The sequence below is a fragment of the Pseudomonas sp. B21-012 genome (assembly GCF_024749305.1).
Taxonomy (GTDB): domain Bacteria; phylum Pseudomonadota; class Gammaproteobacteria; order Pseudomonadales; family Pseudomonadaceae; genus Aquipseudomonas.
In genome coordinates this window covers 1-55,015 of the sequence record NZ_CP087197.1, presented here as the reverse complement: position 1 = coordinate 55,015, position 55,015 = coordinate 1, and the positions used below count along the sequence as shown (strand labels likewise).

Genomic DNA, 55,015 nt, shown 5'->3' with positions numbered 1-55,015 from the left:
AGGAAGGCAATCGCGCCGGTGGCATAGACCATCGAGGTGTAGCCGAACAGCGGCTTGCGCGAGAACGCCGGGATGATCGAGCTGACCGCGCCGAAGGCCGGCAGGATCATGATGTACACCTCGGGGTGGCCGAAGAACCAGAACACATGCTGGAACAATACCGGGTCACCACCGCCGGCAGCGCTGAAGAAGCTGGTGCCAAAGTGGATGTCCATCAGCATCATGGTCACCACCCCCGCCAGCACCGGCATCACCGCGATCAGCAGGAAGGCGGTGATCAGCCAGGTCCAGACGAACAGCGGCATCTTCATCAGGGTCATGCCCGGGGCACGCAGGTTGAGGATGGTGGCGATGACGTTGATCGCGCCCATGATCGAGCTGATGCCCATCAGGTGGATGGCGAAGATGAAGAAGGTCACGCTTTCCGGCGCGTAGGTGGTTGAGAGCGGGGCGTAGAAGGTCCAGCCGAAGTTCGGTCCGCCACCGGGCATGAACAGGGTCGAGACCAGCAGCAGGAACGCGGCCGGCAACAGCCAGAAGCTGAAGTTGTTCATGCGTGGCAGGGCCATGTCCGGCGCGCCGATCATCAGCGGGATCATCCAGTTGGCGAGGCCGACGAAAGCCGGCATCACCGCACCGAAGACCATCACCAGGCCGTGCATGGTGGTCATCTGGTTGAAGAACTCCGGCTGGACGATCTGCAGCCCGGGCTGGAACAGCTCGGCGCGGATGACCATGGCGAACGAGCCGCCGAGCAGGAACATCATGAAACTGAACCACAGGTACATGGTGCCGATGTCTTTGTGGTTGGTCGTCAGCACCCAGCGCATCAGGCCCTTGGCCGGTCCGTGGGCGTGCTCATGACCGTGGCTGTGGTCGTCGATCACTGCGCTCATGTCCTGTCTCCTGCAGTCCGGTGGCGGGGGCGCGGATAGGCATCAACCCGGCTCATTTGCTTTCTGCCTGTTTGATCGCCAGCACGTCTTTTGGCGTGACCATATCGCCCTTGTTGTTGCCCCAGGCGTTGCGTTCGTAGGTCACTACGGCGGCGATATCGACTTCCGAGAGCTGCTTGCCGAAGGCGGCCATGGCCGTGCCCGGCTTGCCGTGGAAGACCAGGCTCAGGTGATCTTCCTTGGGTCCGGTGGCAATTTTCGAGCCCTTGAGCGCCGGGAACATCGGCGGCAGGCCCTGACCTTCGGCCTGGTGACAGGCCACGCAGGTGGTGTGGTAAACCTTGTCGCCGCGCTCGACCAGCTCTTGCAGGGTCCATTCCTTGCTGGTCAGCTCCTTGAGCTTGGCCGCCTCGGCCTTGCGCTCGCCGAGCCAGGTGTCGTAGTCGGCCTTGGACTTGACCTCGACCACCACCGGCATGAAGCCGTGGTCCTTGCCGCACAGCTCGGTGCACTGGCCGCGGTAGATGCCGGGCTTCTCGACCCGGGTCCAGGCTTCGTTGACGAAGCCTGGAATGGCATCGCGCTTGACCGCAAAGGCCGGCACCCACCAGGAATGGATAACGTCGGCGGCGGTGACCAGGAAGCGCACCTTGGCACCCACCGGCAGCACCAGCGGCTGGTCGACTTCGAGCAGGTAGTGCTCGTCCTTGGGCGCTTTGTTGTGGATTTGATCGGCGGGGGTGGCCAGGTTGCTGAAGAACTCGACATCCTGGCCCAGGTATTTGTAATGCCATTTCCACTGGTAGCCGGTGACCTGGATATCGACGTCCGACTCGCTGGCATCGTAGATATCGATCAGGGTCTTGGTCGCCGGAATGGCCATGGCCACCAGGATCAGGAACGGCACCACCGTCCACATGATCTCGACCCAGGTGTGCTCGTGAAAATGCGCGGGCTGCTGGCCGGTGGAACGACGGTGGATGATCATCGACCAGAACATTGCGCCAAAGACCACCAGGCCGATGATCACGCAAATCCAGAAAATGGTCATGTGCAGGTCGAACACTGCGTTGCTGACTTCAGTCGCCCCTGGCGCCATGTTCACGGTCCAGGCGGCGTGCGCCTGACCGAATACCGACCACAACAGGAGGCCCATCCAGACATGTGGATGTCGCATCATTGCGGGTTCCCCTTATCGTTCTTGTTATCCCGGAGGCGTGGACCTACGGCTAAGGGTACGGCGGCCAAGACTGCGAACTTCGACGACCGAGCCCCTGCGAACTGCAGTCGGGCCTCATCAGCGAATCACTTTCAAACCGGAGTATAGACAGCGACCCCGGCGCCGCAATGCGCACAGGGAAAACATCGGCAGAAGTTGAACGTTTGCGCGCAAAGCCGCTAATTACCTGGCTTGAGGCACAATGATGGCATTTAGATATAATTGGCGAATATTAAGTTGTTAATGGTTATGCCAAATGCGTCTTAGGCATTTTCAGAACCGAGCTACCTTATGTCTTCCGTTTGTCACGCCTTTACCCTGGAGTTGTCATGAACATCGCCGCTTTGCGCGAGCAGATTACCCGTGCCCGTCAACATGAGACCGAAACCGGCCAACTGAAAACTCAACTGGAAAACCAGCTGCCCCACCTGCACCCTTCGATCCATCTGCCAGAGGCCGATGCCCAAGGCGCCCTGGTGCGCTTCGTCGACGCCTATATCGATCAGGTACCGGAACTGCTGGAGGCGGCCAACGAGGTTGCCCGCGAAGCCGGCATCGAGTCGCAGATCAAACCGGTGCTGAAAATCGCCGAGCAGTACTTCCTGCAACCGCCCGCCATCACCGATACCCACCTCGGCCTGGGCTGCCTGCTGGATGAGGCCTACCTGGCCCATCGCCTGGTGGAAGAAGTTAACGACTTGTACATCAAGCACTTCAACCAGCCGCTGATCCCGCTCGACACCACTGTGGCCAACCTGATCGCCCACCAACTGATCGGCGAGCAGTTTGCCAATCAGCTGGATGAAGTGGTGCACCACTCGGTGGACGAGATGCTCAACGAAGAAAGCTTTGCTCTGGAGTCGGTCGAGCAGTACCGCGACAAGCTCAGCAGCCCGAACACCGGCGAAGCCTGGAAGCGCTGGCCGTGCCTGTCGCGTCAGCTGGGTGTGGGCCTGGAGCTGGATCAGTCGGCTTGAGGCTGATTCGGTTCAAGCCCCCAACCCGGCGGTTGTCCGCACCCGCCCTTCGACCCGGCGCTTGAGCCGCCGCTGCTCGATCAGCAGCCGCGAGCCCTTGCCGGCATTGGCCCGGCCCCAGTCCTCGAGCAGCTCCAGGCAGGAGTGGTCGATGTAGCTGAGGTTGGCCAACGGCACGTGCAGGGTGGTCCCGGGCGGAATGCCTTCCAGCACCTGGGCCAGTGCCGGCACCTTGAGAAAGGTCGCCGCACCGCTCAGGCGCAGTTGCATATGGCCCGGTTGCTCAAGGCTGACCACGCTGATTTTCAGGCGTGCGGCCTTGAGCGCAAGCTTCAGCAGGGTCAGGGCAAAACCGAGCAGTACGCCGGTCAGCAGGTCGGTGAAGATGATCGCCAACGCCGTCGCCGCATAGGTGAACATCGGCATCCGGCCATAGCGCCCCAGCCCGCGAAAGGCCTTGAAATCGACCAGCTTGATCCCGGTGTAGACCAGTACGCCTGCCAGGCTCGCCACCGGAATCTGCTGCAGCACGCTGCTGAGCACCACCACGAAAGCCAATAACCAGACCCCATGCAGGATCGCCGACAGGCGCGTTTGCGCCCCGGCCTGGACGTTGGCCGAGCTGCGCACGATAACCCCGGTCATTGGCAGTGCCCCCAGAAGGCCACAGAGCATATTGCCCAGGCCCTGGGCCGACAGTTCGCGGTCAAAGTCCGAGCGCTGGCCGTTGTGCATGCGATCGACAGCGGCGGCAGATAGCAGGGTTTCGGCGCTGGCGATAAAGGCCAGGGCAAAGGCGGCGACCAGCAGGTTGGGGTCGGCCAGGTGGAGCAGGTCGGCCGGGCTCAGCCAGTCGATGGCTTCGCTGAGGTTAGCCGGCACTTCGACGCGGTTCACCGGCAATGCCAGCCAGATGCTGATCGCGGTCATCAAGGCCACGCCTAGCAAAGCCCCAGGCACGAAGCGCAGCGACTGCGGGCGCAAGCGCTCCCACCCCCACATGATGGCGATGGTACCCAGCCCGAGCGCACCGGCTTGCCAACCATTGCCCGGGCTTTCCAGCGGCAATGCCTGGGCCAGGGTCGCCGGAAAGCCCAGTAGGTTGGCCAGGCCCGAAGGTTGCGGGGCGCTGTCGAACATCACATGCACCTGGGACAAGACAATCAGCACGCCGATACCCGCGAGCATGCCGTACACCACCGCCGGCGCCGTGACCCGGAACCAGCAGCCCAGGCGCAAACGGCCGGCGAGCAGTTGCAGCAGGCCGGCCAACAGCAGGATCGGGCCGAGCATCGCCACGCCATGCTGGCGCACCAGTTCGAACACCAGCACCGCCAGGCCGGCGGCCGGACCGCTGACCTGCAACGGCGAGCCGGCCAGCCAGCCAACGACGATACCGCCGATGATCCCGGTGATCAGGCCCTTGGCCGGTGGCATGCCCGAGGCGATGGCGATGCCCATGCACAAGGGCAGGGCGACCAGAAACACGACTACTGACGCCAGTAATTCACGCGGCAAGGCCGCTTTCACTTGTGTCTTGTTCACCCTGTTACTCCTTCTCTCACGTTTCATGGCCATTCCAATGGCCTCTGGCACAACCCCTGACTTACGCGCAGCCGCATACCGCCAGCGGGCGCCGGCACGGCAATCAGGGAGATTCAAGGCAGCCGATGACCAGGCCGCACCAGGCAGGTGCAGCCGTCAATCAGCGATTCGCGGGGGTGTCAGGGACGCTTAGTAGCGGCCTTTTGGGGTGGCGCAGGGGATCGGCTGGCCTTGGGCTAGCGGCAGGAAGCTGTCGCTGGCGGCGTCATAGGCCTCGATCTGGCTGGTTTCGATGTCGTAGATCCAGCCATGGATATACAGCTGGCCGGCTGCCAGGCGCGAAGCCACCGACGGGTGAGTGCGCAAGTGGTGCAGCTGGGCGATGACGTTTTCTTTGGTCAGCACCTGCATGCTTTCATGCTCGCTGCCACAGGAGCAGTTGTCTTCGACCACCGTGCGGGCGACCTCGGCATGGCGCAGCCAGGCTTTGACCGTCGGCATTTTCTCCAGGCTCTGCGGGTTGAGCACCGCGCGCATGGCGCCGCAATCGGAGTGACCGCAGACGATGATGTGGTGAACGCCCAGGGCCAGCACCGCATACTCAATGGCGGTGGACACACCGCCGTTCATCTGCCCGTAGGGAGGCACGACGTTACCGACGTTGCGGGTCACGAACAGGTCGCCAGGGGAGCTCTGGGTAATCAGCTCGGGCACGATGCGCGAGTCGGCACAGGTGATGAACATCGCACGGGGCTTTTGCGCGGTGGCGAGTTTCTTGAACAGCTCTTGCTGCTCGGGAAAAACGTCATGATGGAAGCGCAGGAAGCCGTCGACGATATGCTTCAGAGCGGCATCGGCGCTCTCGGCTGGGGCTTGCGGGACAACCTTGGATGGGTCCTTGACGGGCATGATTCATCCTCTTTGACGGTTTTGGGTTAAGTCCATTTTACCGGGTTGATGATTCAAACGGCGTATGACAGTTGGATGAAATACGCGCGCCAACCATCACATCAGTTGTTGACTGAATTCCTACGCTACTCGGCGAAACTTAACTCAAACTGAATTGCGAGGCTCTAGAACGGGCGTTCCAGAGATTCAAAGAGGTGTCTGGATAATAGCAAAAAAACATTAATGGCCAATACCCATTAATGAAATCAGAGCAGCGACATCTGCCCGCCTGGAGGACAAAACGCTGTGCAATCAAGCGCGTAGCCTTCGCGCCGATTCAGCCCCAGGCGGCGGATCGCCTTGCTGAAGCGTTGCGCCAGCAACTCGGCAAATACCCCCTCGCCGCGCATGCGCGCACCGAAGCGGCTGTCGTACAACTCACCACCGCGGCTCTGGCGAATCAGGCTAAGGACATGATTGGCCCGTTGGGGGTAATGGTCCAGCAGCCATTGCTCGAACAGCGGTGCCACCTCCAGCGGCAGGCGCAGCATCATGTAGGCCGCGTTCAGGGCGCCGCTGGCCTTGGCCGCCTCGAGCAAGTGCTCAAGCTCGCTGTCGTTGATCATCGGGATCATCGGCGAACACAGCACACCCACCGGCACACCGGCCTCGGTCAGCACCCGGATCGCCCGCAGACGTGCCTTGGGCGCCGCTGCCCGTGGCTCCAGCGTACGCTTGAGCTCGTCGTCCAGGGTGGTCAGGCTGATCATCACCTGTACCAGATTCTGCCGGGCAAGCTCGGCGAGCAGGTCCAGGTCGCGCAGAATCAGTGAGCCCTTGGTGACGATGGTGACCGGGTGCCGGTAGCGCAGCAGCACTTCGAGCAGGCGCCGGGTCAGTTGTTGCTCGCGTTCGATGGGCTGGTAGGGGTCGGTGTTGGAGCCCAGGTTGATCGGTGCGCACACATAGCCAGGCTTGCTCAGTTGCTGTTCGAGCACGGCGGCAGCGTTGGTCTTGGCAATCAGCTTGGTTTCGAAGTCGAGCCCCGGCGACAGATCCCAATAAGCGTGGCTGGGCCGGGCATAGCAGTAGATACAGCCGTGCTCGCAGCCGCGATAAGGATTGATCGAGCGATCGAAGGGCAGGTCGGGCGAGTTGTTGCGGGTGATGATGGTCTTGGCGGTTTCGATGCGTACTTCGGTACCCTGGGTCAGGGGCACTTCCTGGTACCAACCGTCATCCTCGGCCACCGAGCGATTCGGGGCGAAGCGGTTATGGGGATTGCTCGCGGTGCCACGACCCCGCACCGGCCCTTGAGGATTGAACATGAAAAACCCCGGGTACTGTTTTTATATACAGTACACGGGGCTAGTGTTCGATTCCAGTACCGCTGGGCGCCAGCCGAAAATGCTGGCGCTGGCACGTTTACTCGGTTGTCTTCTTCAACTTCGGATTGGGGAAGAACTGCACCGTCTGCACCGTGGTCGCGGCAGGTTTCACCTCGACCTTGTTGACCCGCGTACCCAGTTCCTTGGGCACCGACAGCCCTTGCTCGTTAAGGGTGTCAGAAAAACCGCAGGCCACACATTCCCGGTGCGGAACGCTGTCTTCACTCCACATCATCAGTTTGTCCGGCTCGCTGCACGCCGGGCAGACCGCCCCGGCGATAAAGCGCTTTTTCGTTACCACAGGCCCATCACTCATGCCGCCACTTCCTCACTCAGGCCACTGTGGCGCAAGAGTGCATCGATTGACGGCTCGCGGCCACGGAAGTCGACGAACAGCAGCATCGGCTCCTGGGAACCGCCACGGGCCAGGATCGCTTCGCGAAAGGCGCGGCCGGTGTCGGCATTGAGCACGCCTTCTTCTTCGAAGCGCGAGAAGGCGTCGGCCGACAGCACTTCCGCCCACTTGTAGCTGTAGTAACCGGCTGCGTAGCCACCGGCAAAGATATGCGCAAAGCTGTTAGGGAAGCGGTTGTACGCCGGTGGGCGCATGACCGAAACCTCGTCGCGCACGCCTTCGAGCACTTGCAGCACGCTGCGGCCGTCGCCGTGGCTGGCATGCAGTTCGAAGTCGAACAGCGAGAATTCCAGCTGGCGAACCATCATCAGCCCGGACTGGAAGTTCTTCGCCGCCAGCATCTTCTCCAGCAAATCCTGGGGCAGGGCTGCGCCAGTTTCGTAGTGGCCGGAAATCAGCGCCAGGCCTTCAGGCTCCCAGCACCAGTTTTCCATGAACTGGCTCGGCAGCTCGACCGCGTCCCAGGCCACGCCGTTGATACCGGAGACACCGGCATGCTCGATGCGGGTCAGCAGGTGATGCAGGCCATGGCCGAATTCGTGGAACAGGGTGGTGACTTCGTCGTGGGTCAGCAACGCCGGCTTGCCGGGGGCGGCCGGGGTGAAGTTGCACACCAGGTTGGCCACCGGGCTCTGCAGCTGGCCGTCAGCGGTCAGGCGACGGTCGCGGGCGCCGTCCATCCAGGCACCGCCACGCTTGTTGGCGCGGGCATAGAGGTCGAAGAAGAAGCGCCCGACGTGCTGGCCGTGCTCCTTGATTTCGAACAGGCGCACGTCCGGGTGCCAGCTGTCGAAGCCCTTGAGTTCGGCAATCTCGATGCCGTACAGGCGCTGGACGATGGTGAACAGGCCGCTCAGCACCTTGTCGATCGGGAAGTAGGCGCGCAGGGTTTCCTGGGAAACGCTGTAGCGCTGTTCACGGAGTTTTTCCCCGTAGAAGCCGCTGTCCCAACTCTGCAGGTCCGGGCAACCCTGCTCGGCGGCATAGGCCTTGAGCTGGGCCAGGTCCTGGGTGGCAAACGGCTTGCTGCGCTTGGCCAGGTCACGCAGAAAGCTCAGCACCTGGTCGCTGGACTCGGCCATCTTGGTCGCCAGGCTCAGCTCGGCGAAGTTGGCGTAACCGAGCAGCTCGGCCAGCTCCTGACGCAGGTCGAGAATCTCGGCCATCACCGGGCCGTTGTCGAACTGGCCGGCATTCGGGCCCTGGTCGGAGGCGCGAGTGCAGTAGGCGGCGTAGATTTCTTCGCGCAGGGCGCGGTCTTCGGCGTAGGTCATTACCGCGTAGTAGCTGGGGAACTCCAGGCTGATCAGCCAGCCGTCGAGGCCCTTGGCCTGCGCCGCGGCGGCCATTTGTGCTTTGGCCGAATCAGTCAGGCCGGCAAGCGCCGCTTCGTCGCTGACATGCTTGGTCCAGGCCTGGGTGGCGTCCAGCAGCTGGTTGGAGAAACGGCTGCCCAGCTCGCTGAGCTTGCTCTGCACTTGCGCGTAACGCTGCTGCTTTTCGGCCGGCAGGTCGATACCCGACAGACGGAAGTCTCGCAGGGCGTGTTCAAGAATAGTTTTTTGTGCCACATCGAAGCCGGCAGCTTCGGGGCTGGCGATCAATGCCTCATAGGCCTGAAACAGCTCGCGGTTCTGGCCCATTTCGGTGGCATACGCGCTCAACGCCGGCAAGCAAGCCTCGTAGGCTTCGCGCAGTTCGGCGCTGTTGCACACGGCATTGAGGTGGCTGACCGGGCTCCAGGCGGCGCCCAGGCGGTCGTTGAGTTCGTCCATGGCCAGGATCAGGCCGGCCCAGCTCGGGCTCTTGCCCTGGGCCTTGAGGATGTCGGCAATGGCTGTACGGTTGTCGGCCAGGATCTGTTCAATCGCCGGCTGCACATGCTCGGCACGGATCGCCGAGAAGGGCGGCAAGTCATAAGACTGCAGAAGCGGGTTGTTCGCACTCACGGTTAAACACCTTGGCAGAAGAAACACTTCCCCATCTTAATTACAATCGACGCCGACCGCAGCCCTATCCATACCAAAGAGAATTACTATCATGGCCATCCGTAGCTTCCAGCATCACACTCCCAGGCTTGGCGAACGCGCCTTTGTCGACCGCAGTGCCGTGGTACTGGGTGATGTCGAGATCGGTGCCGACAGTTCGGTGTGGCCATTGACGGTGATCCGCGGCGATATGCACCGCATCCGCATCGGTGCGCGCACCAGCGTGCAGGATGGCAGCGTGCTGCACATCACCCATGCCGGGCCGTTCAACCCGGACGGTTTCCCGCTGCTGATCGGCGATGAGGTAACCATTGGTCACAAAGTCATGCTCCACGGCTGCACCCTGGGCAACCGCATCCTGGTCGGCATGGGCAGTACCATCATGGATGGCGCCGTCGTCGAAGACGAAGTGATCATCGGCGCTGGCAGCCTGGTACCGCCGGGCAAGCGCCTGGAAAGCGGGTTTCTGTACGTCGGCAGCCCGGTCAAGCAGGCCCGCGCCCTGAGCGAGAAGGAGCGCGCGTTCTTCCCCTACAGCGCCGGCAACTACGTCAAACTCAAGGACCAGCACCTGGCCGAAGGCTATCACCTGCCCGAGTGAACCTGTCCACCGCCTTATTCGAGACCGCCATGCACCAGCAAAACATCCTCTTTGACCTCGACGGTACCCTGACCGACCCGCGCCTGGGTATCACCCGCTCGATCCAGTACGCACTGGCCAAGCTGGGCATCGACGAGCCGGACCTGACGCGCCTGGAACACTTCATCGGCCCGCCGCTGCTGCAGGCCTTCATGCAGTTCTATGATTTTGATGAGGCCAAGGCCTGGGACGCGGTGAATTTCTATCGCGAACGCTTCAAGGTCACCGGCCTATACGAAAACCAGGTGTTCGACGGCGTCAGCGAAATGCTCGAAACCCTGCAAGGGCAGGGCCGCACCCTGTATATCGCCACCTCCAAACCTTGGGAGTTTGCCCGCGAGATCGCCCGCCATTTCGACTTCGCCAAGCACTTCAAGGTGATCTACGGCAGCGAGCTGGATGGCACCCGCACCAACAAGGTCGAGCTGATCCGCCACCTGCTGGCCGAAGAAGCCCTGGACCCTGCGCACACCCTGATGATCGGCGACCGCAAGCACGACCTGATCGGCGCCCGCAGCAACGGCCTGGAAGCGGTAGCGGTGGGGTATGGCTTTGGTAGCCATGAAGAGCTGACGGCGGAGCAGCCGGCCTACCACTTTGCGACCTTGGCGCAACTGCACCAGGCGTTCCAGCGCGGCTGAGACCCTATCGCGGGGCAAGTCGGGTCGCCGCACCGCCGCTCCCACTGTAGGAGCGGCGGTGCGACGACTCGACTTGCCCCGCAATGCTTTTCAGCGCCTGCTGACGCTGCTCAAGGGGTAGCCGCCCGAAAGCTTCTACTCGCTGATAAAACACCTGCCAATCGCCGCCCACCTCGGCAAACAGCTGGGCAAACGCCGGCACCCACTGGTCGTACAGACCAAACGGCAACAACTTGGCATTGTTCATCGGCGCATTGATCCAGGCGTCATAGCGTCCGACACCGCCCCACTGGTTATCGCGCAAGGCCCGGTATTCACGGCGCAAGCGTTCGAATTCGGCCTGCTTGCCCGCACGCTTGGCGGGTTCGGTGAGCGGCGCCGCATACAACGCCTTGAGCCGTTCGCGACTGGCCAGCACCAGGGCGACGAACTGCTCGCGCTGCTGGCTGCCATCTTCGACCAGCGTTGGCAGGCCCCGCGCCGCCCGCCATTGGCGAGTGCCTTCCTGCTCGACAAAAGTAGCGAAGGACTCGTTGAACGCAGTGTCGTCCTGGACATAGACGCGTTGATGGGCCAACTCATGAAAGATCACCGTGGCCAGGCGTTCATCACCCCAGCCAAGCATGGAGCTGAGGATCGGATCGTCGAACCAGCCCAGGGTCGAATAGGCTTCGACACCGCCGACATAGACATCCAGCCCTTGTTGTTTCTGCAGCGCAGCCGCCCCGCGCGCGGCGCCCTGGTTGTAATAACCACGGTAGGCAACACAGCCGGCAATGGGGAAGCAATGAGTCTGCGGCTCCAGCGACAACTCGGGTGTGGCGAATACGTTCCAGACCACGAAGGGCCGGCCGATATCGGCATAAACCCGATAGCTGCGGTTGTCCGGCAGCTTCAGCTGCGCGCTGGCGAAGGCGCGAGCTTGCTCGGCGTGCAGCAACTGCTGGCGCAATTTACTGTCGGTGGCCGGGTCGGCTACCAGCTCGGCAACCGGCTGGCGCGCCTGCAACAGCTGCCACTGACCGCTGGCCAGTTGCCCGTAGTAACTGACACTGGCACAACCGCTCAGCAGCCCGATGGCCAACAAGGGAACCAAGTAGCGAAAAAGACGGTCGAGTGCCCCATGACTTGAGCGCAACAAAAGAAATAGTCGAAGCATTGGTGTCCTGTATCCGCTCAAGTACTCATCCGCTTCAAGACTATCCTGCCCGGCTGGAGTTTTGCCATGCGTACACTGCTCGTCGTCAGCACTGTTGTGCTTCTGTCCGGCTGCGCCGGCCTTCCTGCGCCTGACCCCAACCAGGCCTGGATCGACCTTGCCCCTGGTGAGGACGATACCTTGCACGCCGTCGAAGTAGACGAGCGCGCCTGGGCCGACAAACGCTATTTCGAAGTACCGCCAGGCAGCCATGAGCTGACCGTGCGCTATCTGTTTGCGGTTACGCCAAGCAATATCGGCCCGGTCAACGAGCCACTGTGGCGCGATTGCCAGCTCAATGTGAAATTCAATGATTTCAGTGCCGGCCAGCGCTACCAGCTTGAAGCCGGTAGCATCGGCTTCCGCCCCTGGGCCAAGCTCTATGACGAACAGCGCAAAGTGGTCGGCAAAGGCCAGCCGGCGGGCTGCCAGCGTACCTAAAGGCGTGAATGGCGCTATGCTTATGCTTTGTAACCCGCACGTCGGAGTTCGCCATGCGCCAGCCTGTGATGCTGCTCGCAATCAGTACCCTTGGAGCTTGCGTTAGCCCCCTGCCACCTGTGGATAACAAACAGGCCTGGGTCGACCTCTACACCATCACGCCGGGCAAGACACTGATGGCCGAACGGCTCGATGGCAAACGCCTGACCGATGGCCGGTTCTTTCAGGTGACGCCCGGTGCCCACGAGTTGGTGGTGCGGTTCGACTACGAGATCTACTCCGGTGGATTCAGTACCGACCCGACCGAGCGCACCTGCTACCTGACCATCAAGTTCGCGCATTTCAAGGCCGGCCAGCGCTATCGCCTGGAAGCCCGGGCCCCGGCCATGCAGCCCAGCGCCTACCTCTATGATGCCCAGCGCAAGATGGTCGCCGAAGAGTCCAACGACGTCTTCTGCACCCCCTGAGGCCTAGCGATCATTCTTTTGGTAGATGATCTTCTTGGTGCCGCCTTCACAGCTGCCGACCACCATGTTCTGGTCGTGGACCTCGTCATTCTTGACGATTTCCAAGGTGTAGGAACTCACGTTGTTGGCCTGGATCTTGGCTTCGATCTCGGCCTTGAGCTCTTCACAGGGTTTCGGCGCGGCCAGCGCAGCGGTTGCCAGCAGCGAAGCCAGCACAGCGATTGCAACACGGATCATGGGACAGCTCCTTGTGGCGGCAGTCGTTCTACCGACCCTCATTTGACCACAAGAAGCGCGCCCCGGTTCTGCCTTAACTCAGCAGCGTCGCATCCAGGCTGATTTTCGCGTTGAGCACTTTCGACACCGGGCAACCGGCCTTGGCCTTGTTGGCAATCTCAAGAAACTGCGCTTCGCTAGCCCCGGGGACCTTGGCCTTGAGGATCAGGTTCACGGCAGTAATGGCAAAGCCATCCGGCAATTTGTCGAGGGTCACTTCGGCGATGGTATCGATGCGCTCGGCGGTCATGCCCGCTTCACCGAGCATCATTGACAGGGCCATGGAGAAGCAGCCTGCATGCGCCGCGCCAATCAGTTCCTCCGGATTGGTACCCGGCTGGCCTTCGAAGCGGGTATTGAAGCCATAAGGGTTCTGCTTGAGAGCGCCGCTTTCAGTGGAAAGCAGGCCCTTGCCATCCTTCAAGCCACCTTGCCAGATAGCTGATGCTGTCTTTTTCATAAAGCCTCCTGAGCTCCCTGGGGCGCGGGATATCGCGCCTTGCCTTAATTTCAGAGAGCCCTGACGCAGGCAAGTTCAGAAGGATTACAAGCCCCGGCATTGATTCCTGCAGATGTGCCCATACAGAGCTAGAAAGGCCGTTGGATTGTTTGCGGCCACTCGACTGCCCAGGAGGCGCCAACGCCCATGAAGCAACTTGCCGATATCAAGATTTCCACCCTCGACCTGGTGCCAGTACGCGCCGACAGCGGCCCGGCGCAGTCCCTGCGCAACTCACTGGACCTGGCGCAACACGTCGAGAAGTTTGGCTACAACCGCTTCTGGGTGGCCGAGCACCACAACATGGATGGTATCGCCAGCTCCGCAACCTCGGTGCTGCTCAGCTACCTGGCCGGTGGTACCTCAACCATTCGTGTTGGCGCCGGCGGGGTGATGCTGCCCAACCATGCGCCACTGGTGATCGCCGAACAGTTCGGCACCCTCGCCAGCCTGTATCCCGGGCGAATCGACCTGGGCCTGGGCCGCGCGCCGGGCTCCGACCAGATGACCGCCCGCGCCCTGCGCCGCGAACGCTCGGGCAGTGCCGACGACTTTCCCGATGACGTCGAAGAACTGATGCGCTACCTGGGCCCGCGCACGCCGGAGCAGAAGGTCATTGCCGTGCCGGGTTACGGTACTGAAGTGCCGATCTGGCTGCTGGGTTCGAGCCTGTTCAGTGCACAGCTGGCCGGCATGCGCGGTTTGCCCTACGCCTTCGCCTCGCATTTCGCTCCACGTTACATGCACGAGGCGATTCGCGTGTACCGCAACCACTTCCAGCCCTCGGCGGTGCTCGACAAGCCTTATGTGATGCTTGGCGTACCACTGGTGGCGGCCGAGACCGATGAACAGGCCGACTACCTGGCCACCTCGGTGTATCAGCGCATCCTCGCCCTGATGCGCGGGCAGAGCCTGGTGCAACGCCCGCCAGTGGAGACCATGGACGGCCTGTGGCTGCCGCATGAGCGGGAAGCGGTGGGCAGCTTCCTGGGCCTGGCGATGGTCGGCAGCCCGCAGAAAATCCGCGCCAAACTGGAGGTGTTGCTGGAGCAGACCGAGGCGGATGAGCTGATCTTCACCTGCGACCTGTATGAGCATGCCGACCGCATACGCTCTTATGAGCTGCTGGCGCAGACGGTTTTGCGCAGCTGAGGGCCCCATCGCGGGTCAAGTCGAGTCGTCGCACCGCCCCACATGTAGGAGCGGCGGTGCGACGACTCGACTTGCCCCGCGATGGATTCAATATCGATCAGCCGCGCTTGTAGACGATTTCCTTGGTGCCGCCTTCGCAGCTACCCACGACCTTGCCGTCTGCGGCAGCGCCTTTATCGACGATCTCCAGCGAGTAGCCGCTGACACCCTTGGCGTCCAGCTTGGCTGCTATTTCGCCCTTGAGCTCTTCACATGGCTTGCCGGCTGCCAGCGCAGTACCGGCCAGCGTCATCAAACCTATCGCTACTACCAACTTCTTCATCGATCGCTTTCCTTGTTCAGATCAAAATAGAGAAGGGCGCCAGGAAGGCCGGGCGCCTCAGGACTGTGTAACGCAATTGACCCGCACAAGCCAGTGTCGCCGCATCAGCTGTTGACGATGCGAAAGCCCACTTTGAGCGTGACCTGAAAATGCGCGGCCTTGTTGTCCTTGATATGGCCTCGGGTGTCGACCACTTCGAACCACTCAAGGTGCTTGATGCTCTTGCCTGCTTCGGCCAGGGCATTGTTGATCGCCTCTTCGATAGAGGTGGGCGACGAGCCGACCAGTTCGATTTTCTTGTAGGTGTGATGATCAGACATAAGCAATCTCCTTTTTTAATGTGAGATAGAGCCTAGCAGCGCCGGGCTGTTTTACCTGCGAGGGGTAAATGCCGTTAAAAGTTCGACTGCACTTTCCCAGCAGCCTGTAGTCGGAACCTACACAGCTCAACTCAACCTCGAAGGAGAGTCACCATGGCCAACACCTCGCTGCGTAAAGCTTCGCTGCAAAGCATGGAAGCGGAAATCGAAAGCCTGCTCAAGTCACTGGAAAGCCTCAAGGACGATGCCTCGGATGAGTCGCGCAAAACCCTCAAGACGCTCAAGGGCAACGCCGAGAATGCCCTGCGCCATTCGCGCAGCCTGCTCAGCGATGCCTACGAAGAAGTAAAAACCAAGACCCGCGAGACTGGCCTGGCCACCCGCGATTACGCCCAGGAACACCCGTGGACCACCGCCGGTGTCGCCGTTGGCGCCCTCGGCCTGCTGGCCGCCTACCTGATGTGCAAACGCGGTAACTAAGCGGCCTGGCGCGCAAGCTCCGCGCGCAACCAGCCGGCCAATTGCTCGGCGCGCCCGTCTGCGGCGCGTCGCGGCACCCACAGGGCCAGCGCGGCCTGGGTTTCGCAAAAACCCCATGGCGCCGCCAGGCGCCCGGCGCGCAAGTCGTCGGCTACCAGCGGTTGCGGCGCAATCGCCACGCCCAACCCTGCCACTGCAGCCTCCAGCAAGTAATACAAATGCTCGAAATCCTGCCCGTAACGCAGCGCCTGCGGGTCGATACCTTGCTGCGCCGCCCAACTTGGCCAGGCTTGCGGGCGCGAAGTGGTCTGCAACAGGGTTTGCGTCAGCAACGCCTCGGCTGGCGCCTGCTGCAAGCGGCTGAACCCGGCAAAGTGCGGGCTGAGCACCGGGCCAATACACTCCTGCGCCAGCACATGCACTTGCATATCCGCAGGCCAGGGCGGCTCGGCAAACACCAGCAAGGCATCCAGCCCTGGGCGACGCGGGTCGAGATCACCTTCACCGGCCGACAGGTGCAGGCGCAGTTCCGGCAAATCCGCTTTTAATCGCCCCAGCCGTGGGATGAACCAGCGCGCCAGCAGGCTGCCGGAGCAACCGAGGACGAACGGCGCATCAGCGCCGCTCTGGCTGATGTCCGCACACGCGCCGCGCAAGCGCTCGAAGGCATCACTACTGGCATCGCGCAAACGCACCCCGGCATCTGTGAGTTTAAGGCCACGTCCTTCCTTAACGAACAAGGCCACCCCAAGGTGTTCTTCGAGCACCTTCAATTGCCGGCTGACCGCGCCGTGGGTAACGTGTAGCTGTTCGGCCGCCTGGCTGACGCTATTGAGCCGGGCAGTGGCTTCAAAGGCCCGCAGGGCATTGAGTGGGGGCAGGTCCTGGCGCATGACGTGTGAGTTTTCCTGACATGTTGTCGCAATCTTATCGGTTTTCAGTTGCGCGTGTCGTGGTTAGAGTAAAGCCATTCCCGACTTCACTACCGCCCTGGAGCGACCCATGACCCAGACCAACTTCCGCGCCGGCCCCGATGCCAATGGCCTGTTTGGCGCATTCGGCGGCCGCTACGTGGCAGAAACCCTGATGCCGCTGGTGCTCGACCTTGCCCGCGAATACGAAGCAGCCAAAGCCGACCCGGAATTTCTCGAGCAACTGGCGTACTTTCAGCGCGACTACATCGGCCGCCCGAACCCGCTGTACTTCGCCGAACGCCTGAGCGAACACTGCGGCGGCGCGAAGATCTTCTTCAAGCGTGAAGAGCTCAACCACACCGGCGCGCACAAGGTGAACAACTGCATCGGCCAGGTGCTGCTGGCCAAGCGCATGGGCAAAAAACGCCTGATCGCCGAAACCGGCGCCGGCATGCACGGCGTGGCCACTGCCACCGTCGCCGCGCGCTTCGGCCTGCCTTGCGTGATCTACATGGGCGCCACCGACATCGAGCGCCAGCAAGCCAACGTGTTCCGCATGAAGCTGCTGGGCGCAGAAATCGTTCCGGTCACCGCCGGCACCGGCACCCTCAAGGACGCGATGAACGAAGCCCTGCGCGACTGGGTCACCAACGTCGACGACACCTTCTACCTGATCGGTACTGTAGCGGGCCCGCACCCGTACCCGGCAATGGTCCGCGACTTCCAGTCGATCATCGGCAAAGAGACCCGTGAACAGCTGCAAGCCAAGGAAGGGCGCCTGCCCGACAGCCTGATCGCCTGCGTCGGCGGTGGCTCCAACGCCATGGGCCTGTTCCACGACTTCCTCGATGACGCCAGCGTGCAAATCATCGGCGTCGAAGCCGGTGGCCACGGGGTCGACACCGACAAGCATGCCGCCAGCCTCAACGGTGGCGTACCGGGCGTGCTGCACGGCAACCGCACCTACCTGCTGCAGGATGCCGACGGCCAGATCACCGACGCCCACTCGATTTCCGCCGGCCTCGACTACCCCGGCATCGGCCCGGAACACGCCTGGTTGCACGAAGTGAAACGCGTCGAGTACGTCAGCATTACCGACGACGAAGCCCTGGCCGCGTTCCACACTACCTGCCGCCTGGAAGGCATCATTCCGGCCCTGGAAACCTCCCACGCCCTGGCCGAAGCGATCAAACGCGCACCGACCCTGCCCAAGGATCACCTGATGGTGGTGTGCCTGTCCGGGCGCGGCGACAAAGACATGCAAACCGTGATGAGCCATATGGCCGCCCAGGAGAAACAGGCATGAGCCGTCTTGAACAACGCTTCGCCGAACTGAAGGCCGAAGGCCGCTCGGCACTGGTCACCTTCATCACCGCAGGCGACCCTGGCTACGACGCTTCGCTGCAGATCCTCAAAGGCCTGCCGGCTGCTGGCGCCGACGTCATCGAACTGGGCATGCCGTTCACCGACCCGATGGCCGACGGCGTGGCAATCCAGCTCGCCACCCTGCGCGCCCTGGACGCCGGTCAGACCCTGGCGAAAACCCTGCAAATGGTTCGCGAGTTCCGCGTCGACAACCAGACCACGCCGATCGTGCTGATGGGCTACTACAACCCGATTCACCGCTTTGGCGTCGAGGCCTTCGTGGCTGAAGCCAAGAAAGTGGGCGTGGATGGCCTGATCATCGTCGACCTGCCGCCGGAGCACGACGCCGAGCTGGCCACCCCGGCCCAGGCCGCGGGCATCGACTTCATTCGCCTGACCACCCCGACCACCGACGACGTGCGCCTGCCGCGCGTGCTGGAACGCAGCTCGGGCTTCGTCTACTACGTGTCGGTTGCCGGTGTCACCGGTGCAGGTTCTGCGACCACTGAACACGTCAGCAGCGCCATCAAACGTCTGCGCCGGCACACCGACCTGCCGATCAGCGTCGGCTTCGGTATCCGCACGCCAGAGCAGGCTGCGGCGATTGCCAGGCTGTCGGATGGCGTCGTGGTCGGTTCGGCGCTGGTCGACAAGATAGCCAATGCGGCCACTGCCGAGCAGGCTGTGGGTGATGTGCTCGAGCTGTGCTCGGCGCTGGCCCAGGGTGTGCGGGGTGCACGCAAGGCCTGATCCCTGTGGGAGCGGCGGTGCGACGCCTCGACTTGCCCCGCGATTGCGGTCCATCAGACAGATCGCAAATCGCGGGGCAAGCCCGCTCCTACCCCGGAGCTGTAAACTACTTGAAAATAGTCAGATCCAGCGGCCGCACCGCCCCCATCCAGATCGCATGATCACGATGATCGGCCAGCTCGTCACCAGTCAACGGATGCAGAAACACCACCAGCCCTTGGCGATATAACGCCAGCCAGGGCAGCACCACCCCCACCACTTCAGGCCCGAAGGCCAACTGGCAGCTCCAGTCCGGGTGCGGCCCGACCGGCTTCTGATGCATGCGCCCCATGGTCACCGGAAACAGCCGAGCGGCTTCTTCGCACAACTGGCGAGCCTGCTCCAGGGTGCTGGCGTCATAGTAGATATGCGCGTGATAGCCCTTGATCCTTTGCACGAAAACTCCTTAATCGCAACGAACCTGCGCCTGGCTACGCGGGTCAAACGATCACCCGTTGCCAATGGAGTGATCTGGTGAAAAATGCCGAAACCCCAGTGTTCAAACTGGTCCTGCTTGGAGGTTTGAGCAGCCTGGGCAGCGCCTTGATGGCCGAATTACTCAAGCGCCAGCATGAGGTGATCGCCGTGGTCGATGATCTCAATACCCTGGCACCGCGCCCCGGCCTGCACTTCAAGACCGGCGGCCTCGATACTGCCGATCAGGCCGAACAAAGCGTGGCCGGCGGCTCGGCGGTGGTCTGCCTGTTGCCAGCACTGGCGCCCGATGACTTTGCCACGCAACTGCGCATGAGCCAGGCGCTGATCGCCGGCATGTCCCGCACCACTATACGCCGGCTATTGCTGGTGGGCGATTTCACCGTACTGGAGCAAAGCGAGGGGCACAATCGGCAGCAACGGGCCTGCGCCGAACGGATCGTCGACCTGTTGCAGCGCAGCCCGCTGCACTGGACCCTGATCAACACCCCGCAGCAAGTTGCCGGCCTGGGCATCGAGCATTTTCACCAGACCCATGGCACCCTCGAGCCGGGCCTGGCCGAACCACTGCAACGCCTGGCCCGAGTGGCAGCGGCCATGGTCGATGCCCTGGAGCTCAAGCTGCACCACGGCGAGCATGTGAACTTTGTTTTCTGACGCGGCTTGCACCCGAGCGCCCGACATCGCACCCTGAACAGCTTCCGCCTGCAATAGAGAGTGCCATGGCCTGGCCTGACCGCCACCGACTGCTGCCGTTTCTCACCTGGTTGGCGCGCCAGACCGGGGCCAGCGTGCGTCGCGATCTGCTGGTGGGTCTGAGCGGGGCGATCCTGGCCCTGCCGCAATCAATCGCCTATGCCCTGATTGCCGGGCTGCCGGCCGAGTACGGGCTGTACGCAGCGATCGTACCGGTGATCATCGCCTGCCTGTGGGGCTCGTCCTGGCACCTGATCTGCGGGCCGACGGCGGCAATCTCGATTGTCCTCTATGCCAGCATCAGCCCCCTGGCAGTTGCGGGCAGCAGTGACTACATCACCCTGATCCTGCTGCTGACCTTCCTCGCCGGGGTGTTTCAGTGGTTGCTGGGGCTGCTGCGCTTCGGCGCGCTGGTCAATTTCGTCTCGCACTCGGTAGTGCTGGGTTTCACCCTCGGTGCTGCGCTGGTCATTGCCCTCGGGCAATTGCCCAACCTGATGGGTATCGACTTGCCCAGCCAGGCCACCGCCCTGAAGACCGTGCAAAACCTGCTGGCGCATGCCCCGGAGGTGGATTGGCCCTCGTTGTTGCTGGGGCTGGGTACGCTGCTGCTGGGTATTGCGTTGAAGCTGTTGCAGCCGCGCTGGCCGGGCCTGTTGATAACTCTGGCGGTGGCCAGCGTGCTGGTCTGGCTTCTCCCAGGTGTTTTCGGCCATGTGCAGTTGGTGCCCGGCTTCATCGGTCAGCTTCCACCGATAAGCCCCTTGCCGCTGCTGGACCTGGAGCTGATTTTGCGTCTGCTACCCAGCGCCGTGGCGGTCGGCATGCTTGGCCTGGTTACCAGCCTGTCGATTGCCCGCTCGCTGTCAGCACGCTCCGAGCAACTGATCGATGCCAACCAGGAAATCCGCGCCCAGGGCCTTTCAAACATGGTCGGGGGATTTTTCTCCGGCTACCTGTCATCCGGTTCCTTCACCCGCTCCGGGCTCAGCTATGAGGCCGGCGCCCGCTCGCCCCTGGCCGGGGTGTTTTCCGCCCTGTGGGTAACGTTGTTTGCAGTAGCAGGGGCGGGGCTGATCGCGCATATTCCGATCCCGGCCATGGCCGGCAGCATCCTGCTGATCTGCTGGGGCCTGGTCGATCATCGGGCGATCCGCGCGCTGTTTCGCGTCAGCCGTTCGGAATTCCTGGTGATGGCCCTAACGGCAGCAGCAACACTGTTGCTCGAGCTGCAAACGGCGATCTACGCCGGGGTGCTGGCGTCGCTGTTCTTTTACCTCAAACGCACCTCACGGCCACGGGTGCAGCAGTCCCGCGAAGGGGATGCCGACGTGTTGCGGGTGGGCGGGTCAATCTTCTTCGGCGCCAGCCACTACCTGCAGGTGCGCTTGCAGCGTTGCCCAGGGCCGCAGGTAGTGATCGATGCCCGGCAGATCAACTTCATCGATTATTCCGGGGTCGACATGCTTCATCGCGAAGCGCGCCGCCTGGGTCGTGCCGGCGGCAGCCTGACGCTGCGCCGGGCGCGGGCGCAAGTGATCGAGGAGTTGCACAAGCTGGAGGGGGCAGCGCACTGCCCGATCCGCTTCGAAGATTAGCCGCGCGCCAGTTGACGGCGCAGTTCGTCGAGCACCGGCGCGGTGTCGGGGCGCACGCCGCGCCAGATGTAGAACGCCTCGGCGGCCTGCTCGGCAAGCATACCCAAGCCATCGAGGACCTTGGCCGCCTTGTGCTCGCCGGCCCAACGGCAGAAAGGCGTAGGCTCCTTGCCATACATCATGTCGTAGCACACGGTCTTGCCGGGCTCGATCAGGCTGGCGGAAATCGGCGGCAGCTCGCCGGCAAGGCTCGCCGAGGTGGCGTTGATGATCAGGTCGACCGGCTCTTCAAGCCAATCGAAGCCGCTGGCAGCCACCGGCCCCAGGTCGGCGAATTCACGGGCCAGTTGCTCGGCTTTTTCCACCGTGCGGTTGGCGATTACCAGCGAAGCCGGTTTGTGCGCCAGCAATGGCTCCAGCACCCCGCGCACGGCACCGCCGGCGCCGAGCAACAGGATGCGCTTGCCAGTCAGTTGCACCCCGGCATTGACGGTAAGGTCGCGGACCAGGCCGGCGCCATCGGTGTTGTCGCCCTGCAAGGTGCCATCGGCGAGCTTGCTCAGGGTATTTACCGCCCCCGCGCGCTGGGCCCGTGGGGTCAGGCTATCGACCAGGCGATAGGCTTCTTCCTTGAACGGCACGGTGACGTTGGCACCCAGGCCCTGCTTGAAAAAGCCCTGGGCGCACATGCTGAAGTCATCCAGCGGCGCCAGCAGGGTGCTGTACTCCAGTTGCTGGCCGGTCTGGTCGGCGAACAGGCGATGGATCAGCGGCGACTTGCTGTGGCCGATCGGGTTGCCGAATACAACGTACTGGTCCATTCAGGCGGTTCCTGGGTCAAGGTCGGGCAGGGCCGGAAAGTTATCCACAACGGCTCAGTGGCTGGCCTTGGCCTCACCAAGCCAGTCACGGTCCTGCAGGAAATACTCGGTCAGGCGCGCTTCTTCGCTGCCTGGCGCGGCCTTCCAATCGTACCCCCAACGCACCTGCGGTGGCAGCGACATGAGGATCGATTCGGTACGTCCGCCCGATTGCAGGCCGAACAGCGTGCCACGATCGTAAACCAGGTTGAACTCAACATAACGGCCGCGTCGGTATTCCTGGAACTCACGCTGCTCGGCGCTATAGGGCTGGTCTTTACGGCGCTGGATGATTGGCAGGTAGGCCTCGACATAGGCATCGCCGATGGCGCGGATGAAAGCGAAGCAGGTGTCGAAGTCCCACTCGTTGAGGTCATCGAAGAACAGACCGCCGATGCCGCGAGGCTCGCCACGGTGCTTGAGGTGAAAATAACGGTCGCACCAGGCCTTGTAGCGCGGATAAACATCGGCACCGAACGGCGCACAGGCGCGCTCGGCGACCTGGTGCCAGTGCACGCAGTCTTCTTCGTTGCCGTAGTAGGGGGTCAGGTCGAAGCCGCCGCCAAACCACCAAACCGCTTCTTCGCCTTCTTTCTCGGCGATGAAAAACCGCACGTTAGCGTGGGAAGTCGGCACATGCGGGTTGTGCGGGTGGATCACCAGCGACACCCCCAGGGCTTCGAAACCGCGCCCGGCCAGTTCTGGTCGATGAGCACTGGCCGACGGCGGCAAACCGCTGCCGAATACGTGGGAGAAGTTCACCCCGCCTTTTTCGATGACCTTGCCGTCGCCGATCACCCGGGTCCGCCCGCCACCGCCGGCCTCACGCGTCCAGGCGTCCTCGACAAAGCGGGCGCCACCGTCTTCGTTTTCGAGGGCGGTGCAGATACGGTCTTGCAGGTCGAGCAGGTAGGCTTTCACGGCCTCGGTGCGGCTAGTCATCAGGTCACCTGGAAGCGGGCTAAGGCAAATTCGGCGCGTAGCATACCACCGGCGGCGGGCCGGCCGCAGTTGACGGCGATCAAGCAAAGGCGTCCGATAGGGGTTTTCCCGCTAGCTTCAGGAGAGTGCAGATGGCCAAGCGTATCCAGTTCAGCCAGCATGGCGGCCCCGAAGTCCTGACCCTGGTCGACTTCGAGCCGGCAGCGCCCGGCCCGCTGCAGGTTCGCGTGCGAAACCAGGCGATCGGCCTGAACTTCATCGACACCTACTTTCGCAGCGGCCTCTATGCTCCGCCGTCGCTGCCCTCCGGGCTGGGTACCGAAGGCGCCGGAGTGGTCGAGGCGGTAGGCGAGCAGGTCAGCCGGCTCAAGGTTGGCGATCGCGTCGCCTACGCCGGCGGCCCGCTCGGAGCCTACAGCGAAGTGCACGTGCTGCCCGAAGCCAATCTGGTCAAACTCCCCGACAGCATCAGCTTTGAGCAGGCGGCGGCGGTGATGCTCAAGGGCCTGACCGTGCAGTACCTGCTCAAGCAGACCTACGCAGTGCAGCCGGGCGAGACCATTTTGTTCCACGCCGCCGCCGGTGGCGTCGGTTCCCTGGCCTGCCAATGGGCCAAAGCCCTGGGCGCCAGGTTGATCGGTACTGTCAGTTCTGCCGAGAAAGCCGAGCGGGCCAAGGCCCTGGGCGCATGGGCAACCATCGACTACAGCCGGGAAGACGTCGCCCAGCGAGTGCTGGAGCTGACCGACGGCAAGAAATGCCCGGTGGTGTACGACGGCGTTGGCCAGGACACCTGGCTGACCTCACTGGACTGCCTGGCGCCGCGCGGGCTGATGGTCAGCTTCGGCAATGCCTCAGGGGCGGTGAGCGGGGTTAATCTGGGAATACTGGCGCAGAAGGGCTCGCTGTATGTCACCCGGCCAACCCTGGCCAGCTACGCCAACAACGCCGAGAACACCCAGGCCATGGCCGACGACCTGTTTGCGATGATCGCCAGCGGCAAGCTGGCTGTGGATATCCACCAGCGTTATCCACTGAGCGAGGCGGCCAAGGCGCAGAGCGAGCTGTCGGCGCGCAGGACAGTGGGGTCGACGGTGTTGCTGCCTTGAAACAGTGGTGAATTGATCGCGGGACAAGCCCGCTCCTACACAGTCGCTAGGAGCGGCGGTGCGGCGACCCGACTTGTCCCGCGATTGGCCTCAACCAGCCCGCACAACCTCACCGCTCGCCAAATCGCGAATCACACTCGGGTTACGCCGCCCGCCCAAAGCGCCACCGAGCACCAGGTCCAACTGTCCACGGAAGTACTGCTCGACGCGCAAGCGGGTCTTGGCTGCCGGGCGACCTTGCGGGTTGGCTGAAGTGGAAATCAGCGGGCCGACCAATGCACAAAGGTCACGTACCACCGGGTGATCGCTAACGCGCAACGCCACGGTGTCGTGCACCCCGGTTATCCACTCGGGCAGCAGGTTCTGATGTGGCACCAGCCAGGTGTTCGGCCCCGGCCAGGTGGCAGACATGCGGTCGAGCCAGGTTTCAGGGAAATCCTCGAAAAGGAAGTCGAACTGGCGGATATTGTCGGCGATCAGGATCAGACCCTTATCGACCGAACGCGACTTGATCGCCAGCAGGCGATCCACCGCCTCTTCGTTCCATGGGTCACAGCCCAGGCCCCAGACCGCCTCGGTCGGATAGGCAATCACCGCACCGGCCCGAATTTCACGCGCGGCTTGTTGCACACGCCAACTGCTCACCATTGTTTTCACTCCGCATAAAGGCAGATGAGCAGTGTACTTAGCCGGGCCGGGCAAACCAACGCCCGGCTTCACTACAGACCCTTCCAGCCAGTTCCAGCTCGGTCAGCGCCGCCAGCACCCGGGGCAACGGCCAGCCGCTGCTGCTGGCCAGGCCCTCGGTAGTTTGCGGTGCGGCCAGCAACAGATCGACCAGTTCATGGCCGGCAATGGCGTCCACCTGCAACGGCGGCAAGCGTTGCCAACCCTGCAGGGTTTCGACGATCTGATCGACAGTCTCCACCAGCAAGGCGCCGTCGCGAATCAACTGGTGACACCCCTTGGATCCCGGGTGATGAATCGAACCCGGAATGGCATATACCTCGCGGCCTTGCTCGGCCGCCAAACGCGCGGTGATCAGCGAGCCACTGGCAAGGCTCGCCTCGACCACCAATACACCCAGCGACAGGCCACTGATGATCCGGTTACGCCGGGGAAAGTTGCCCGCAACGGGCCCGGCATCCAGCGGAAACTCGGAGACCACCGCGCTACCTTGCTCGATCATCGCCGCCGCCAGCGCTCTGTGCCGCTGTGGATAAAGTTTTTGCAGCCCTGTGCCGAGCACGCCGATGGTCTGCCCGCCAGCGTCCAGGGCAGCCTGGTGCGCGGCGCCATCGACGCCCAGGGCCAGGCCGCTGGTAATGACAAAACCACCCCGAGCGAGGCTGCGCGAGAAGGCCGCAGCCGTATCGAGCGCCGGCCTCGATGCCCTGCGGCTGCCGACGATCGCCAGCTGGGGTTTTTCCAGAATCGCCGGGTTGCCGGCGATGAACAGCAGCGGCGGGGCGTCGCCCAGCTCCGCCAGCAAACCTGGATAGCCAGGGTCGTCCCACATCAGTAAATGCTGGTCGCGGGCCTCTAGCCAGCGCATTGCCGCGGCGGCGCCTTCGCGTACTTCAAGGCTGCGCCGGGCATCGCTGCTGTCTGCGGGTACGCCCAGCGTACGCCAGGCCGTGGCCGGCGCACTGAGCGCTGCCGAGGCATTGCCAAAGGCCTGGATCAATGTGTGAAAACGCCGCGGCCCTAGGGACGGCAGCAAGTGAAGGCGCAATCGCGCTTCGAGTTCGGCGGGAGAACACGCCGGCGATAAGGGTTGCGACATGACGATCATCCTTGATCGGAAAGCTTGGGCCAGCCGTGAACAAGCTGTGGATAACTCTGTTGATAATACTTTGACAACCGGTTGACGGATTTCCCTCGGCGGCATTCTTTCAGGCTTGGCGCCATGGGTGGAAAAGCACCCTGAAACCTTAGCTGACCTTTGCCAGGTGCCGAATGCGCCGAATCCCTTTATTATGTGTACTCATGTTTGTAATTCATCGCACAGTGCAGCTCATACGCTTATGGCCATTCTGAACATCCTCGAATTCCCGGACCCGCGCCTTCGCACCATCGCCAAGCCGGTGACCGAAGTCGACGACGGCGTTCGCCAGTTGATCGATGACATGTTTGAAACCATGTACGAAGCCCCTGGCATCGGCCTTGCCGCTACCCAGATCAACGTGCACAAGCGCATCGTGGTCATGGACCTGAGCGAAGATCGCAGCGAGCCACGGGTGTTCATCAACCCCGAGCTCGAGATGCTGACCGACGAAATGGACCAGTATCAGGAAGGCTGCCTGTCGGTGCCCGGCTTCTACGAGAACGTCGACCGCCCGGTGCGGGTCAAGGTCAAGGCGCTGGACCGCGACGGCAAGCCGTACGAGCTGATCGCCGAAGGCCTGCTGGCGGTGTGCATCCAGCACGAATGCGATCACCTCAACGGCAAGCTGTTCGTTGATTACCTGTCGACGCTCAAACGCGACCGGATCAAGAAGAAGCTGGAAAAACAGCATCGCCAGCAAGCTTGATCTGCTCTTCCCAAAGGCTTGCTCCGGCAAGCCTTTTTCTTTTAAAGCGAGAACTCCATGCGCATTGTCTTCGCAGGCACCCCAGAGTTTGCCGCCGAACACCTCAAGGCCCTGATCGCCAGCCCCTATGAAGTGGTAGCGGTCTACACCCAACCGGACCGTCCGGCCGGTCGTGGGCAAAAACTGATGCCCAGCGCGGTCAAGCAACTGGCTGTGGATAACGCCATTGCGGTGCTGCAACCAGCGACCCTGCGCAATGCCGAGGCCCAAGCGGAGCTGGCGGCGCTCAAGCCGGACCTGATGGTAGTGGTCGCCTATGGCCTGATCCTGCCCCAGGCGGTGCTGGATATTCCGCGCCTGGGCTGCATCAACAGCCACGCCTCGCTGCTGCCGCGCTGGCGTGGCGCCGCGCCGATCCAGCGCGCGGTCGAAGCCGGTGACAGCGAAAGCGGCGTCACCGTGATGCGCATGGAAGCGGGCCTGGACACCGGGCCAATGCTGCTCAAGGTCAACACCCCGATCAGCGCCAACGACACGGGTGGCAGCTTGCACGACCGCCTGGCCGAAATGGGCCCGCCGGCCGTGCTCGAAGCCGTTGCCGGTCTCGCCGCGGGCACCTTGCAGGGTGAAGTCCAGGACGACAGCCTGGCCACTTATGCACACAAGCTGAACAAGGACGAAGCGCGCCTGGACTGGAGCCGCCCGGCCGTTGAGCTGGAGCGCCTGATTCGCGCCTTCAACCCGTGGCCGATCTGCCACAGCACCCTCAACGGTGAAGCGCTTAAGGTGCTCGGCGCGAACTTATCCACAGGCTCCGGCAACCCGGGTGAAATGCTCTCTGCCAGCAAGGACGGCCTGATCGTCGCCTGCGGCGAGCAGGCGCTGTGCCTGACCCGCCTGCAATTACCGGGTGGCAAGGCGCTGAACTTCAGCGACCTGTTCAACAGCCGCCGCGAGAAATTCACCACCGGCACGGTGCTTGGCCAATGAATCCACGTCTGGCAGCCGCCCGCGCCCTGGCGGCAGTACTCAGTGGCAAGGCGTCGCTGAACAGCTCGCTGCCAAGCCAGCTGGACAAGGTCGAAGTGCGTGACCGTGGCCTGACCCAGGACCTGGCCTTCGGCACTGCGCGCTGGCAGCCACGGCTGTCGGCCCTGGCCGAACGCCTGCTGCAAAAACCGTTCAAGGCCGCCGATGCCGACGTCGAGGCGCTGCTGCTGGTCGGCCTGTACCAGTTGCTCTACACGCGCATCCCCGCCCACGCCGCCATCGGCGAGACCGTCGGCTGCGCCGACAAGCTGAAAAAGCCCTGGGCCAAGGGTTTGCTCAACGCCGTGCTGCGCCGTGCGCAACGCGAAAGCGGCGATATCTTCGCCGAGCTTGAGCGCGACCCGGTCGTGCGCACCGCGCACCCGCGCTGGCTGCAAAAGTCGCTCAAGGCGTTCTGGCCCGAGCAGTGGGAGGCCATCTGCGTCGCCAACAATGCCCACCCGCCGATGATCCTGCGGGTCAACCGACGCCATCACAGCCGCGATGCCTACCTCGAACTGCTGGGTGAAGCCGGCCTTGAAGCGGCGCCGTGCCAGTTCAGCGGCGACGGCATCTTGCTCGCTGAAGCCTGCGATGTACGTGGCCTGCCCGGTTTCGACCAGGGCTGGATCAGCGTCCAGGACGAAGCCGCACAACTGGCCGCCGACTTGCTCGACCTGGCCCCCGGCCAGCGCGTGCTCGACGCCTGCTGCGCCCCGGGCGGCAAGACCTGCCATCTGCTCGAAGCCCAGGCCGGGCTCGACGCCGTGGTCGCCATCGACCTGGAGGCCAAGCGCCTGACCCGCGTGCGCGAGAACCTCGATCGTCTCGGCCTCGACGCCCAGTTGATCGCCTGCGACGCCCGCGACACCGCCAGCTGGTGGGACGGCAAGGGCTTCCAGCGCATCCTGCTCGACGCGCCGTGCTCGGCCACCGGCGTAATCCGCCGCCATCCGGACATCAAGCTGACCCGCCAGGCCGATGACATTGCCGCCCTGGCCAGCCTGCAAGGCGAGCTGCTTGACGCCCTGTGGCCAACCCTTGAGGTCGGCGGCATCCTGCTTTACGCCACCTGCTCGACGCTGCCGACGGAAAACACCGAAGTGATCGAGGCCTTCCTCGCCCGCACTCCCGGCGCCCGTGAGCTGGACCTGGCGACCCAGGCCGGTATCCGCCAGCCCCATGGCCGCCAGTTGCTGGCCCAGGCAGGCGGACACGACGGCTTCTACTATGCCAAGCTGATCAAAATCGCCGCCGCGCGCGGATAACAAGAGAAAGGAACAGCGGATGAAGATCATCATCCTCGGCGCAGGGCAGGTCGGCGGCACGCTGGCTGAACACCTGGCCAGCGAAGCCAACGATATCACCGTGGTCGACACCGATGGCGACCGCCTGCGCGACCTCGGCGACCGCCTCGACATCCGTACCGTGCAGGGCCGCGCCTCCTTCCCGACCGTGCTGCGCCAGGCCGGCGCCGACGATGCCGACATGCTGGTGGCGGTCACCAACAGCGACGAGACCAACATGGTCGCCTGCCAGGTTGCCCATACCCTGTTCCACACCCCGACCAAGATCGCCCGGGTGCGCGAATCGGCCTACCTGACCCGCGCCGGGCTGTTCGACAACGACGCCATTCCGGTCGACGTGCTGATCAGCCCCGAGCAGGTGGTCACCCACTACATCAAGCGCCTGATCGAACACCCCGGCGCCCTGCAGGTGATCGACTTCGCCGAGGGCAAGGCCCAGCTGGTAGCCGTCAAGGCCTACTACGGCGGGCCGCTGGTGGGCCAGCAATTGCGCCAGATCCGCGCGCACATGCCCAATGTCGACACCCGCGTAGCGGCGATCTTCCGCCGCGACCGGCCGATCCTGCCGCAAGGCGACACGGTCATCGAAGCCGACGACGAAGTGTTTTTCATTGCCGCCAAGGCGCACATCCGCGCGGTGATGGGTGAGTTGCGGCGCATCGACGAAACCAACAAGCGCGTGGTCATCGCCGGCGGCGGGCAGATCGGCGAGCGCCTGGCCGAGGCTATCGAAAGCCGCTACCAGGTGAAAATCATCGAGATGAACCCGGCCCGTTGCCGGCACCTGTCCGACACCCTGGAAAGCACCGTGGTGTTGCAGGGCAGTGCCTCGGACCGCGACCTGATGCTTGAAGAGAACATCGCCGAAGCCGACATCTTCCTGGCCCTGACCAACGACGACGAAGCCAACATCATGTCCTCGCTGCTGGCCAAGCGCCTGGGCGCGCGCAAGGTGATGACCATCATCAACAACCCGGCCTACGTCGACCTGGTCCAGGGCGGCGAAATCGACATCGCCATCAGCCCGCAGCTGGCCACCATCGGCACCTTGCTGGCCCACGTGCGCCGCGGCGATATCGTCAGCGTGCACTCACTGCGCCGCGGTGCGGCCGAGGCCATCGAGGCGATCGCCCATGGCGACTCGAAGTCGAGCAAGGTAATCGGCAAGGCCATCGAAGACATCGCCCTGCCACCAGGCACCACCATCGGCGCAATCATCCGCGACGAAGAAGTGCTGATCGCCCATGACGACACGGTGATCGAAGCGGGCGACCACGTGATCCTCTTCGTTGTGGATAAAAAGTACATCCGTGACGTCGAGAAGCTCTTCCATGTAGGGTTGAGCTTCTTCTAAAGAGGGAGCTGGAATGCGCGAATCACTGGAAAAGATGCTGGCCAAGGGTGTGGATAACGCCCTGTTGCGCTTTGGCCTGGGCAAGGCCTGGCTCGATGAAGGCAACGGCGCCGAGGCGGCCGTGCATTTACAGCGCTGCGTCGAGCAGGACCCGAAGTATTCGGCGGCGTGGAAGCTGCTGGGCAAGGCGCATCAGCTCGAAGGTGACCTGGCAGCTGCGCGCAAGGCCTGGGAACAGGGGCTGGAAGCGGCTCGCGCGCACGGCGACAAGCAGGCAGAGAAAGAGATGACGGTGTTTCTGAAGAAGCTCGATAAGGCTGGTTGAGCCATCGCGGGGCAAGCCCGCTCCTACAGGGATTGTGGATAACTGTGGGAGCGGGCTTGCCCCGCGATAGGGCTTTCAATACCAGCGCGGCTCGCCCGGCGGGCGCTTCTTGAAGCGCTTCATGCTCCACATGTACTGACTCGGATACGCCCGCACATAGCGCTCGACTACCTGGCTCATGGCCGCCGCCGAGGTCTCGGTGTCTTCGCTGTACATCGCCTCGGGCGCGGCTTCCAGGATGACCTTGAAGCCCGAGCCATCCGGCAGGCGCAAGGCATGCAGGAACACCCCGACCGCCTTGCCGCCAGCGAGCATGTTCGGCACGAACTTGCTGGTCAGCGCCTTGGTGGCGAAGAACGGCACGAAGATACCCGCCGACTCGGCCGGCTCCGGGTCGGCCGGTATGCCCACCTGACCGCCTTTGCGCACTTCCTTGATGATGCTCAGGATGCCTTCCTTGGTCGACGCCGCGACGCGGTTGCCCAATTGCACGCGCTGTTCGCGCAGCAGGTCATCGACCGCCTTGAGCTTGGGCGGGCGGTAGAAAATGATCGGTTTGCACTGGCTGCAATAGAAGTGGTTGAGCACTTCCCAATTGCCCAGGTGGCTGGTGATGCCAACCACGCCCTTGCCCGAGGCCAGGGCCGCCTCAAGCACTTCCAGGCCTTCGACCTCGCGCACCAGGTCGAGCGAACGCTGGGCCGGCCAGATCCAGGCGCAGGCGCTTTCGGTAAAGGACTTGCCGATGTCCATCAGGGTCCGGCCCACCAGTTGCTCACGGGCAACCGGGTCCATTTCCGGGAAGCATTTGGCCAGGTTGATGCGCACCACGTTGCGCGAACTGTTCGGCACCTTCCACATGATCCAGCCGATGGCCGCGCCGACCCGCTGTACCGCGCCCCAAGGGAGCTTGGCAAACAACCGCAACGCCCCGACCATCAAGGCGCCCTTGAATTTATCCACAGGCTGGTTCCTCTTTCTGCAAGCCGGCCATTGTAACCCTCAGCGCAGCAGAGCGGCGTAGCGATCACAATCGGTGGTGTGGTCCATGACCATGCCGGTGGCCTGCATGAAGGCATAGCAAATGGTCGGTCCGACAAAGGTGAAGCCAGCTTTCTGCAGCGCCTTGCTCATTGCCTTGGCCTCGTCGGTGACCGCCGGCACCTCGCTGCGCTGGACGAAATGATTGATCTTCGGCGCGCCGCCGACGAACGACCAGAGCCATTGCCCGGGGTTTTCCAGCGCCAGCCAGGCCCGCGCATTGCGCCGCGCGGCGTTGAGCTTGAGGCGGTTACGGATGATGCCCGGATCAAGCATGCGCTCTTCAATTTCGTCGTCGCTCATCTGCGCCAGACGCTCTGGGTCGAAGCCGAACAGCACCTGGCGGTAGCGTTCGCGCTTTTTCAGCACGGTAATCCACGACAACCCGGCCTGGAAGCCTTCGAGCAGGAGCATCTCGAACAGCTGGCGCGGATCGCGCTGCGGCGTGCCCCATTCCTGGTCGTGGTACGCCTGGTAAAGCGGATCGTCGGTACACCAAAAGCAACGTGGCATAAGGCTCCAAGGGTAGAGGCCTGCGCGAATCGGGTTATACTCCCGCTCTTTATATTCGCAGCCCTAGAAACAGGTGAATTTCGTGAGCCAGCCTACGCCAGCCGTGCGTACCTTCCAAGACTTGATCCTCGCCCTGCAGAACTACTGGGCCGAGCAAGGTTGTGTGGTGCTTCAGCCCTACGATATGGAAGTAGGCGCCGGCACTTTCCATACTGCCACGTTCCTGCGCGCCATCGGCCCGGAAACCTGGAACGCCGCCTATGTGCAGCCTAGCCGTCGTCCGGCGGATGGCCGTTATGGCGAAAACCCGAACCGCCTGCAGCACTACTATCAGTTCCAGGTGGTCCTCAAGCCGAACCCGGCGAACTTCCAGGAACTGTACCTGGGCTCGCTGAAAGCCATCGGCCTCGACCCACTGGTGCACGACATCCGTTTCGTCGAAGACAACTGGGAATCGCCGACCCTCGGCGCCTGGGGTCTGGGTTGGGAAATCTGGCTCAACGGCATGGAAGTCACGCAGTTCACCTACTTCCAGCAAGTGGGCGGCATCGAATGCTTCCCGGTCACTGGTGAAATCACCTACGGCCTGGAGCGCCTGGCCATGTACCTGCAAGGCGTAGATTCGGTCTACGACCTGATCTGGACCGACGGACCGTTCGGCACGGTGACCTACGGCGACGTGTTCCACCAGAACGAAGTGGAGCAGTCGACCTACAACTTCGAGCACGCCAACGTCGAGAAGCTGTTCGAACTGTTCGACTTCTACGAAAGCGAAGCCAACCGCCTGATCGAGCTGGAACTGCCGCTGCCGACCTATGAAATGGTCCTCAAGGCCTCGCACACCTTCAACCTGCTCGATGCCCGTCGCGCCATCTCGGTGACCGAGCGTCAGCGTTACATCCTGCGCGTACGGACCCTGGCCCGGGCCGTGGCCCAGAGCTACCTGCAAGCCCGCGCCAAGCTGGGCTTCCCGATGGCGTCCCCTGAATTGCGTGATGAAGTGTTGGCTAAGCTGGAGGCTGCACAATGAGTGCTCAAGATTTCCTGGTTGAACTGGGCACCGAAGAACTGCCACCCAAGGCCCTGAGCAGCCTCGGTGACGCTTTCCTTGCCGGTATCGAGAAAGGCCTGCAGGCCGCTGGCCTGAACTACACCGACAAGCAGGTGTTCGCCGCGCCGCGCCGCCTGGCCGTACTCATCCGCAACCTCGACACCCAGCAGCCGGACCGCAGCGTCAACCTCGACGGCCCGCCGCGTCAGGCCGCCTTCGACGCTGACGGCAACCCGACCCAGGCCGCCCTGGGTTTTGCCAAGAAGTGCGGTGTAGAGCTGTCGGATATCGACCAGAGCGGCGCCAAGCTGCGCTTCTCCCAGCACATTCCGGGCAAGGCCACCGCCAGCCTGCTGCCAACCATCGTCGAAGACTCGCTCAACGACCTGCCGATCCCCAAGCGCATGCGCTGGGGTGCGCGCAAGGAAGAGTTCGTGCGTCCAACCCAGTGGCTGGTGATGCTGCTCGGTGACGAGGTGGTCGACTGCACCTTGCTGGCGCAGAAAGCCGGTCGCGAATCCCGTGGCCACCGCTTCCACCACCCGGAAAACGTGCGCATCAGCGCCCCGGCCAATTACCAGGAAGACCTGCGCAAGGCCTACGTGCTGGCCGATTTTGCCGAGCGCCGCGAGCTGATCAGCAAGCGTACCGCCGAACTCGCCCTGCAGCAGGAAGGCAGCGCCATCGTGCCGCCAGCCCTGCTCGATGAAGTGACCGCCCTGGTTGAATGGCCTGTGCCGCTGGTGTGCTCGTTCGAAGAGCGCTTCCTGGAAGTGCCGCAAGAAGCGCTGATCACCACCATGCAGGACAACCAGAAGTACTTCTGCCTGCTGGATGCCGACGGCAAGCTGCTGCCGCGCTTCATCACCGTGGCCAACGTCGAGAGCCGCGATCCGAAGCAGATCGTCGAAGGCAACGAGAAGGTCGTGCGCCCGCGCCTGACCGACGCCGAGTTCTTCTTCAAGCAAGACAAGAAGCAGCCGCTGGAAAGCTTCAACGAGCGCCTGCAGAACGTGGTGTTCCAGGCCCAGCTGGGCAGCGTCTTCGACAAGGCCGAGCGGGTTGCCAAACTGGCCGCCTTCATCGCCCAGCGCATCGGCGGCGACGCCCAGCGCGCGGCGCGTGCAGGTTTGCTGTCGAAGTGCGACCTGGCCACCGAGATGGTCGGTGAATTCCCTGAAATGCAGGGTGTTGCCGGTTACTACTACGCCCTCAACGACGGCGAGCCGCAAGACGTCGCCCTGGCCCTGAACGAGCAATACATGCCGCGCGGTGCCGGTGCCGAACTGCCGTCGACCCTGACCGGCGCGGCCGTGGCGATTGCCGACAAGCTCGACACCCTGGTCGGTATCTTCGGTATCGGCATGCTCCCGACCGGTAGCAAAGACCCCTATGCCCTGCGTCGTGCAGCGCTGGGCGTACTGCGCATCCTGATCGAGAAGCAGCTGGACCTGGACCTGAACGAAGCGGTGAACTTCGCCGTCAGCCAGTTTGGTGCCAAGGTCAAGGCTGCGGGCCTGGCCGAGCAGGTGCTGGAATTCGTCTTCGATCGTCTGCGTGCCCGTTACGAAGACGAAGGCATTGACGTTGCCACCTACCTGTCGGTGCGTGCCCTCAAGCCAGGCTCGGCCCTGGACTTCGACCAGCGCGTGCAGGCCGTACAGGCCTTCCGCCAGCTGCCGGAAGCCGCTGCCCTGGCCGCGGTGAACAAGCGCGTGTCGAACCTTCTTAGCAAGGCCGAAGGCGCTGTCGCCACCACGGTCGAGCCGAAGTACTTCGACAACGCCAACGAGTTCTCCCTGTACTCGGCGATCCAGCAAGCCGACCAGGCCGTTCAGCCAATGGCTGCGGCGCGCCAGTACAGCGAATCGCTGGCACGCCTGGCCGCTTTGCGTGAACCGGTCGACGCCTTCTTCGAGGCGGTGATGGTCAATGCCGACGACGCCAATGTCCGCGCCAACCGTTATGCCCTGCTCAGCCGCCTGCGCGGTCTGTTCCTGGGCGTGGCCGACATTTCGCTGCTGGGGTAAGTCTTGAAGCTGCTGATTCTCGATCGGGACGGGGTGATCAACCAGGACTCCGACGCCTACATCAAGTCGCTGGACGAGTGGATTCCGATCCCGGGTTCGATCGAAGCGATTGCGCAGTTGAGCAAAGCCGGCTGGACGGTGGCGGTTGCCACCAACCAGTCCGGCATTGCCCGTGGCTACTACGACCTGCCGACCCTCGAGGCCATGCACGGGCAATTGCGCACGCTGGTGGCCGAGCAGGGCGGCGAGGTCGGGCTGATCGTCTATTGCCCGCACGGGCCCGATGAGGGCTGCGCCTGCCGCAAACCCAAGCCGGGCATGCTCACCACCATTGCCGCGCACTACGGCGTGAATCTGACCGGCGTGTGGTTTGTCGGTGATAGTAAGGGTGACCTGGAAGCCGCTTTGGCCGTCGATGCTCAACCAGTTCTGGTAAAAACCGGAAAAGGCGAGAAGACCCTGAGCAAGGGAATTCCAGAAAACACGCTGATTTTCGATGATCTGGCAGCCATCGCCAGAGAACTTATCCACAAATAGCGCGTCTGCATAACAGGCGCACTTTTACTAGGCGGGCAAGCCCGCAACGGTACATGCCGCTATGTCGATCTTGCAGGCGATCAGAATTTTTCTTTTTTACCTGCTGCTGGGTACCAGCTCCTTGCTGTGGTGCACCCTGAGCTTTTTTATCGCGCCGTTTTTGCCTTTCAGCGCCCGCTACCGCTTCATCAACGTCTACTGGTGCCGCTTTGCGCTGGTGTTGGTACGGGTGTTTCTCAACATCAAGGTCAAGGTCACCGGGGCTGAAAACATCCCCAAGCAACCCTGTGTGATCCTTTCTAACCACCAGAGCACCTGGGAAACCTTTTTCCTTTCCGCCTATTTCTCGCCCTTGAGCCAAGTGCTCAAGCGTGAACTGCTGTACGTGCCGTTCTTCGGCTGGGCCATGGCCATGCTGCGGCCGATCGCCATTGACCGCGATAACCCCAAGGCAGCCTTGAAGCAAGTCGCCAGCAAGGGCGATAAATTGCTCAAGGAGAATGTCTGGGTGCTGATCTTCCCCGAAGGCACCCGTGTGCCGTTCGGCCAGATTGGCAAGTTCTCGCGCAGCGGGGCCGCGTTGGCGGTCAACGCTGGCCTACCGGTACTGCCGATCGCCCACAACGCCGGCAAGTTCTGGCCCAAGCAGGGCTGGGGCAAACGTGCCGGCACCATCGAGGTGGTAATTGGCGCCCCGATGTTTGCCGAAGGCAGCGGCCCACGGGCGATTGCCGAGTTAAACGATCGTGCTGCAGCCTGGAATGAACAGACCCAGCGCGAGCTCGGCTCACTGCCTGCAGCGGCGCCGAATGCGACGCAGGGCGTGGCCTGACCGTTCTGTGGATAACTTGTGTACAGTATTTGGATTTCTCAGCGAAAAAATCGCTAAGTTATTAATTTAGCTACTTATTTCTCTGTATGACTGTTTTCTGAAAATCGTGCATAAGTTTTTTCGCGGCATAAAAAAACCGGCGCTTACGCCGGTTTTTTTGTGCCCGCAAATCCCTATACCTTGTCGATATCCACATCCCGGGTTTCTTTCAGGCAGAACAGCCCCACCACCAGGCTGATACCGGTGATCAGCACCGGGTACCAGAGCCCGTAGAAGATGTCGCCGGTGTACACCACCAGGGCAAAGGACACGGTGGGCAGGAAGCCGCCGAACCAGCCGTTGCCAATGTGGTAGGGCAGCGACATCGAGGTGTAGCGGATACGCGTTGGGAACAGCTCGACCATCACCGCCGCCAGCGGGCCGTAGGTCATGGTCGCGATCAGGATCATGGCGACGATCAGCAGCACCACCATCGGCTGGTTGACGCTGGCTGGATCGGCCTTGGCCGGGTAGCCGGCTTTTTCGATCGCTGCACGCAGGGCTGCTTCGTCAAACCCATTGATCTTCTGCTCGCCAATGCTCACCACCACTTCGGCACCAGCAGCCGCTTCAGCCGAGCTGTAGGGCAGGCCCTGTTTGACCAGGAAGGTTTTGACCTTGTCGCAGGGGCTGTCAAAACGCGCCTTGCCCACCGGATCGAACTGGAAGGTGCAGCCTTGCGGATCGGCCATCACCACAATCGGGGCCTGGCGGCTGGCGGCGTCGATCTGCGGGTTGGCGTAATGGCTCAGAGCCTTGAACAGTGGGAAGTACAGTACCGTGGCCAGCAGCAAGCCGAGCATCAGGATCGGCTTGCGCCCGACCCGGTCCGACAACCAACCGAAGAACACGAAGAACGGCGCGCCGATCACCACGCTGATAATCAGCAAAGTGTTGGCCTGGGCCGGGTCCATCTTGAGCATCTGGGTAAGAAAGAACAGCACATAGAACTGCGCGGTGTAGAAGGTCACCGCTTGCCCGGCGTTGATGCTGAACAGGGCAGTGAGCACCACTTTGAGGTTGGGCCAGGAGCCGAACGATTCACGGATCGGCGCTTTACTGGCCTTGCCCTGGGCCTTCATCTTCACGAAGGCTGGCGACTCGTGCATGCTCATGCGGATCCAGGTGGAAATCCCCAACAGCACGATCGACAGCAGGAACGGCAGGCGCCAGCCCCAGACTTCGAACTGGTCGCCACTGATGTAACGGCTGCCGAGCACCACCAACAGCGACAACAGCAGGCCGAGGGTCGCGGTGGACTGGATAAAACCAGTGTGGAAGCCGCGTTTGCCAGGTGGTGCGTGTTCGGCAACATAAGTCGCCGCGCCGCCGTACTCACCACCGAGCGCCAGGCCCTGCAGCATGCGCAACACCACCAGAATGATCGGTGCAGCAATGCCGATGCTGGCGTAGGTCGGCAACAGGCCGACGGCAAAGGTCGACAAGCCCATCAGCACGATGGTCACCAGGAAGGTGTACTTGCGCCCGATCATATCGCCAAGGCGGCCGAACACCAGCGCACCGAAGGGCCGCACGAGAAAGCCGGCGGCAAAGGCCATCAAGGCAAAGATAAAGGCAGTGGTGTCGTTCACCCCGGCAAAGAACTGCTTGCTGATGACCGCGGCCAATGCCCCATAAAGAAAAAAGTCATACCACTCGAAAACTGTCCCGAGGGATGACGCGAAAATGATCTTGCGTTCTTCCCGGCGGCTGGTGCTCGCCGTTGCAGCGCCCTGCTCTTGAATGTAATCCGACATCGTTGCTGTCCTCGGCCTGCAGGCCCCAGTGATTATTCTTGTTGTTCCACTGTCGACGCCGGCAGACTGCGTCCGGCGTCGTTGTTGCTACGCACCCTGGTCAGGGCGTCGGTACTGCGTTTTTTTCATCGATGCGGCTTGTGGATAAGCTTTCCCGGCGAATCAATTGCGCCGCCTTTTCGGCAATCATCAGGGTAGGGGAGCAGGTATTGCCGGAGACGATTTGCGGCATGATCGAGGCGTCGGCAACCCGCAACCCCGGCACGCCGTGCACGCGCAACTGGTCGTCGACCACATCCAGCGGCCCGTTGCCCATACGGCAGGTGCCTACCGGGTGGAAAATGGTAGTGCCGATCTGCCCGGCGGCTTCATGCAACTGCTGTTCGCTTTGCAGGTCGGGGCCTGGCAGATACTCACGCGGGCTGAACGCCGCCAGGGCAGGGGCCTGGACGATCTTGCGGGTCAGGCGAATGGCTTGGGCGGCGACGCGCAGGTCTTCAGGGTCGCTCAGGTAGTTGGGGTCGATCAGTGGCGCGTCGTCCGGGTTGGCCGAGCGGATATCGATACGCCCGCGGCTGGCCGGGCGCAGGTTGCACACCGAGGCGGTAAACGCCGGGAAGCGGTGCAGCGGCTCGCCAAAGCGCTCCAGCGACAAGGGCTGCACGTGGTACTGCAGGTTGGCCGAAGCCTGCTCCGGACTGGAGCGCACGAACGCCCCCAACTGGCTCGGCGCCATCGCCAGCGGGCCGCTGCGATCGTAAAGGTAACGCAGGCCCATGCCGAGTTTGCCCCAGGGACTGTTGGCAACCTGGTTGAGGGTGCGCGCCTGGGTAACCTGGTAGATCAGGCGCAGTTGCAGATGGTCCTGCAGGTTGCCGCCAACCCCGGGCAATTCGTGGCGAACAGTTATCCCCAGGCTCTCGAGCAAGCCACGCGGGCCGATGCCCGAGCGCTGGAGAATACCGGGTGAACCCACGGAGCCGGCACACAGGATAATCTCCCGGCGTGCGCTGAAGTTCTGCCAATTGCCTTGCCAGCGAGCACGTACCTGCGAAGCGCGGCCTTCTACCAGCACCACCTGGTCAACCAGCACATCGGTCAGTACCGTCAGATTGGGGCGGTTGCGAATCGGGCGCAAAAACGCCTTGGCCGAGTTCCAGCGAATGCCGGAACGCTGGTTGACCTGAAAGTATCCACAGCCCTGGTTATCCCCAGTGTTGAAGTCAGCAACGTTAGGGATGCCACTCTGCGCCGCGGCTTCGCGGAAGGCATCGAGGATCGGCCAGGAGTAGCGTTGCTGCTCGACTCGCCACTCGCCTTCGTTGCCATGGGCTTCGCTGGCGCCGCCGAAGTGGTTTTCGCTGGCCTTGAACAGTGGCAGCACATCCTTCCAGGCCCAACCGGCATTGCCCTGCTCGGCCCAGCGATCGTAATCGCCCGCCTGGCCACGCATGTAGATCATGCCGTTAATGGAAGAACAGCCACCGAGCACCTTGCCCCGTGGATAACCCAGGGCACGGCCATTGAGGCCGGGTTGCGCTTCGGTCTTGAAGCACCAGTCGGTGCGTGGGTTGCCGATGCAGTAGAGGTAACCCACCGGAATGTGAATCCAGGGGTAGTTGTCGCGCCCACCCGCTTCGAGCAACAGCACCCGGCAGCCTGGGTCGGCGGATAAGCGATTGGCCAGAAGGCACCCGGCAGGACCGGCACCAACCACCACATAGTCGTAGACAGGATCGGCTGATGGCATGGGCAACCTCGCGCCTGATTATTATTCTTGTCCCAGCCCATGTTATTGATTAATTTCGGGATGAAAACGTTAGATTTCACTCAAGTGCTGTGCGTTTTAACACAACGTCCGTGAACACCTGATTCACAAGGAAAAGCATGTTCGACTGGAATGATCTGCGGTTTTTTCTCGAGTTGCAGCGCAGCGGCCGGCTGCTGACTGCGGCCAAACGTCTGAACACCACCCACAGCACCGTGGCCCGGCATATCGACAATATCGAACAGAGCCTGGGTACCGCCTTGTTCGTCCAGCACGCCCAGGGCTACGAACTGACGCCCTCCGGCCAGGCCCTGCTCAAGCACGCCGAAGCCATGGAAAACGTCGCCCTGCTGGCCCAGGAAGAAATCACCCAGGCCATCACCCCGCTGGGCAAGATTCGCCTGGGAGTCACCGAAGGCATCGGCATCATGTTCTTCACCCCGCGCATGGGCAGCTTGTTCGAACGCTACCCAGGCCTTGAAGTGGAGCTGGTGGCGGTACCGCGGTTTGTCAGCATCCTCAACCGCGAAGCGGAGATCAGCATTCACCTGGAGCGGCCCAACGCCGACCTGTTGATAACCCGCAAACTTACCGATTACCGCCTGGCGCTGTACGCCAGCCCCGAGTACCTGGCCCAGGCACCAGCGCTCAATCACCGCGAAGACCTGGCCAAGCACAGCTGGATCGGCTACGTCGACGACCTGCTGTTCAGCCAGGAGCTGCTGTTTTTGAACAGCTTCTGCCGGGCACCCAACGTGGTGTTTCGCAGCACCAGCGTGATCGCCCAGCAACAAGCGGCCCGCGCCGGCCTGGGCATTGCCGTGTTGCCCAACTACATGGCCCGCCATGATCCGGCGCTGGTGCGGGTGCTGCCCAGCGAGACCATCCAGCGCAGCTACTGGATCTGTACCCGCCGTGAGCTGCACAAGTCGGTGCGCCTGCGCGTGGTCTGGGATTTTCTCCTGGCCCTGTGCGCGCAGGAGCAGGACGCCTTGCTGGCGGAGTAGGGCCTCAGCCGCCCAGGGTTTTCGCCGCCAACAGCACCGCCGCACAGATACCCACGGTCGCAAACATCTGCTGCAGTCGTGGCCCGGCCAGTTTGCTGGCGACCTGACGCGCCAGCAGCAGCCCGAGCACCGCACCGCCGGCAAACGGCGCGCCCACAGACCAATGCATGACGCCGCCAACCGTGGCGCTGACCACGCTGCCGGTCGACACCAGGGCGATCACCGCCAGGGAAGTGGCAACGATGCTCTTCATGTCCAGGTTGGTGTAACGGCTCAGCGCCGGGATGATCACAAAACCGCCGCCAACCCCGAGCAACCCCGACAGCAATCCGGACATCGCGCCGGTAAACGCCAGGGCGCGGGCGCAGGGCAGAGTCCAGCGCAGGCGCCCCTGCAAGGGGTTAAGCACACAGGGCATGACCATGCGTTGGCCCAGTGGTGGCTGGCCACGGAGTTCGCGGTGCGCCTTGAGCAGCATGCGTGCACAGGCATAGACCAGCACCACGGCGAAAACCAGAGCCAACGGCCCGTTCGGCAAGCGATGGGCAAGCATCAAGCCGAAGGGCGCAATCGCAATGCCGATCACCGCCACAAACAACGCCGCACGATAACGCACCAGACCTTGGCGCAAGCCCAACAGGGCACCCACCGCCGCCGCCATGCCGACAGCCAGCAAGCCGACTGGCGCCGCCTCGACCATCGACAAGCCCAGACCGAATACCAGCAAGGGTACGGCAAGAATGCCGCCACCGGCGCCGGTCAGCGCCAGCACCGCACCAATGATCGCGCCCAGCCCAGCCGCAAGAAATTGATGCTCGATCACCGCAGGCCCTCGGCGCCAACCCGCGGCTTGGCCAGCCACTCACGGCCCTTGAGCATGCAGCGCCAGTACAGCGGCGGCAGGATCTGCGCCTTCAGAAGCCACGCCAGGCGCGTCGGCCGACGACCGTCGAGCAGCCAACGGGGGAAGCTCGGCGCCAGCTTGCCGCCATAGGTGAACTCGGCAAGCACGATCTTGCCGCGCTCGACAGTCAAGGGGCAGGAGCCGTAGCCATCGTAGTGGGCGAGGTTGGGCAGGCGCCCAAGTGCCACCAGCACGTTGTTGGCCACCACCGGCGCTTGCTTGCGCGCAGCCGCCGCAGTCTTGGCATTGCTGGTGTTGATGCCATCGCCCAAGGCGTGGATGTTGCTATAGCGTTTATGACGCAGGGTAGCCGGGTCGACATCGATCCAGCCGGCCTGGTCAGCCAGCGGGCTGTTGCGAATAAAATCAGGGGCAACCTGCGGCGGCACTACATGCAGCATGTCGAAAGGCTGCACCCGGGTTTCACTGCTGCCATCGGGCAAGGTGCGCACAAAGGTAGCGCGCTTGCCCGGGCCATCGACCGCCACCAGGCGATGCGCGTACTGCAGGTCTACCGCGTACTTGTCGATGTACTCCATCAAGGCCGGCACATAGTCAGGCACCCCGAACAGCACGCCACCGGCATTGAAAAACTGCGCCTGGATGTTGCCCAGCCGACCGTTGCGCAGCCAGTGGTCACACGACAGGTACAGGGCCTTTTGCGGTGCGCCGGCACATTTGATCGGCATCGGTGGCTGGGTGAACAACGCCCGGCCTTCACGCAGGTTCTGCACCAGTTGCCAGGTGTAGGGCGCCAGGTCATAGCGGTAGTTGGAAGTCACGCCGTTACGCCCAAGGGTTTCGCTCAAGCCCTCGATGGCATCCCAGTCGAGCTTCAGCCCAGGGCAGACCACCAGCTGTTCGTAACTGAGCAGTCGCCCGTCATTCAGCGTCACCGTTTGCGCCTGCGGATCAAAGCTCTCGACCCGCGCCTTGATCCACTGCACGCCGCCGGGAATGGTCGAGGCCATGGTGCGCGCCGTCGAAGGCGCCTGGAAGATACCGGCGCCGACCATGGTCCAGCCCGGTTGGTAGTAGTGCACATCGGCCGGGTCGATGATCGCGACATCCAGCGAAGGGTCGCGGCAGATCAAGCTGGAGGCGGCAGCGACACCGGCAGCACCGGCACCGACGATCAGCACTTTATGGTGGTCGCCTTTCGGCACCTCGGCAGGGGAGGGTTGAGCATGCATGGCAGGGTCCTTCTAATAATAATTCTGGGGTGAAACTCAGAGCACGTTGAGCGGGATCTTCAGGTAGCGCACTCCGTTGTCTTCAGGTTCAGGTAGTTGGCCGCTGCGCATGTTGATCTGCACCGAAGGCAGAATCAGCACCGGCATCTCCAGGGTGGCGTCGCGGGCTTCGCGCATGCTGACGAAGCTGTCTTCGCTGATGCCTTCACGGATGTGGATGTTGCTGGCGCGCTGTTCGGCCACCGTGGTCATGTAGCGCAATTCGCGGCCACCCGGCAGGTAGTCGTGGCACATGAACAGGCGCGTCTCGGCGGGCAGGGCAAGGATGCGCTGGATCGAGCGATACAAAGTGCGCGCACTGGCGCCAGGGAAGTCGCAACGGGCGGTGCCGTAATCGGGCATGAACAGCGTGTCGCCGACAAAGGCGATGCTTTGCCCGTCGACCTCCACCACGTAGGTCATGCACGCCGGCGTGTGGCCGGGCGTGTGCAGGGCACGTGCCTTGAGGTTGCCGATGGTGAAGGGCTGCTCGTCGTCGAACAGCACATCGAACTGGCTGCCATCGCGGGCGAAGCCGCCATCGGCATTGAACAGCGCACCGAAGACTTTTTGCACCTGGGTGATCTGGCTGCCAATGGCAATCTGGCCGCCCAGCGCCTGCTTGAGGTAAGCCGCCGCCGACAGGTGATCGGCGTGCACGTGGGTTTCGAGAATCCACTGAACCTTGCCACCCAGTTCGCTCACCCGACCAATCAGCTTGTCTGCCGAAGCACTGCTGGTGCGCCCGGACTTCGGATCGTAATCCAGCACACTATCGATCAAGGCACAGTCGCCACTGCTCCGGTCCATCAGCAGATAGCTGATGGTAGAGGTGACACTGTCAAACAGTGCCTCCACATACAAGTTGCCGCCGATGATCATTTACCACGCTCCGAATTCATCACAGGTGCCAGCTATCAAGCCTTGCTGGCAATTGACAGGCTGTCATCAAGATATGTGCCATCGAACAGGTAGGCTGTTTCCCAATGTTCTCGGGCTGCGCAGGGAAAAGCACTGCCAGACTGTCAGCATAGTTGGCAGTGACATGGCAGCAGTTGGCAGTTTTTGGCAGTCACTGGCAGCTTCAGTTAAGCTTCGCCCGAGCTTGCCCAGGTGTCGCCATGTCCTTCTCGTCCACTGTTGTTCCTCATCCTGCCGTGCAGGCTTTGGTGTCCTACCTCGAACACGACGCCCAGCCGACCATCGTGCTCGACACCGACTACAACATCCTCGCTGCCAACGCTGCCTACCGACGCCAGTTCGGCATCGACGGCCAACCGCCCATCGGCGCCAAGTGCCACCGGGTGTCCCATCACTACGCCGTGCCTTGCGACCAGGCCGGCGAACACTGCCCGATGCGCAAGGCCTGGGACAGCCGGTTGCCCGAGCGCGTGCTGCATGTGCACCACACTCCGCGCGGGCCAGAGCATGTGGATGTCGAGTTGCGCCCGATCCTCGATGAGCAAGGTGAGGTGGTGGCGTTCGTCGAGCGCCTGACCAGCATCACCGTCGCTTCCGCCCAGCCCCAGCAACAAGGCTTGGTCGGCCGCTCAGCGGCGTTCCAGGAAGCACTGGCCAGCCTGCAGCGCGCGGCACCTGCGCAAATTCCGGTGTTGCTCCAGGGTGAATCCGGGACCGGCAAAGAGTTGTTTGCGCGCGCTCTGCACCTGGGCAGCCCTCGGGCCAGCGGCCCGCTGGTGGTGGTCGACTGCACCGGCCTGACTGAGTCGTTATTCGAGAGCGAGCTATTCGGTTACGAGAAGGGCGCCTTTACCGGCGCCCATCAGCGCAAGATCGGCCTGGCGGAAGCGGCTCATGGCGGCACCTTGTTCCTCGATGAAATCGGCGAAGTACCGTTGGCGATGCAGGTCAAACTGCTGCGCCTGATCGAGTCTGGCAGCTTTCGCCCGGTCGGCAGCCTGCGTACGGTTCACTCCGACTTCAGGCTGGTTTCGGCGACCCACAAACCGCTCAAGGAAATGGCTGCAGCGGGCACCTTCCGTGAAGACCTGTATTACCGCATCAGCGGTTTTCCGATCCGCTTGCCGGCATTGCGTGAACGGGTCGACGACCTGCCGTTGTTGATCGAGAGCCTGTTGCAACGGATGGCAGGGGCGGCGGCACCGAAGGTCACCCCAGATGCGATGAATCGACTGAGCTTGTACGCCTATCCTGGCAACATTCGCGAGCTGCGTAATATCCTCGAACGAGCGCGGCTGTTCGCCGACGACGGACTGATCCGTGCCGAGCACCTGCCTGCTGAGCTCGGTTCGAGACTTGAGCCGGCGCCAAGCATCAGCCGCCGCAGCAAAGACAACCTCGGGCAACTGGCCCAGGCCCTGGACAGCTTCAATGGATCACGCAGCGAGCTGGCGCGTCACCTGGGCATGAGTGAACGCACTTTGTACCGGCGCCTGCGCGAACTGGGTCTTTGAGACTGACGCAAGACAACCAACTGCGGCTTTTTCTTCTACGCTGAAACTGCTCACCCACCGCAGAGCGTTCCATGCGTCGATTGCCGAGTCGGTAACCAGGTGCCAGGACGCCTGACGTTCCGCTCTGTCTTTTCTGCCACAGGAGCATCGTCATGTCTTCCTGCCTTCACCGGGCGATCCTGCTCAGCATCGCCATGCTCGCGCTTTCTGGTTGTTTCGAAGAGGACGCGCAACCCAAGGCCACGGCTACGGCGCCCGCAGCGTCTGCACCGGCTACACCAGCCGCGCCGGCGGCGCCGAGCGAGGCGGTGTTCAGCACCGAACAGCTTGATCAAATGCTCGCACCGTTGGCGTTGTATCCGGACGCTTTACTCGCACAGGTGCTGATGGCCACCACCTATCCAGGCAATGTCGCCGACGCGATTGCCTGGTCCAAGGCGCATCCGAACGTCAGCGGTGATGCCGCGGTCAAGCAGGTCGCCGAGCAACCTTGGGACCCCAGCGTGCAATCCTTGGTGGCTTTCCCGCAGGTGCTGGCGACACTTGGCCAGGACCCGGTCTGGGTACAGCGCGTCGGCGATGCCTTTCTCGCCCAGCCTGACGCGGTGATGAACTCGGTGCAGCGCCTGCGCGCCAAGGCCAAGGCTGCCGGGCACCTGGAGTCCAACGAACAGCAGACGGTTATCGTGCAACCATCAAGCGCCCCCGCAGGCGGCACGACCACGGTGGTACAAGGTGCCGCGCCAGCACAGACTATCGTTATCCAGCCGACCAACCCGCAGGTTGTATACGTACCAAGCTACAACCCCTCCGTGGTGTACGGCAGTTGGTCCTCGCCGTCCTACCCACCCGCGTACTATCCGCCGCCACCGGGGTATGCCATCGGCACGGCGTTAGCCTCCGGCCTGGCTTTTGGTGCAGGCGTCGCAATCGTCAATTCACTCTGGGGGGATTGCGACTGGGACGATCATGACGTCGATATCAACGTCAATCGCTACAACAATATCAACAACGTCAACCGCAGGCTCGATGCCAACCAGAACACCTGGCGCCATAATCCTGCGTATCGCGACGGCGTCCCATACCGCGACCAGGCCAGTCGAGCCCAGTTCGACCGACGCTTACCCGGCAGTGCAGAGCGCACAGCCTACCGCGGTGACACCCCGGCCCGGGTCGAAGATCGCGCGCGAGCCCGTGAAACCCTGACACAGCGCGGCATCGAAGCACCGGCAACCAGCAACCTTGAAGCCCGCCAACGGGTGCAGAGTGCCGACCGCGAGCGCGCCCAACAGCGCCTGGAAAAACAGGGCATCAACCCGTCCGGCAATGCACGCGAGCGTGCTCAGGTTGCCGACCGCCAACTGAAAAATGACGGTCAGGCCCGCCAGCGGGCACAGGCGCCGCAGAACAACCGCCCGCCTCAGCAGGCGGGGCGCAACCAACAAGTACGCCAGCAAGCCCGTCAGCAACATGTTAGCGCCCAGGCACCGCGCAACAATGCGTTGGCCGGTGTGCGCAACCCTTCGCAGTCACGCATCGCAAGCAATCGTGGCCAGCTCAGCCAACGCAGCGCCAGCCGACCATCTGCAGCCGCTGCGGGCCACCAGGTACAACGACCCGCGCGGATGCAATCCGGCGGTGGCGGCCGTCGCCGTTGAGAGGAGAATCAGTCATGAATGCTGCTAGCCGAATTGTGCTGATTCTGCTGCTGTGCTGGACGTCCAGCAGCTACGCTCAGGAACATTTCCCACACCCCGAAGCCGCCGGCGAAGCACTGGTGCAGGCGCTTGGTAGCGAAAAGGCCGATAGCCAACTGTTGGCGAAATTGCTTGGCAACGACTGGGAGAGTTACATCCCGACCAAGAACATCGATCGCAAAGATGTCGATGCCTTTCTCGCCCTCTACAAGGAAAAACATCAGGTTCAGTCCGACAACCCGAAGCGTGCACATCTGGTCGTCGGCGACACGCCCTGGGTGTTCCCGATTCCCATCAGACACAGTACTGACGGTTGGGCATTCGACACCAAAGCCGGCGCCGCGGAAATCCGCCTGCGCCGCATCGGACGCAACGAGCTGGCGACCATTCAATCAGTGCGCGCCTATCACGACGCGCAGATGGATTACGCCGAGGTTGATCGCAATGACGATGGGATACTCGAGTACGCGCAGAAACTCATCAGCAGCGACGGGCAGTTCGACGGTTTGTACTGGCCGCAAGAGGAGGGCGTCGAAGAAAGCCCGCTCGGACCGCTTTTTGGTGATACCGCAACGGGCGATGATTGGCACGGCTACCACTATCGCATCCTCACTGGCCAAGGCCCTTCGGCGCCGGGCGGCGCCTATGACTACAAGATCGGTAATCACATGACCCGCGGCTTTGCCGTGATCGCCTGGCCGGCGGACTATGGCGACACGGGCGTGATGAGCTTCATGATCAGCCACGACGGCGAACTGTTCGAGAAAGACCTCGGCCGCGACAGCGCCAAGCGCGCTGCCGCGATTACCCGTTTCGACCCCGACAGCAGTTGGAGCGAAGTAAAGGACGAAGAAGAGGGGCGCTGAACCGAACAGCTCAACACAGGAAAACCAGCACAACAAAAAGCCCGCGTGAGCGGGCTTGATGATGTTGCTTTACTTTGAACCTACAGCTGATCAGAAGTCCAGGTTGGACACCGCCAGGGCGTTGCTCTCGATGAACTCACGACGTGGCTCAACGGCGTCGCCCATCAGGGTGTTGAAGATCTGATCGGCAGCGATCGCATCTTCGATGGTCACCTTGAGCATGCGGCGCACGGTTGGGTCCATGGTGGTTTCCCACAACTGATCCGGGTTCATCTCACCCAGACCTTTGTATCGCTGGATGGTGTGGCGCTTGGTGCTTTCGGTCATCAGCCAGTCCAGTGCTTCCTTGAACTCGGTGATGGCTTTTTTGCGCTCGCCACGTTGCACGTAGGCGCCTTCGCCCAGCAGGGTGCTCAGCTGTGCACCGAGGGCGGTGACGGTGCGGTAGTCGTTACTGCCAAAGAAGTCACGGTTGAAGGTGACGTAGCTGGCCAGGCCGTGGGAGGTGATTTCCACTTCCGGCAGCCAGACATTGCGCTCTTTGTCTTCGCGCAGGCTGGCCTTGTACAGCAGGCCGGACTTCTCGCTGGTGCGCAGACGCTCTTCGAATTTGCCCAGCCACTCCTGCATGGCAGCGTGGTCGCCCAACTGCTCCAGCGATACCGCCGGCAGGTAGACGAAGTGCTCGGTCAGCTCCTGCGGGTACAGGCGCGAGAGGCGCTTGAGGGTCTTCATCACGGTACGGAATTCGTTGACCAGACGCTCCAGCTCGACGCCGGAAACAGGTGGTGCGGATTCGTCCAGGTGCAGGCTGGCATCTTCCAGAGCCGACTGGGTCATGTACTCTTCCATGGCGTCGTCGTCTTTGATGTACTGCTCTTGCTTGCCTTTCTTGACCTTGTACAGCGGTGGCTGGGCAATGTAGATGTAGCCACGCTCGACCAGTTCCGGCAGCTGACGGAAGAAGAAAGTCAGCAGCAGGGTACGAATGTGCGAACCGTCGACGTCAGCATCGGTCATGATGATGATGTTGTGATAGCGCAGCTTGTCGATGTTGTACTCTTCGCGGCCGATACCACAGCCCAGCGCGGTGATCAGCGTGCCCACTTCCTGGGACGAGATCATCTTGTCGAAGCGTGCTTTCTCGACGTTGAGGATCTTGCCCTTGAGCGGCAGGATCGCCTGGGTCTTGCGGTTACGACCCTGCTTGGCCGAACCACCCGCGGAGTCACCCTCCACCAGGTACAGTTCGGAAAGGGCAGGGTCCTTCTCCTGGCAATCCGCCAGTTTGCCCGGCAGGCCGGCGATATCCAGCGCACCTTTGCGGCGAGTCATTTCCCGCGCTTTACGAGCAGCTTCACGAGCACGCGCGGCGTCGATCATCTTGCCGACAACGGCCTTGGCTTCGTTCGGGTTCTCCAGCAGGAAGTCGGAGAAGTACTTGCCCATCTCCTGTTCCACGGCTGTTTTCACTTCCGAGGACACCAGCTTGTCTTTGGTCTGCGAGCTGAACTTCGGATCAGGTACCTTCACCGAGATGATCGCGGTCAGACCTTCACGGGCGTCGTCGCCGGTGGTCGAAACCTTGTTCTTCTTGGCCAGGCCTTCCTGCTCGATGTAGTTGTTCAGGTTACGGGTCAACGCCGAGCGGAAACCGACCAGGTGGGTACCACCGTCGCGCTGCGGAATGTTGTTGGTGAAGCACAACAGGTTCTCGTTGAAGCTGTCGTTCCACTGCAGAGCGATTTCCACGCCCACGCCGTCTTCGCGTTGAACACTGAAGTGGAAGACCTGGTTGACCGGGGTCTTGTTGGTATTCAGGTACTCGACGAACGCACGCAGACCGCCTTCGTATTTGAAATGTTCTTCTTTACCGGAGCGCTCGTCCTTCAGCAGGATGCCGACGCCGGAGTTGAGGAAGGACAGTTCGCGAATCCGCTTGGCCAGGATGTCCCAGCTGAAGTGGATGTTCTTGAAAGTTTCAGCCGACGGCTTGAAGTGGATATGGGTACCGGTGGTTTCACTGTCGCCAACGATTTTCATCGGCGCTTGTGGAACACCGTGGACGTAAGTCTGTTCCCAGATCTTGCCACTGCGGCGAACGGTGAGGATCAACTGCTCGGAAAGGGCGTTAACCACCGACACACCTACACCGTGCAGACCGCCGGATACTTTGTAGGAGTTGTCATCGAACTTACCGCCGGCGTGGAGGACGGTCATGATGACCTCGGCAGCAGATACGCCTTCCTCTTTGTGCACGTCGACCGGAATGCCGCGACCGTTGTCGCGAACACTGATGGATTCGTCTGGGTGAATAATTACGGTGATGTCATCGCAGTGGCCGGCGAGTGCCTCGTCGATCGAGTTATCGACCACCTCGAACACCATGTGGTGCAGGCCGCTACCATCATCGGTGTCGCCAATGTACATACCGGGACGCTTGCGCACGGCATCTAGCCCTTTCAGCACTTTAATGCTGGAGGAGTCGTACGTTTGATTTTCGCTCATGCCTTCACTCCCGATGGTCGTGGGTCTGGGTGATACGGCCCTGTTCCACGTGGAACAAAGCAACTGGCGTTTCCGTCTGCCAGCCTTCCCTCAATAATTCTTGATCTACACAGGTGATAAACACCTGGCAGCGTAAGTCTTCCAACAAGCGACAAAGTGCGCGGCGGTGCTGGTCGTCGAGTTCCGACGGCAAGTCATCTACCAGATAAATACATTGGCCGCGACGCGCTTGGCTAACCAGATGGCCTTGAGCAATACGCAATGCACAGACCACCAGCTTCTGCTGGCCGCGAGACAAAATGTCAGCCGCGTTATGGGCGCCGAGTCTCAGGCGCAGGTCTGCACGTTGTGGGCCGGCCTGGGTGTGGCCCATGTGCTGATCACGTTGCAGGGAGGAGGCGAGCACTTCACTGAGTTCGCGATCCTTGTCCCAGCCACGGTAATAGCTCAGGGTCAGCCCTTCGAGCTCGACCAAATCGCTCAGGGTTTGCTCAAAGACTGGCTTCAAGGCCTTGATGTAGTTGCGACGGTATTCATCTATTTCCGCGCTGGCCAGGCACAGTTCCCGGTCCCAGGCCGCTTGCGAAACAGCGTCAAGTGTACCATGCCGCAACCATGAGTTCCGCTGCCGCAAAGCCTTCTGCAGGCGTTGCCATGTAGCCATGAAGCGGGGTTCCACGTGGAACACCCCCCAATCGAGGAACTGCCGGCGTATTTTCGGCGCGCCTTCGAGCAGGCGAAAGCTGTCCGGATTGATCAGTTGCAGGGGCAGAATCTCTGCCAACTGGGCTGCACTGCGAGCATTCTGCCCATCGATGCGAATGGTGAACTCACCTTGCCGATCCCGCGAAATCCCCAGGTTGCTGGAACCGCCTTCACTTAACTCGACCTGGCCGAACACAGTACAAGCCAATTGCTCGTACTGAATCACCGGTGTCAGGCGGGTGCTGCGAAACGAACGGGCCAGGCCCAACAGATGAACGGCTTCCAGCACGCTGGTTTTACCGCTGCCGTTGGCGCCGTACAGGATATTGATGCGGGGGGAGGGAGAGAAGGTCACCGGGTGCAGGTTACGCACCGCGGTGACAGAAACGCGACTGAGGGACATCTAGAGTCTGCTGGACAAATTACAGACGCATCGGCATGACAACATAAGCGGAGTCGTCATTGTCAGCTTCCTGCAGCAGGGCACTGCTGTTGGAGTCCGACAGGATCAGACGAACCTGCTCAGTGGTCATGACACCCAGGACGTCGAGCAAGTAGCTGACGTTAAAGCCGATTTCCAGCGAGCTACCGTTGTACTCGACGCTGATTTCTTCTTCCGCTTCTTCCTGCTCAGGGTTGTTGGCCTGGATCTTCAACTGGGCATTGGCCAGTTGCAGACGGATGCCGCGGTACTTCTCGTTGGACAGAATCGCGGTACGGCTGAAGGCCTCGCGCAGTGCCTGGCGGTCACCGACCACCAGCTTGTCACCGCCCTTGGGCAGCACGCGCTCGTAGTCCGGGAACTTGCCATCGACCAGCTTCGAGGTGAAGGTGAACTCACCAGTAGTAGCACGAATGTGATGCTGACCCAGCACGATGCTGACCATGCCATCCGGCTCAGTAAGCAGGCGCGCCAGTTCGAGGATACCTTTGCGCGGCACGATGACCTGGTGGCGATCAGCCTGGCCGATATCGGCACGCATCGAACACATGGCCAGACGATGACCGTCGGTGGCGACAGCGCGCAGGGTGTCGGTGGACACTTCCAGCAGCATGCCGTTGAGGTAGTAGCGTACGTCCTGCTGGGCCATGGCGAAGCTGGTGCGCTCGATCAAGCGGCGCAGACGGCTTTGCTCCAGGTTGCAGGTCAGCGAGCCTGGGCCTTCTTCAACTGTCGGGAAGTCATTGGCCGGCAGGGTCGACAGGGTGAAGCGGCTACGGCCAGCCTTGACCACGAGCTTCTGCTCATCGAGCTTGATGTCGATCAGCACGTCGTTGGGCAGGCTTTTGCAGATATCCATCAGCTTGCGCGCAGGCACGGTGATTTCGCCTGGCTCGGCCGGCTCTTCCAGTTGCACGCGGCCAACCAGTTCCACTTCCAGGTCAGTACCGGTCAGCGACAACTGCTGACCCTGTACCACCAGCAGTACGTTGGACAGTACCGGCAAGGTCTGGCGGCGCTCGACGACGCCTGCGACCAGTTGCAGGGGTTTCAACAGGGCTTCGCGTTGAATGGTGAAATGCATGGTCTAGTCCCTTGCCTTTAATAAGCTGCGCTGACGTTCATCAAGTCGTCAGAGTCCGCAGCAGGTTCTTGTAGTCCTCGCGGATATCCGCGTCGGATTCCTTGAGTTCGTTGATCTTGCGGCACGCATGCAACACGGTGGTGTGATCGCGGCCGCCGAATACGTCGCCGATCTCCGGCAGGCTGTGGTTGGTCAGCTCTTTGGACAAGGCCATGGCGACCTGCCGCGGACGGGCTACCGAACGGGAACGACGTTTGGACAACAGATCGGAGATCTTGATCTTGTAGTACTCGGCAACGGTGCGCTGGATGTTATCCACACTCACCAGTTTGTCCTGCAGTGCCAGAAGATCCTTGAGCGATTCGCGAATCAGCTCGATGGTGATGTCGCGGCCCATGAAGTGTGAATGAGCAATCACCCGCTTCAGGGCGCCTTCGAGTTCACGCACGTTCGAGCGAATACGCTGGGCGATAAAGAAAGCCGCATCGTGGGGCAGGTCGACCTTGGCCTGGTCGGCCTTCTTCATCAGGATCGCTACCCGGGTTTCCAACTCCGGAGGCTCTACCGCAACGGTCAGGCCCCAGCCAAAGCGCGACTTCAGGCGCTCTTCCAGGCCTTCGATTTCCTTCGGATAACGGTCGCTGGTCAGAATGACTTGCTGGCCGCCTTCGAGCAGGGCGTTGAAGGTATGGAAAAACTCTTCCTGGGAACGCTCTTTACGGGCAAAGAACTGAATGTCATCGATCAGCAGCGCGTCGACCGAACGGTAGAAGCGCTTGAATTCGTTGATGGCATTGAGCTGCAGCGCCTTGACCATGTCGGCGACGAAACGCTCGGAGTGCAGGTACACCACCTTGGCATTCGGGTTCTTCTTGAGCAGGTGGTTACCCACAGCATGCATCAAGTGCGTTTTACCCAGGCCCACGCCGCCGTACAGGAACAGCGGGTTGTAGCCATGCTTGGGGTTGTCGGCAACCTGCCAGGCCGCGGCGCGGGCCAGCTGGTTGGACTTACCTTCGACGAAGTTCTCGAAGGTAAAGGTGCGGTTCAGGTAGCTGGTGTGCTTGAGCGCACCTTCGACCTGCACGGTGCGTTGTTCGGTGCGGCCACTTGGAGCTGGCGCGGCGTTGGCCTCGCCCATGGAATCGAAGCTGTCACGCGAAGGCGCTTGCTCGACTTCTGCCACCGGTGCCGGCGCTGCAACAGGTGCGGCGACCGGTTCGCTGACCACCGCGGTTTGGGCAGCCTGGGCCTGCGAGGCGGCGACGGCTGCAGCCAGCGGCGCATTGGGTGCGGCACGTGGTGCCGAACTGCGTCTGCTGCCTATTAATAAGGAAAGGGCAGGCGCAATACCGTTGCCGTGTTCACCCAGCAGTTCGAGCAGACGGCTCAGGTACTTTTCATTGACCCAGTCGAGAACGAAACGGTTAGGCGCATAGACGCGCAACTCGTCGCCTTCGGCTTCGACCTGTAGCGGACGGATCCAGGTGTTGAATTGCTGGGCAGGCAGTTCATCGCGCAGAAGCTCCACGCACTGCTGCCAAAGTTCCACTGACAC

General features: G+C 62.2%; 54 protein-coding genes (1 of these 54 cut by a window edge). 25 read left to right on the top strand and 29 right to left on the bottom strand.

Annotated features, from left to right (window positions below; genetic code table 11):
* Both ctaD and coxB read right to left on the bottom strand, forming a co-directional pair.
* Positions 1 to 896: the 5' portion of a cytochrome c oxidase subunit I gene (gene ctaD, locus LOY37_RS00270; RefSeq protein WP_045200704.1), read on the bottom strand. It extends 694 nt beyond the left edge of the window; only the first 896 of its 1,590 coding nucleotides appear in the window; the start codon lies at positions 894 to 896; its stop codon lies beyond the left edge, outside the window.
* Between the two features lie 52 nt (positions 897 to 948).
* The gene (gene coxB, locus LOY37_RS00265; RefSeq protein WP_045200706.1) at positions 949 to 2,076 is read right to left on the bottom strand and encodes a cytochrome c oxidase subunit II; all 1,128 of its coding nucleotides are present in this window, start codon (positions 2,074 to 2,076) and stop codon (positions 949 to 951) included.
* A gap of 368 nt (positions 2,077 to 2,444) precedes the next feature.
* On the opposite strand from coxB, the gene LOY37_RS00260 reads away from it, so the two are divergent.
* Positions 2,445 to 3,092 carry a hypothetical protein gene (locus LOY37_RS00260; RefSeq protein WP_213602813.1) on the top strand — a complete coding sequence of 216 codons (648 nt, stop codon included), beginning with the start codon at positions 2,445 to 2,447 and terminating at the stop codon, positions 3,090 to 3,092.
* Between the two features lie 12 nt (positions 3,093 to 3,104).
* On the opposite strand, the gene LOY37_RS00255 is transcribed toward LOY37_RS00260, so the two are convergent.
* From LOY37_RS00255 to prlC, 5 genes are all read right to left on the bottom strand, one after another.
* The gene (locus LOY37_RS00255; protein WP_258716100.1) at positions 3,105 to 4,664 is read right to left on the bottom strand and encodes a SulP family inorganic anion transporter; all 1,560 of its coding nucleotides are present in this window, start codon (positions 4,662 to 4,664) and stop codon (positions 3,105 to 3,107) included.
* A 162-nt stretch (positions 4,665 to 4,826) separates the two neighbouring features.
* Positions 4,827 to 5,546 carry a carbonic anhydrase gene (locus tag LOY37_RS00250; protein ID WP_045200712.1) on the bottom strand — a complete coding sequence of 240 codons (720 nt, stop codon included), beginning with the start codon at positions 5,544 to 5,546 and terminating at the stop codon, positions 4,827 to 4,829.
* A 245-nt stretch (positions 5,547 to 5,791) separates the two neighbouring features.
* Positions 5,792 to 6,853, bottom strand: a complete 1,062-nt coding sequence (locus LOY37_RS00245; protein WP_258608730.1) for a PA0069 family radical SAM protein — start codon at positions 6,851 to 6,853, stop codon at positions 5,792 to 5,794.
* Positions 6,854 to 6,950: 97 nt separating this feature from the next.
* Positions 6,951 to 7,229, bottom strand: coding sequence for a YheV family putative zinc ribbon protein (locus LOY37_RS00240; RefSeq protein WP_045200716.1), 279 nt, complete (start codon positions 7,227 to 7,229; stop codon positions 6,951 to 6,953).
* Complete coding sequence (gene prlC / locus LOY37_RS00235; protein WP_045200718.1) at positions 7,226 to 9,277, bottom strand: oligopeptidase A; 2,052 nt, start codon at positions 9,275 to 9,277, stop codon at positions 7,226 to 7,228. The genes LOY37_RS00240 and prlC overlap by 4 nt, the downstream gene beginning before the upstream one ends.
* A 91-nt stretch (positions 9,278 to 9,368) precedes the next feature.
* Here prlC and LOY37_RS00230 point away from each other — a divergent pair, with 91 nt between their 5' ends.
* Together LOY37_RS00230 and LOY37_RS00225 are read left to right on the top strand one after the other, a co-directional pair.
* Complete coding sequence (locus tag LOY37_RS00230; protein WP_045200720.1) at positions 9,369 to 9,917, top strand: gamma carbonic anhydrase family protein; 549 nt, start codon at positions 9,369 to 9,371, stop codon at positions 9,915 to 9,917.
* 29 nt (positions 9,918 to 9,946) lie between these two features.
* On the top strand, positions 9,947 to 10,597 hold the full coding sequence (locus LOY37_RS00225; protein WP_093387231.1) for an HAD family hydrolase: 651 nt from the start codon (positions 9,947 to 9,949) through the stop codon (positions 10,595 to 10,597).
* Between the two features lie 4 nt (positions 10,598 to 10,601).
* Here the strand turns inward: LOY37_RS00225 and LOY37_RS00220 are convergent, their stop codons facing one another.
* On the bottom strand, positions 10,602 to 11,756 hold the full coding sequence (locus LOY37_RS00220; protein WP_408980676.1) for an aminopeptidase: 1,155 nt from the start codon (positions 11,754 to 11,756) through the stop codon (positions 10,602 to 10,604).
* A 66-nt stretch (positions 11,757 to 11,822) separates the two neighbouring features.
* On the opposite strand from LOY37_RS00220, the gene LOY37_RS00215 reads away from it, so the two are divergent.
* Both LOY37_RS00215 and LOY37_RS00210 read left to right on the top strand, forming a co-directional pair.
* Positions 11,823 to 12,236, top strand: coding sequence for a hypothetical protein (locus LOY37_RS00215; protein WP_195885372.1), 414 nt, complete (start codon positions 11,823 to 11,825; stop codon positions 12,234 to 12,236).
* A gap of 53 nt (positions 12,237 to 12,289) precedes the next feature.
* Entirely contained in the window at positions 12,290 to 12,703 is a 414-nt protein-coding gene (locus LOY37_RS00210) for a hypothetical protein (protein ID WP_045200724.1), read from the top strand.
* Positions 12,704 to 12,706: 3 nt separating this feature from the next.
* On the opposite strand, the gene LOY37_RS00205 is transcribed toward LOY37_RS00210, so the two are convergent.
* Positions 12,707 to 12,940 carry a DUF1161 domain-containing protein gene (locus tag LOY37_RS00205; protein ID WP_045200726.1) on the bottom strand — a complete coding sequence of 78 codons (234 nt, stop codon included), beginning with the start codon at positions 12,938 to 12,940 and terminating at the stop codon, positions 12,707 to 12,709.
* A gap of 73 nt (positions 12,941 to 13,013) precedes the next feature.
* Positions 13,014 to 13,439 carry an OsmC family protein gene (locus LOY37_RS00200; RefSeq protein WP_213602820.1) on the bottom strand — a complete coding sequence of 142 codons (426 nt, stop codon included), beginning with the start codon at positions 13,437 to 13,439 and terminating at the stop codon, positions 13,014 to 13,016.
* 186 nt (positions 13,440 to 13,625) lie between these two features.
* Here LOY37_RS00200 and LOY37_RS00195 point away from each other — a divergent pair, with 186 nt between their 5' ends.
* The gene (locus LOY37_RS00195; RefSeq protein WP_093377667.1) at positions 13,626 to 14,630 is read left to right on the top strand and encodes an LLM class flavin-dependent oxidoreductase; all 1,005 of its coding nucleotides are present in this window, start codon (positions 13,626 to 13,628) and stop codon (positions 14,628 to 14,630) included.
* 97 nt (positions 14,631 to 14,727) lie between these two features.
* Here LOY37_RS00195 and LOY37_RS00190 read toward each other — a convergent pair whose 3' ends face one another.
* Both LOY37_RS00190 and LOY37_RS00185 read right to left on the bottom strand, forming a co-directional pair.
* Positions 14,728 to 14,952, bottom strand: a complete 225-nt coding sequence (locus tag LOY37_RS00190) for a DUF1161 domain-containing protein (RefSeq protein ID WP_093377672.1) — start codon at positions 14,950 to 14,952, stop codon at positions 14,728 to 14,730.
* 104 nt (positions 14,953 to 15,056) lie between these two features.
* On the bottom strand, positions 15,057 to 15,272 hold the full coding sequence (locus LOY37_RS00185; protein WP_010222667.1) for a dodecin: 216 nt from the start codon (positions 15,270 to 15,272) through the stop codon (positions 15,057 to 15,059).
* Between the two features lie 153 nt (positions 15,273 to 15,425).
* On the opposite strand from LOY37_RS00185, the gene LOY37_RS00180 reads away from it, so the two are divergent.
* Complete coding sequence (locus LOY37_RS00180; RefSeq protein WP_045200734.1) at positions 15,426 to 15,752, top strand: YqjD family protein; 327 nt, start codon at positions 15,426 to 15,428, stop codon at positions 15,750 to 15,752.
* Here LOY37_RS00180 and LOY37_RS00175 read toward each other — a convergent pair.
* Positions 15,749 to 16,645 carry a LysR family transcriptional regulator gene (locus LOY37_RS00175; RefSeq protein WP_176794201.1) on the bottom strand — a complete coding sequence of 299 codons (897 nt, stop codon included), beginning with the start codon at positions 16,643 to 16,645 and terminating at the stop codon, positions 15,749 to 15,751. The genes LOY37_RS00180 and LOY37_RS00175 overlap by 4 nt on opposite strands.
* Positions 16,646 to 16,754: 109 nt before the next feature.
* Here LOY37_RS00175 and trpB point away from each other — a divergent pair, with 109 nt between their 5' ends.
* Together trpB and trpA are read left to right on the top strand one after the other, a co-directional pair.
* Positions 16,755 to 17,972 carry a tryptophan synthase subunit beta gene (gene trpB / locus LOY37_RS00170; RefSeq protein WP_045200738.1) on the top strand — a complete coding sequence of 406 codons (1,218 nt, stop codon included), beginning with the start codon at positions 16,755 to 16,757 and terminating at the stop codon, positions 17,970 to 17,972.
* Entirely contained in the window at positions 17,969 to 18,781 is an 813-nt protein-coding gene (gene trpA / locus LOY37_RS00165; protein ID WP_258716099.1) for a tryptophan synthase subunit alpha, read from the top strand. Before trpB ends, trpA begins: the two co-directional genes overlap by 4 nt.
* Positions 18,782 to 18,887: 106 nt before the next feature.
* Here the strand turns inward: trpA and LOY37_RS00160 are convergent, their stop codons facing one another.
* A complete protein-coding gene (locus LOY37_RS00160; RefSeq protein WP_045200742.1) occupies positions 18,888 to 19,217 on the bottom strand; it encodes a DOPA 4,5-dioxygenase family protein in 330 nt (109 codons plus the stop codon).
* A 77-nt stretch (positions 19,218 to 19,294) separates the two neighbouring features.
* Here LOY37_RS00160 and LOY37_RS00155 point away from each other — a divergent pair, with 77 nt between their 5' ends.
* Positions 19,295 to 19,912 (top strand): NAD(P)-dependent oxidoreductase, encoded by a 618-nt coding sequence (locus LOY37_RS00155; RefSeq protein WP_045200745.1) that lies wholly within the window; start codon positions 19,295 to 19,297, stop codon positions 19,910 to 19,912.
* Between the two features lie 65 nt (positions 19,913 to 19,977).
* Entirely contained in the window at positions 19,978 to 21,549 is a 1,572-nt protein-coding gene (locus LOY37_RS00150; RefSeq protein WP_258716098.1) for a SulP family inorganic anion transporter, read from the top strand.
* Here LOY37_RS00150 and aroE read toward each other — a convergent pair.
* The gene (gene aroE, locus LOY37_RS00145; RefSeq protein WP_258716097.1) at positions 21,546 to 22,370 is read right to left on the bottom strand and encodes a shikimate dehydrogenase; all 825 of its coding nucleotides are present in this window, start codon (positions 22,368 to 22,370) and stop codon (positions 21,546 to 21,548) included. The two genes, LOY37_RS00150 and aroE, sit on opposite strands and share 4 nt — an antisense overlap.
* 54 nt (positions 22,371 to 22,424) lie before the next feature.
* Positions 22,425 to 23,351, bottom strand: a complete 927-nt coding sequence (hemF, locus tag LOY37_RS00140) for an oxygen-dependent coproporphyrinogen oxidase (protein ID WP_045200751.1) — start codon at positions 23,349 to 23,351, stop codon at positions 22,425 to 22,427.
* 131 nt (positions 23,352 to 23,482) lie between these two features.
* Here hemF and LOY37_RS00135 point away from each other — a divergent pair, with 131 nt between their 5' ends.
* Entirely contained in the window at positions 23,483 to 24,460 is a 978-nt protein-coding gene (locus tag LOY37_RS00135) for an NADPH:quinone reductase (RefSeq protein ID WP_258716096.1), read from the top strand.
* 90 nt (positions 24,461 to 24,550) lie between these two features.
* Here LOY37_RS00135 and LOY37_RS00130 read toward each other — a convergent pair whose 3' ends face one another.
* Together LOY37_RS00130 and dprA are read right to left on the bottom strand one after the other, a co-directional pair.
* Complete coding sequence (locus tag LOY37_RS00130; RefSeq protein ID WP_045200754.1) at positions 24,551 to 25,108, bottom strand: L-threonylcarbamoyladenylate synthase; 558 nt, start codon at positions 25,106 to 25,108, stop codon at positions 24,551 to 24,553.
* Between the two features lie 37 nt (positions 25,109 to 25,145).
* Complete coding sequence (gene dprA, locus LOY37_RS00125) at positions 25,146 to 26,246, bottom strand: DNA-processing protein DprA (RefSeq protein WP_258716095.1); 1,101 nt, start codon at positions 26,244 to 26,246, stop codon at positions 25,146 to 25,148.
* A gap of 241 nt (positions 26,247 to 26,487) precedes the next feature.
* Between dprA and def the strand changes: the two genes are divergently transcribed.
* Genes def through LOY37_RS00100 form a run of 5 tightly spaced genes read left to right on the top strand, consistent with a single transcriptional unit; the run spans position 26,488 to position 31,009 of the window.
* Positions 26,488 to 26,994 carry a peptide deformylase gene (gene def / locus LOY37_RS00120; RefSeq protein WP_038605133.1) on the top strand — a complete coding sequence of 169 codons (507 nt, stop codon included), beginning with the start codon at positions 26,488 to 26,490 and terminating at the stop codon, positions 26,992 to 26,994.
* A 57-nt stretch (positions 26,995 to 27,051) separates the two neighbouring features.
* A complete protein-coding gene (gene fmt, locus LOY37_RS00115; RefSeq protein ID WP_258716094.1) occupies positions 27,052 to 27,984 on the top strand; it encodes a methionyl-tRNA formyltransferase in 933 nt (310 codons plus the stop codon).
* Positions 27,981 to 29,291, top strand: a complete 1,311-nt coding sequence (gene rsmB, locus LOY37_RS00110; RefSeq protein WP_258716093.1) for a 16S rRNA (cytosine(967)-C(5))-methyltransferase RsmB — start codon at positions 27,981 to 27,983, stop codon at positions 29,289 to 29,291. Before fmt ends, rsmB begins: the two co-directional genes overlap by 4 nt.
* A 19-nt stretch (positions 29,292 to 29,310) precedes the next feature.
* Positions 29,311 to 30,684, top strand: a complete 1,374-nt coding sequence (gene trkA, locus LOY37_RS00105) for a Trk system potassium transporter TrkA (RefSeq protein ID WP_010222685.1) — start codon at positions 29,311 to 29,313, stop codon at positions 30,682 to 30,684.
* Between the two features lie 13 nt (positions 30,685 to 30,697).
* A complete protein-coding gene (locus tag LOY37_RS00100) occupies positions 30,698 to 31,009 on the top strand; it encodes a tetratricopeptide repeat protein (RefSeq protein WP_213602828.1) in 312 nt (103 codons plus the stop codon).
* Between the two features lie 75 nt (positions 31,010 to 31,084).
* Here LOY37_RS00100 and LOY37_RS00095 read toward each other — a convergent pair whose 3' ends face one another.
* Complete coding sequence (locus tag LOY37_RS00095) at positions 31,085 to 31,972, bottom strand: lysophospholipid acyltransferase (protein WP_093377718.1); 888 nt, start codon at positions 31,970 to 31,972, stop codon at positions 31,085 to 31,087.
* A 39-nt stretch (positions 31,973 to 32,011) separates the two neighbouring features.
* Positions 32,012 to 32,563: a DNA-3-methyladenine glycosylase I gene (locus tag LOY37_RS00090; protein ID WP_045199362.1), complete on the bottom strand. Its 552-nt coding sequence runs from the start codon at positions 32,561 to 32,563 to the stop codon at positions 32,012 to 32,014.
* Between the two features lie 82 nt (positions 32,564 to 32,645).
* Between LOY37_RS00090 and glyQ the strand changes: the two genes are divergently transcribed.
* From glyQ to LOY37_RS00070, 4 genes are all read left to right on the top strand, one after another.
* Complete coding sequence (gene glyQ / locus LOY37_RS00085; protein WP_045199646.1) at positions 32,646 to 33,593, top strand: glycine--tRNA ligase subunit alpha; 948 nt, start codon at positions 32,646 to 32,648, stop codon at positions 33,591 to 33,593.
* Positions 33,590 to 35,644, top strand: coding sequence for a glycine--tRNA ligase subunit beta (glyS, locus tag LOY37_RS00080; protein ID WP_045199365.1), 2,055 nt, complete (start codon positions 33,590 to 33,592; stop codon positions 35,642 to 35,644). The genes glyQ and glyS overlap by 4 nt, the downstream gene beginning before the upstream one ends.
* Before the next feature lie 3 nt (positions 35,645 to 35,647).
* Positions 35,648 to 36,181 carry a D-glycero-beta-D-manno-heptose 1,7-bisphosphate 7-phosphatase gene (gene gmhB, locus LOY37_RS00075; RefSeq protein ID WP_045199367.1) on the top strand — a complete coding sequence of 178 codons (534 nt, stop codon included), beginning with the start codon at positions 35,648 to 35,650 and terminating at the stop codon, positions 36,179 to 36,181.
* Between the two features lie 61 nt (positions 36,182 to 36,242).
* Complete coding sequence (locus LOY37_RS00070) at positions 36,243 to 37,013, top strand: 1-acyl-sn-glycerol-3-phosphate acyltransferase (RefSeq protein ID WP_123567026.1); 771 nt, start codon at positions 36,243 to 36,245, stop codon at positions 37,011 to 37,013.
* 173 nt (positions 37,014 to 37,186) lie between these two features.
* On the opposite strand, the gene LOY37_RS00065 is transcribed toward LOY37_RS00070, so the two are convergent.
* Both LOY37_RS00065 and LOY37_RS00060 read right to left on the bottom strand, forming a co-directional pair.
* A complete protein-coding gene (locus tag LOY37_RS00065; RefSeq protein ID WP_258608702.1) occupies positions 37,187 to 38,809 on the bottom strand; it encodes an MFS transporter in 1,623 nt (540 codons plus the stop codon).
* Positions 38,810 to 38,909: 100 nt separating this feature from the next.
* Entirely contained in the window at positions 38,910 to 40,559 is a 1,650-nt protein-coding gene (locus tag LOY37_RS00060) for a GMC family oxidoreductase (RefSeq protein ID WP_258716092.1), read from the bottom strand.
* A 137-nt stretch (positions 40,560 to 40,696) separates the two neighbouring features.
* Between LOY37_RS00060 and LOY37_RS00055 the strand changes: the two genes are divergently transcribed.
* Positions 40,697 to 41,584, top strand: coding sequence for a LysR family transcriptional regulator (locus LOY37_RS00055; RefSeq protein WP_045199374.1), 888 nt, complete (start codon positions 40,697 to 40,699; stop codon positions 41,582 to 41,584).
* 4 nt (positions 41,585 to 41,588) lie between these two features.
* Here LOY37_RS00055 and LOY37_RS00050 read toward each other — a convergent pair whose 3' ends face one another.
* From LOY37_RS00050 to LOY37_RS00040, 3 genes are read right to left on the bottom strand one after another with little or no spacing between them, the layout of a single operon-like run.
* Positions 41,589 to 42,407 (bottom strand): sulfite exporter TauE/SafE family protein, encoded by an 819-nt coding sequence (locus LOY37_RS00050; RefSeq protein ID WP_258716091.1) that lies wholly within the window; start codon positions 42,405 to 42,407, stop codon positions 41,589 to 41,591.
* Positions 42,404 to 43,681, bottom strand: a complete 1,278-nt coding sequence (locus tag LOY37_RS00045; protein ID WP_258716090.1) for an FAD/NAD(P)-binding oxidoreductase — start codon at positions 43,679 to 43,681, stop codon at positions 42,404 to 42,406. Before LOY37_RS00045 ends, LOY37_RS00050 begins: the two co-directional genes overlap by 4 nt.
* A gap of 36 nt (positions 43,682 to 43,717) precedes the next feature.
* The gene (locus tag LOY37_RS00040) at positions 43,718 to 44,602 is read right to left on the bottom strand and encodes an MBL fold metallo-hydrolase (protein ID WP_258716089.1); all 885 of its coding nucleotides are present in this window, start codon (positions 44,600 to 44,602) and stop codon (positions 43,718 to 43,720) included.
* A 239-nt stretch (positions 44,603 to 44,841) separates the two neighbouring features.
* Between LOY37_RS00040 and LOY37_RS00035 the strand changes: the two genes are divergently transcribed.
* The 3 genes from LOY37_RS00035 to LOY37_RS00025 all read left to right on the top strand — a co-directional run bounded on the left by LOY37_RS00035 (position 44,842) and on the right by LOY37_RS00025 (position 48,718).
* Positions 44,842 to 46,155, top strand: coding sequence for a sigma-54-dependent Fis family transcriptional regulator (locus LOY37_RS00035; protein WP_258716088.1), 1,314 nt, complete (start codon positions 44,842 to 44,844; stop codon positions 46,153 to 46,155).
* 152 nt (positions 46,156 to 46,307) lie between these two features.
* Positions 46,308 to 47,813: a DUF3300 domain-containing protein gene (locus LOY37_RS00030; protein ID WP_258716087.1), complete on the top strand. Its 1,506-nt coding sequence runs from the start codon at positions 46,308 to 46,310 to the stop codon at positions 47,811 to 47,813.
* A 14-nt stretch (positions 47,814 to 47,827) separates the two neighbouring features.
* Complete coding sequence (locus tag LOY37_RS00025) at positions 47,828 to 48,718, top strand: DUF2950 domain-containing protein (protein WP_258716086.1); 891 nt, start codon at positions 47,828 to 47,830, stop codon at positions 48,716 to 48,718.
* A 90-nt stretch (positions 48,719 to 48,808) separates the two neighbouring features.
* On the opposite strand, the gene gyrB is transcribed toward LOY37_RS00025, so the two are convergent.
* The 4 genes from gyrB to dnaA are packed head-to-tail and all read right to left on the bottom strand — an operon-like array spanning position 48,809 to position 55,015.
* The gene (gene gyrB / locus LOY37_RS00020; protein ID WP_045199388.1) at positions 48,809 to 51,226 is read right to left on the bottom strand and encodes a DNA topoisomerase (ATP-hydrolyzing) subunit B; all 2,418 of its coding nucleotides are present in this window, start codon (positions 51,224 to 51,226) and stop codon (positions 48,809 to 48,811) included.
* A 4-nt stretch (positions 51,227 to 51,230) separates the two neighbouring features.
* The gene (gene recF, locus LOY37_RS00015; RefSeq protein ID WP_010222707.1) at positions 51,231 to 52,334 is read right to left on the bottom strand and encodes a DNA replication/repair protein RecF; all 1,104 of its coding nucleotides are present in this window, start codon (positions 52,332 to 52,334) and stop codon (positions 51,231 to 51,233) included.
* Between the two features lie 19 nt (positions 52,335 to 52,353).
* Complete coding sequence (dnaN, locus tag LOY37_RS00010) at positions 52,354 to 53,457, bottom strand: DNA polymerase III subunit beta (RefSeq protein WP_038997897.1); 1,104 nt, start codon at positions 53,455 to 53,457, stop codon at positions 52,354 to 52,356.
* A gap of 40 nt (positions 53,458 to 53,497) precedes the next feature.
* Entirely contained in the window at positions 53,498 to 55,015 is a 1,518-nt protein-coding gene (gene dnaA / locus LOY37_RS00005; protein ID WP_093377769.1) for a chromosomal replication initiator protein DnaA, read from the bottom strand.

What these genes read in the sequence shown, in the direction of transcription:
- dprA (WP_258716095.1), bottom strand. Translation starts at nt 26,246, where the DNA reads ATGTCGCAACCCTTATCGCCGGCGTGTTCTCCCGCCGAACTCGAAGCG.
- LOY37_RS00040 (WP_258716089.1), bottom strand. Translation starts at nt 44,602, where the DNA reads ATGATCATCGGCGGCAACTTGTATGTGGAGGCACTGTTTGACAGTGTC.
- LOY37_RS00195 (WP_093377667.1), top strand. Translation starts at nt 13,626, where the DNA reads ATGAAGCAACTTGCCGATATCAAGATTTCCACCCTCGACCTGGTGCCA.
- LOY37_RS00060 (WP_258716092.1), bottom strand. Translation starts at nt 40,559, where the DNA reads ATGCCATCAGCCGATCCTGTCTACGACTATGTGGTGGTTGGTGCCGGT.
- LOY37_RS00090 (WP_045199362.1), bottom strand. Translation starts at nt 32,563, where the DNA reads ATGCCACGTTGCTTTTGGTGTACCGACGATCCGCTTTACCAGGCGTAC.
- gyrB (WP_045199388.1), bottom strand. Translation starts at nt 51,226, where the DNA reads ATGAGCGAAAATCAAACGTACGACTCCTCCAGCATTAAAGTGCTGAAA.
- hemF (WP_045200751.1), bottom strand. Translation starts at nt 23,351, where the DNA reads ATGACTAGCCGCACCGAGGCCGTGAAAGCCTACCTGCTCGACCTGCAA.
- LOY37_RS00135 (WP_258716096.1), top strand. Translation starts at nt 23,483, where the DNA reads ATGGCCAAGCGTATCCAGTTCAGCCAGCATGGCGGCCCCGAAGTCCTG.
- aroE (WP_258716097.1), bottom strand. Translation starts at nt 22,370, where the DNA reads ATGGACCAGTACGTTGTATTCGGCAACCCGATCGGCCACAGCAAGTCG.
- LOY37_RS00150 (WP_258716098.1), top strand. Translation starts at nt 19,978, where the DNA reads ATGGCCTGGCCTGACCGCCACCGACTGCTGCCGTTTCTCACCTGGTTG.
- LOY37_RS00055 (WP_045199374.1), top strand. Translation starts at nt 40,697, where the DNA reads ATGTTCGACTGGAATGATCTGCGGTTTTTTCTCGAGTTGCAGCGCAGC.
- recF (WP_010222707.1), bottom strand. Translation starts at nt 52,334, where the DNA reads ATGTCCCTCAGTCGCGTTTCTGTCACCGCGGTGCGTAACCTGCACCCG.
- LOY37_RS00200 (WP_213602820.1), bottom strand. Translation starts at nt 13,439, where the DNA reads ATGAAAAAGACAGCATCAGCTATCTGGCAAGGTGGCTTGAAGGATGGC.
- LOY37_RS00045 (WP_258716090.1), bottom strand. Translation starts at nt 43,681, where the DNA reads ATGCATGCTCAACCCTCCCCTGCCGAGGTGCCGAAAGGCGACCACCAT.
- LOY37_RS00070 (WP_123567026.1), top strand. Translation starts at nt 36,243, where the DNA reads ATGTCGATCTTGCAGGCGATCAGAATTTTTCTTTTTTACCTGCTGCTG.
- LOY37_RS00225 (WP_093387231.1), top strand. Translation starts at nt 9,947, where the DNA reads ATGCACCAGCAAAACATCCTCTTTGACCTCGACGGTACCCTGACCGAC.
- LOY37_RS00205 (WP_045200726.1), bottom strand. Translation starts at nt 12,940, where the DNA reads ATGATCCGTGTTGCAATCGCTGTGCTGGCTTCGCTGCTGGCAACCGCT.
- trpB (WP_045200738.1), top strand. Translation starts at nt 16,755, where the DNA reads ATGACCCAGACCAACTTCCGCGCCGGCCCCGATGCCAATGGCCTGTTT.
- LOY37_RS00210 (WP_045200724.1), top strand. Translation starts at nt 12,290, where the DNA reads ATGCGCCAGCCTGTGATGCTGCTCGCAATCAGTACCCTTGGAGCTTGC.
- LOY37_RS00130 (WP_045200754.1), bottom strand. Translation starts at nt 25,108, where the DNA reads ATGGTGAGCAGTTGGCGTGTGCAACAAGCCGCGCGTGAAATTCGGGCC.
- LOY37_RS00230 (WP_045200720.1), top strand. Translation starts at nt 9,369, where the DNA reads ATGGCCATCCGTAGCTTCCAGCATCACACTCCCAGGCTTGGCGAACGC.
- LOY37_RS00030 (WP_258716087.1), top strand. Translation starts at nt 46,308, where the DNA reads ATGTCTTCCTGCCTTCACCGGGCGATCCTGCTCAGCATCGCCATGCTC.
- LOY37_RS00220 (WP_408980676.1), bottom strand. Translation starts at nt 11,756, where the DNA reads ATGCTTCGACTATTTCTTTTGTTGCGCTCAAGTCATGGGGCACTCGAC.
- LOY37_RS00245 (WP_258608730.1), bottom strand. Translation starts at nt 6,853, where the DNA reads ATGTTCAATCCTCAAGGGCCGGTGCGGGGTCGTGGCACCGCGAGCAAT.
- LOY37_RS00175 (WP_176794201.1), bottom strand. Translation starts at nt 16,645, where the DNA reads ATGCGCCAGGACCTGCCCCCACTCAATGCCCTGCGGGCCTTTGAAGCC.
- trkA (WP_010222685.1), top strand. Translation starts at nt 29,311, where the DNA reads ATGAAGATCATCATCCTCGGCGCAGGGCAGGTCGGCGGCACGCTGGCT.
- LOY37_RS00100 (WP_213602828.1), top strand. Translation starts at nt 30,698, where the DNA reads ATGCGCGAATCACTGGAAAAGATGCTGGCCAAGGGTGTGGATAACGCC.
- fmt (WP_258716094.1), top strand. Translation starts at nt 27,052, where the DNA reads ATGCGCATTGTCTTCGCAGGCACCCCAGAGTTTGCCGCCGAACACCTC.
- LOY37_RS00065 (WP_258608702.1), bottom strand. Translation starts at nt 38,809, where the DNA reads ATGTCGGATTACATTCAAGAGCAGGGCGCTGCAACGGCGAGCACCAGC.
- rsmB (WP_258716093.1), top strand. Translation starts at nt 27,981, where the DNA reads ATGAATCCACGTCTGGCAGCCGCCCGCGCCCTGGCGGCAGTACTCAGT.
- LOY37_RS00185 (WP_010222667.1), bottom strand. Translation starts at nt 15,272, where the DNA reads ATGTCTGATCATCACACCTACAAGAAAATCGAACTGGTCGGCTCGTCG.
- LOY37_RS00250 (WP_045200712.1), bottom strand. Translation starts at nt 5,546, where the DNA reads ATGCCCGTCAAGGACCCATCCAAGGTTGTCCCGCAAGCCCCAGCCGAG.
- LOY37_RS00035 (WP_258716088.1), top strand. Translation starts at nt 44,842, where the DNA reads ATGTCCTTCTCGTCCACTGTTGTTCCTCATCCTGCCGTGCAGGCTTTG.
- LOY37_RS00180 (WP_045200734.1), top strand. Translation starts at nt 15,426, where the DNA reads ATGGCCAACACCTCGCTGCGTAAAGCTTCGCTGCAAAGCATGGAAGCG.
- glyS (WP_045199365.1), top strand. Translation starts at nt 33,590, where the DNA reads ATGAGTGCTCAAGATTTCCTGGTTGAACTGGGCACCGAAGAACTGCCA.
- LOY37_RS00215 (WP_195885372.1), top strand. Translation starts at nt 11,823, where the DNA reads ATGCGTACACTGCTCGTCGTCAGCACTGTTGTGCTTCTGTCCGGCTGC.
- LOY37_RS00255 (WP_258716100.1), bottom strand. Translation starts at nt 4,664, where the DNA reads ATGAAACGTGAGAGAAGGAGTAACAGGGTGAACAAGACACAAGTGAAA.
- trpA (WP_258716099.1), top strand. Translation starts at nt 17,969, where the DNA reads ATGAGCCGTCTTGAACAACGCTTCGCCGAACTGAAGGCCGAAGGCCGC.
- LOY37_RS00240 (WP_045200716.1), bottom strand. Translation starts at nt 7,229, where the DNA reads ATGAGTGATGGGCCTGTGGTAACGAAAAAGCGCTTTATCGCCGGGGCG.
- coxB (WP_045200706.1), bottom strand. Translation starts at nt 2,076, where the DNA reads ATGATGCGACATCCACATGTCTGGATGGGCCTCCTGTTGTGGTCGGTA.
- dnaN (WP_038997897.1), bottom strand. Translation starts at nt 53,457, where the DNA reads ATGCATTTCACCATTCAACGCGAAGCCCTGTTGAAACCCCTGCAACTG.
- LOY37_RS00190 (WP_093377672.1), bottom strand. Translation starts at nt 14,952, where the DNA reads ATGAAGAAGTTGGTAGTAGCGATAGGTTTGATGACGCTGGCCGGTACT.
- LOY37_RS00260 (WP_213602813.1), top strand. Translation starts at nt 2,445, where the DNA reads ATGAACATCGCCGCTTTGCGCGAGCAGATTACCCGTGCCCGTCAACAT.
- def (WP_038605133.1), top strand. Translation starts at nt 26,488, where the DNA reads ATGGCCATTCTGAACATCCTCGAATTCCCGGACCCGCGCCTTCGCACC.
- LOY37_RS00025 (WP_258716086.1), top strand. Translation starts at nt 47,828, where the DNA reads ATGAATGCTGCTAGCCGAATTGTGCTGATTCTGCTGCTGTGCTGGACG.